A 57,671-nucleotide genomic window follows, 5' to 3' on the forward strand; every position below is an offset into this window, starting at 1 on the left:
CCGGCCCGCAGCGCGAGCTGCGGCTCCCCGCTGTCGACCGCCCGCGACAGGACGGCCAGCGAGCCGGCCTCCTCGTCCAGGTCCACCAGCACGATCCGGCCCGGATTCTCCGACTGCGCCGAACGCACCAGACCCCACACGGCAGCCGAGGCCAGGTCACGGACGTCCTCACCGTCACCGGCGGCCACCGCACCACGCGTCACCACGACCAACCGCGAATCCGCGAACGCGTCCTCGGCCAACCACGTCTGCAGCAACTCCAGCGCACGGTGCACGGCCTCGCGCACCTCCCGCGCGGAGTGCGCGGCACCGGTGCCGGCGCCGATCGGCAGGTAGAGCGTGCCGGGCGCGTGGTCGTCGCCGTCCAGGCGGGCGGCCAGGGCGGCCAGCTGCCGCTGGGTGTCGACGCCGTGGCCGGCGGCCAGCAGCCCGGCGGCCAGGCCCAGCCGGTCACTGCCGACCACGGTGTGCCGCTCGGCCGGGGTGTCGGCGCCGTCGGGAAGCGTGAGGGTGGTCCAGGCCGGGGCGAAGAGGGCGTCGGCGAGCGCGGCGGCACGGCTGTCCCCGCCGGTCAGCTGCTCGGGGGCGAGCGGCCGCAGGATCAGGCTCTCCACCGTGGAGACCAGCGTGCCGGCGCCGTCCACGGCGGCCAGCGACACCGCGTCGGGGCCCGCGGGGGCGATCCGCACCCGCAGGGCGGCGGCACCGACCGCGTGCAGCGTCACCCCGCTCCAGGAGAACGGCAGGCGGCCCTGGGCGGGCTGCTCGCTCTCGGCGGCCCCGGCGCCGTGCAGCGCGGTGGCGTGCAGGGCGGCGTCGAGCAGTGCCGGGTGCAGGCCGAAGCCGGCGGCGTCGGCGGCGCTCTCCTCGGGCAGGGCGACCTCGGCGAAGACCTCCTGGCCGCGCACCCAGGCCGCGCGCAGGCCGCGGAAGGTCGGGCCGTAGCCGAACTCGGCCTCGGTGAGGGCCTGGTAGAAGTCGGCCAGGTCGACCGGGTGGGCGTCGGCGGGCGGCCAGCTGGCCGCGTCGAAGCCGACCTCGGGTGCGGCGGCCGTACTGCCGAGCAGGCCGTCGGCGTGCCGGGTCCACGGCTCGTCGTCGGCACCGTCCTCGGGACGGGAGTAGACGGTCAGCGGGCGCAGGCCCGCCGGGTCGGCCTGGCCGACCCACAACTGCACCTGGACGCCGCCCGCTTCGGGCAGCACCAGGGGTGCCTCCAGGGTCAGCTCCTCCAGCCGGTCGCAGCCGACGTGGTCGCCGGCGCGGATCGCCAGCTCGACGAAGGCGGTGCCGGGCAGCAGCACCGAGCCGGCCACCGCGTGGTCGGCCAGCCAGGGGTGGGTGGCGAGGGAGAGACGGCCGGAGAAGAAGAAGCCGTCGCTGTCGGCCAGCGCCACCGCGGCGCCCAGCAACGGGTGGTCGGCCGAGCCGAGACCGATCGCGCGGGCGTCGGCGGGCAGCGGGGCCGACCGGTCGATCCAGTAGGCCTCGTGCTGGAAGGCGTAGGTGGGCAGGTCGACCCGGCGGGCGCCGAGCCCGGCGAAGACCGCCGGCCAGTCCAGCCTGACGCCGCGGGCGAAGAGCTGGCCGACACCGGCGGTGAAGGTCTGCGCCTCCGGGCGGCCGGGGCGCAGGACCGGGGTGAAGGCAGCCTCGCGGGTGGCGCACTCCTGGGCCAGGGCGGTGAGGGTGCCGTCGGGGCCGAGCTCCAGGAAGGTGCGCGCGCCCTCGTTCTCCAGGGCCAGCACCGCGTCGTGGAAGCGGACGGCCTCCCGCACGTGCCGCACCCAGTAGTCCGGCGAGCACAGCTCCTCGGCGGTGGCGAGCCGACCGGTGAGGGTGGAGACGATCGGGATGCGCGGCGCGGCGTAGGTCAGGCGCTCGGCGACCGCGCGGAAGGTTTCCAGCATGCCGTCCATCAGCGGCGAGTGGAACGCGTGGCTCACGGTGAGCCGCCGGGTCTTGCGGCCCTGGGCGGCCAGCTGCTCGGCCACCTCCAGGACGGCCTGCTCGGTGCCCGAGATCACCACGGAGGCGGGCCCGTTGACGGCGGCGATGCCGATCTCACCGGCCCGGCCGGCCAGCAGCGGCAGCACCTCGTCCTCACTCGCCCGCACGGCCATCATCGCGCCACCGGCGGGCAGTTGCTGCATCAGCCGGCCGCGCGCGGCGACCAGGGCGGCGGCGTGGCCGAGCGAGAGCACGCCGGAGACGTGGGCGGCGGCCAGCTCGCCGATCGAGTGACCGGCCAGCAGGTCGGGGCGCACGCCCCAGGACTCGACCAGGCGGAACAGCGCCACCTCGAGGGCGAACAGCGCGGGCTGGGTGTAGCCGGTCTGGTGGATCAGCTCGGGGTCGGCGACGGCCTGCTTGAGCGGCCGCTCCAGGTAGGGGTCCAGCCCGGCGCAGACCGCGTCGTAGGCCTGGGCGAACACCGGGAACGCGTCGTACAGTTCGGCACCCATGCCGGGGCGCTGACTGCCCTGCCCGGCCAGCAGGTAGGCCACCTTGCCGGCCGAACCGGTGGTGCCCTGCGGCACGTTGGCCTCGCCGCGCACCAACGCGGCCAGTGTCTCGCGCAGTTCGGCACGGTCGGCACCGACCAGGACGGCGCGGTGCTCGAAGGCGGCGCGGGAGGTGGCCAGCGAGTAGGCGACGTCGGCGGTGGCCAGCTCGGGCTCGGCGTCCAGGCGCGCCAGCAGCCGCTCGGCCTGGTCGCCGAGCGCCTGCGCGGTGCGGCCCGACAGGACCCAGGGCACCACCGGGGTGCGCGGCGTGTCCGCGCTCCGCTCGGGCTCCTGCGCCGGGGCCGGTGCCTGCTCCAGGATGGCGTGCGCGTTGGTGCCGCTGAAGCCGAAGGAGGACACGCCGGCGCGGCGCGGCTCCTCGCGCTCGGGCCACTCCTGCTCGGTGGAGAGCAGCCGGACCGCGCCGGCGCTCCAGTCGACCACCGGCGAGGCCGCGTCGGCGTGCAGGGTGCGCGGCAGCAGCTCGTGCCGCATCGCCATCACCATCTTGATGACCCCGGCCACGCCGGCCGCCGCCTGGGTGTGGGCGATGTTGGACTTCACCGAGCCCAGCCACAGCGGGCGGTCCTCGGGGCGGTCCTGGCCGTAGGTGGCCAGCAGCGCCTGGGCCTCGATCGGGTCGCCCAGCGAGGTGCCCGTGCCGTGCGCCTCGACGACGTCGACCTGCTGGGCGGTCAGCCGGGCGTTCTCCAGCGCCTGCCGGATCACCCGCTGCTGCGCGGGGCCGCTGGGGGCGGTCAGGCCGTTGCTGGCGCCGTCCTGGTTGACGGCGGTGCCGCGCACCACGGCGAGCACCGGGTGACCGTTGCGCTCCGCGTCGGAGAGCCGCTCCAGCAGCAGCATGCCGACGCCCTCGCCCCAGCCGGTGCCGTCGGCCTCGGCGGAGAACGCCTTGCAGCGGCCGTCGGCGGCCAGGCCGCGCTGGCGGCTGAAGTCGACGAAGGCGTCGGGGGTGGACATGACGGTCACACCGCCGGCCAGGGCCAGCGTGGACTCGCCGCGGCGCAGCGACTGCACGGCCAGGTGCAGGGCGACCAGCGAGGAGGAGCAGGCGGTGTCGATGGTGAGCGCCGGGCCCTCCAGGCCCAGCGCGTAGGCGACCCGGCCGGAGGCGATGCTGGCCGAGCTGCCGGTGCCCAGGAACGCCTCGACGCCCTCCGGCACGGCGTGCAGGCGGGCGGCGTAGTTGTGGTAGATGACACCGGCGAAGACGCCGGTCCGGCTGCCCCGCAGGGTGACCGGGTCGATGCCGGCGCGCTCGAAGGCCTCCCAGGAGGTCTCCAGCAGCAGCCGCTGCTGGGGGTCCATCGCCATCGCCTCGCGCGGCGAGATGCCGAAGAACGCCGGGTCGAACTCGGTGGCCCCGTGCAGGAAGCCGCCCACGTTGACGTACGAGGTGCCCGGGTGGTCGGGGTCCGGGTGGTAGAGGTTCTCGACGTCCCAGCCGCGGTTGACGGGGAACCCGTCGACGGCGTCCCGTCCCTCGCTGACCAGCTGCCACAGCTCCTCGGGCGAGCCGACGTCGCCAGGGAGGCGACAGGCCATGCCGACGATCGCGATCGGCTCGTGGTCGGTGCTCTCCACCTCCTGGAGGCGCTGGCGGGTCTGCGCCAGGTCGGCGGTCACCCACTTGAGGTAGTCACGAAGCGTCTCTTCATTCGCCATCTAATTGCCCACCTCTTCAACGCATCCAGTCGGCTCACGTCGCGCTTCGACGGATCTCACCGACAGGAATTCGCAGCAATGACCCCGACGGCATGCGGCGGCCACCGACCGGAGTCCTCGGCGACCTCAGGCGACGGGAGCTTCGCCCAGGTCGCCTATCGCATTTCGCTATCCGAGATGATGGGTGGCGTTCCGACTGCCCCTCAACCCCTATCCGGCCCCTAGGAGCTGGGGCGACCCGGCCGTTCCCACCCGCCGGACGAGCCCGGTGAGCAGGCCGTCGACCGCCCCCGGGGACCGCGCTGCCCGCCCCCGCGCTCGGCGGTGGCGGGCAGCGCGGCGGTGCGCTCGGCGGTGGCGGGCAGCGCGGCGGTGCGGCGCGCGGGTACGGTCAGGGCTGCCGGTCGGCGCGGGCCAGGCCGGCCACCCGGGCGAGGGTGGGCTCACGCAGGATCGAGGCCAGGTGGGACATGAACGCCTCCTCCTGGCCGGGCTCCAGCACCTCACCGCAGACACCGGCGAGCATCGCGAGCAGTGCCACCGAGTCCCCACCCAGGCGGTGGAAGTCGGCCGTCCCGTCGAGGCGGGAGCGTGGCACGCCGAGGGTGCGGGCCCAGATCCCGGCCACCGCCTCCTCGACGGGGTCCACCGCTGCCCCCTGGTCGCTCCCGGGGTCCGCGGTGGCCTCGGGTGCGTCGGCGAACGGGTCGGGCAGGGCACGCGCGTCGATCTTGCCACTCACGGTGTAGGGCAGCTCGGAGAGCACCAGGATGGCCGCGGGCAGCATGTACGAGGGCAGCCGGCCGGCCAGGTGCTCGGCCAACCCGCCCTCGGTGACGGCCGCGTTGGTCAGCACGTACCCGTAGAGGGTCTTGCCCGGGCGGCCGGGCCGTGCCCGGGCGATCACCACGGCCCGATCCACGGCCGGGTGCTCCTCCAGGGCCTGGGCCACCTCCGCGGGCTCCACCCGGTGGCCGCGCACCTTGACCTGGTCGTCGATCCGCCCGACGCACTCCAGCTCGCCCGAGGGCAGGGTGCGGACCAGGTCGCCGGTGCGGTAGACCCGGGTGCCGTCGGCGAGACGGACGAAGCGCTCCCGGTTGAGGTCGGGCCGCCCGAGGTAGCCGCGGGCGAGCTGCGCGCCGCCCAGGCACAGCTCGCCGATCTCGCCGGGGGCGACGTACCGCCGGTCCTCGTCGAGCAGGTGGGCGGTGGTGTTGTCGGCCGGCAGGCCGATCGGCACGACCGTGCCGTGGGCGTCCCGCACCGGGTCGAAGGTGTGCGCGGTGCAGCCGATGGTCGCCTCGGTCGGCCCGTACTCGTTGATGATCCGGCAGTCGGGCCCGAACATCTCCTGCGCCCGGGCGGCGACCTCCACCCGCAGCTGCTCACCGATCACGATCACCGCGCGGTAGCCGGTGGGCGCCAGGTCGAGGCGGCCGATCAGGTCGAGGTGGGAGGGGGTCAGGTTCAGGGTGTTGGCGCCGGAGTCCTCCAGCAGGTCGCGCAGCGAGAGGTGGGTGGGTTCCGCGCGCATCAGGATCACCTCGCCGCCGGCCAGCAGCGGCAGGAAGATCGAGGTGCCCGTGACGTCGAAGGAGAGCGAGGTGACCAACGGCAGCCGGGTGTCGGCGTCCACCCCGAACTCGCGGGTGCCCCAGTGCAGGTAGTTGACCAGACTGCGGTGCTCGATCTGAACACCCTTCGGCCGACCGGTCGACCCGGAGGTGTAGATGACGTAGCAGAGGTCCGACGGATCGATGATCGCGTCCTGGAACTCCTCGGGGGTGCTGCCGTCCAGGGCCAGGTCGTCCAGGATCAGCGGGCGGCAGCCGGTGGGGACGCAGTCACGCTCGTCGTAGGGGCGCGCCACCAGGCAGAGGGCGCTGCCGGCGTCGGTGAGCAGGTCGGCGATCCGCGCGTCCGGGTGGCGGGTGTCCAGCGGCAGGTAGGCGGCACCGGCCCGCAGCACACCCCAGAGCCCGGCCACCGCGGCCACCGTACGGTCCGCCAGCAGGCCGACCACCGTGCCGGGTCCGGCGCCCTGGCGGCGCAGTTCGGTGGCGACGGCGTCCGCGCGGCGGCTCAGCTCCGCGTAGGTCACCTTGCCCTCGGGGCCGCTGAGGGCGATGCGGTCGGGGGTTCGCTCGACCTGTTCGCGGAAGAGCTCGACCACCGAGCGTTCGGAGGGCAGCGGACGGTCGGTGCGGTTGCCGGCCCACTCGCGGTGGGCTAACGGGGAGAGCGCGTCCGCGACGGTCTCCAGCAGGGCTTCGGCCCGCTCGGCCATGCCGGGCTCGTCGTGCCAGGCGACGGTGATCTCGGTGCGCCCGGGACTCTCCATCAGGTCGATCTCCGGCGGGCCGCCGGGGCTGACACCACCGAGCGAGTAGACGGCGGTGGTCCGGAAGTCATCGGTGGACAGCTCGTCGTGGTCGAAACCGCCGAGCTGCGAGAGGTAGGCGCTGGCGTGGTAACGGCGCTTGCGCCAGGCGGCCCGGTCGATCCCGGTGTTGATCATCTTCATCAGCGGGACCGGCATCCTCAGCAGCCAGGAGGCGAACGGCAGGTCCAGCTCCGCCCGTTCGGCGAGCGAGCCGAGCAGCCGCTGCTGCACCTCCTGCCAGTCCTCCCCGGCGGCGACGTCCACTCGCAGCGCGTGCACCAGCATGGCGGTGGAGCGCGACTCGGGGGCGTGGCGGCGCAGGTCGACCGGGACGAAGAACCGGCCGTCGCCGGTCTCGGTGCTCGCGGCGAGCGCGGCGGCCACCTTGGCCACCGACGCCGGGTGGCGGCCGTCGACCGTGCGCCGGCGCCAGAGCAGCCGGGGCGAGTGCGGCGCGGGGCTGCCCACCAGGGAGGGCCACTCGAGCTTGGAGACCGGCGCCGTCCGCGGCTCGGCACCGGGCGGGAGCAGGCTCTGGGCCAGTTCGTGGTGGTTGAGGGTGGCGTCGTGGCCCAGCGGCGGCTCGCCGCGCAGGACCCGGAAGACGTCGGTGATCCACAGCAGCAGGCCGCGGGCGTCGGTGATGCCGTGGAAGGCGCGGAAGACCAGCGTGGTCGGCGTCCCGGGGACCATCACCACCTCGCAGGTCGCGCCGGTGCCGTCCAGCTCCCGGTGCAGCGCCGGGCTGTCGAGGCGCTCGCGGTCGAAGGTGCCGGCCTCCAGGACGTGCAGCGCCGGCGCGATGCCGCTGTCCACCCACCGCCGGCCCTCGCGGACCAGCCGCATGCCCGGGGAGGCCTCGGCGGCGATCGCCATCGCCTCGGCGAGTTCGTCGGCGGACAGCGCGCCTTCGCCCTCCACCACGTGCTGGACGAGGCACAGTGCCGGCCGCAGGCCCAGGAAGGCCCACTCCATCGCCGTCACGTCCCGGCTGTAACGCCCGGGATGGGTGACGGCTCCCGCCGCCGGCGGGACGGTCAAACGTTTGTTGTCGTGTTGAGTTATCACCGGTGATCGTAGTCTTTTCTGACGGTCGGATAGGGGATGTCGCGGAAGGGACATCCGGTGGAACGGGAGACGGCCCTGGCTCGGACGCGCGCGGCGCCCGAGCCAGGGCCAGGTCAACTACTCCTCAGACTCGACTTCTCGTCCCAGGTGGTCAGTTGCCCTCCTGGGACCGGCCGAGCTGGTCGTTGATGAAGGCGAAGAGCTCGTCGTCGGAGGCCGCCTTGAGCTGCTCGGTGGCCACTGCCCCGCCCGTCGGCGCCGCGGGGACGGAGAGCTTGCCCAGCATCGCCTGCAGCCGGGCCGCCAGGGCTCCGCGCACCTCACCGTCGGGGACCGGCGCCGCCCCGAACGCCGCCTCCAGGCGGTCGAGTTCGGCCAACAGCGGCTGGACGGAGGCGGCCGGAGCCGGGACGATCTCGGCCAGCAGCAGCTCGGTGAGGGCTGCCGGCGTCGGATAGTCGAACACCAGCGTAGCGGACAGCCGCAGGCCGGTGGCCGCGTTCATCCGGTTCCGCAGCTCGATACCGGTCAGCGAGTCGAACCCCAGCTCCTTGAAGGCCCGTTCGGCCTCGACGGACTCCGGCCCGGCGTGCCCGAGGACGGCCGCGACCTGCGTGCAGACCAGGTCCAGCAGCAGCTTGCGACGCTCCTCGGTGTCGAGGCCGGCCAGCCGCTGCTCCAGCGTCGGCCCCTCGACGGCCCCGGCCGCGGCGCGAACGGCGCGGCGCGCGGGGGCCCGCACCAGGCCGCGCAGCAGCGGCGGGACGGCGGCCGGATCGGCGTGGGCACGCAGCCCGGCGACGTCCAGACCCATCGGGGCGACGGTGGTGCGACCGAGTCCGGCCGCGGTGTCGAGCAGCTCCAGACCCTGCGCGGAGGAGAGCGGGGTGATGCCGCCGCGGGACATCCGCTGCAGGTCCGTCTCCGCCAGGTTGCCGGTCATCCCGCTGCTCTCGGCCCACAGGCCCCACGCCAGCGAGAGCGCGGGCAGGCCGAGTTGGCCGCGGTGGGTGGCCAGCGCGTCCAGGAAGGCGTTGGCGGCCGCGTAGTTGCCCTGCCCGGCGCTGGAGAAGGTGCCGGCCACCGAGGAGAAGAGCACGAACGCCGACAGGTCGAGTCCGGCGGTCAGCTCGTGCAGGTTGAGCGCGGCGTCCACCTTGGGACGCAGCACGGCGTCCAGCCGCTCGGGCGTCAGGGCGTTGACCACGCCGTCGTCGATCACACCGGCGGTGTGCACGACCGCGGTGAGCGGGCGCTCCAGCTCGGCGAACAGCTTGGCCAGCGCGTCGCGGTCGGCCACGTCGCACGCCGCGACGCGCACCGAGGCTCCAAGCCCCTCGAGCTCGGCGGTCAGCTCGGCCGCGCCCGGTGCGTCGGCGCCGCGCCGGCTGGTGAGCAGCAGGTGCCGGGCACCGTGCTCGGTCACCATGCGCCGGGCCACCAGGGTCCCGAGGGTGCCGGTGGCACCGGTGACGAGGACGGTGCCGTCCCGGTCCAGCGGGGCCGGGACGGTCAGGACGACCTTGCCGATGTGCTTGGCCTGCGAGACGAAACGGAACGCCTCCGGTGCCCGGTGGACGTCCCAGGTGGCGATCGGCAGGTGCGCCAGCGCGCCCTGGTCGAACAGGGCGAGGACCGCGGCGAGCATCTCGCCGGTGCGCTCGGGACCGGCCTCGATCAGGTCGAAGCCCTGGTACTGCACGCCCGGGTGGTCGACCGCGACCTGCTCGGGGTCGCGGACGTCGGTCTTGCCCATCTCGACGAACCGACCGCCGCGCGGCAGCAGCCGCAGCGAGGCGTCCACGAACTCCCGGGCGAGGGAGTCCAGGACCACGTCCACACCACGGCCGCCACTGGCCGCGCGGAAGCGCTCCTCGAACTCCAGGTCACGCGAGGAGGCGATGTGCGCCTCGTCCAGACCCAGCGAGCGCAGCGCGTCCCACTTGCCGGCACTGGCCGTGCCGTAGACCTCGGCGCCCAGGTGGCGGGCCAGCTGGACGGCGGCCATGCCCACACCACCGGCGGCCGCGTGGATCAGGATCGACTCGCCGGCCCGCAGCCCGGCGAGGTCGACCAGCGCGTAGTAGGCCGTGAGGTAGACCACGGGCACGGAGGCGGCCTGGGCGAAGGTCCAGGTGTCGGGCATCCTGGCGATCATCCGACGGTCGACCACGGCGACCGGGCCGAAACCGCCCGAGAGCATGCCGAACACCCGGTCCCCGACCGCCAGGTCGGTGACACCCGGGCCGACCTCGAGGACCACGCCGGCGCCTTCCAGGCCCAACAGGCCCGCGTTGCCCGGGTACATGCCCAGCGCGTTCAGCACGTCACGGAAGTTCAGGCCGCTGGCCCGCACTCCGATCCGCACGCTGCCGGGCTCCAGCGGCGCGACCGCCGCCGGGTGCTCCACCAGCGCCAGGTTGTCCAGCGTGCCCTTGACCGGGATGCCCAGCCGCCAGGCGGCCGCGCCCCGCGGCGGGACCAGCGCCTCGTCCGTGGCGACCCGGGCCAGCCGCGGCACGTGGCAGCCACCCTCACGGATCGCCAACTCCGGCTCACCACTGGCCAACCCAGCCGCCACCGAAGCCACCGAGGACCCAGCCGCGTCCAGATCCAGCAGCACGAACCGCTCCGGATTCTCAGCCTGCGCGGAGCGAACCAGACCCCACACCGCCGCACCCACCGGATCGGCCAACACCTCACCCGCCAACGGCGCTACCGCACCCCGGGTCACCACCACCAACCGCGCGTCCGCGAACCGATCCTCGGCCAACCACGCCCGCACCAACCCCAGAACCCGGTGCGTCACCTCCCGCACCGCACCCGCCGACAACTCACCCACCGACGCCGCACCCGACACGAACACCACGTCCGGCACCACCTCGGCCGCCGCCAACCCCGCCAGATCGGCGAAGCCCCCGACAACCACACCAGCCGCCGCAAAAGCATCCGACAGACCCGGACCACCACCGACGACCGACCAACCACCACCCTCGACCACACCCGCCGCAGCCGGCAACGCGGCCCACTCCACCCGGAACAACGACTCGTGATGAGTAGCGCGAGCGGCACCGCGCAACTGGTCGGCGGCGACCGGGCGCAGCACCAGTGACTCCACGGTGGCCACCGGCTCGCCGGTGGCGTCGGCGAGCGCGAGGGCGACCGCGTCCGTGCCCTGCGGAGTGATCCGCACGCGCAGCTCGCTCGCCCCGGTGGCGTGCAGGGTGACGCCGCTCCAGGCGAACGGCAGCCGGCCGCCCTCGGCGCCGCTCCCCTGGAGGAAGGTGCCGTGCAGCGCGGCGTCGAGCAGCGCGGGGTGCAGCCCGAACAGGCTCCCGTCCGGCTCGGTGCCCTCGGGCAGCCGGACCTCGACGAAGATCTCCTCACCGCGCTGCCAGGCGGCGGTCAGGCCCTGGAAGGCGGGCCCGTAGGCGAATCCGCCGACCGCCAGGCGCTCGTAGAAGCCGGTGGTCTCCAGCGGCACCGCGTCAGCCGGCGGCCAGGCGGCCAGCTCACCGGCACCGGCCGGCTCACCGGCCCGGCCGGTGCCCAGCGCGCCGTCGGCGTGCTTGGTCCACGGCTCGTCGGCCTCCGCGTCCTCGGGACGGGAGTGGAGGGAGAGCGCCCGGCGGCCCGACTCGTCGGCCGCGCCCAGCCAGAGCTGGAGCTGGAGCGCGCCGCTCTGCGGCAGCACCAGGGGCGCCAGCAGGGTCAGCTCCTCCAGCCGGTCGCAGCCCGCCTGGTCGCCCGCGCGGACCGCGAGCTCGACGAAGGCGGTGCCCGGCAGCAGGACGGTCCCGGAGACCGCGTGATCGGCCAGCCAGGGGTGGGTGTCCAGGGCGAGCCGGCCGGTGAACAGGAAGCCGTCCGACTCGGCCAGCGGGGCGGCGGCGCCGAGCAGCGGGTGCTCGGGGGTCACCAGCCCGGCCGAGGCGACGTCGGCGGCCCACAGCGCCGGTGCCTCCAGCCAGTAGCGCTCGCGCTGGAAGGCGTAGGTCGGCAGGTCGACCCGGCGGGCGCCGGTGCCGGCGAAGAGCGCCGGCCAGTCGAGCTCGATGCCGCGCACGTGCAGCTGGGCGAGCGCCGTGGTGAACGTCCGCGCCTCGGCACGGTCGCGGCGCAGCACGGGCGTGAACACCGCGTCCTCGGTCACGCACTCCTGGCCGAGCGCGGCGAGGGTGCCGTCCGGGCCCAACTCCAGGAAGGTGCGGACGCCTTCGCCCTCCAGGGCCGCGATCGCGTCCGCGAAGCGGACGGCCTCGCGGACGTGGCGCACCCAGTACTCGGGCGAGGTCGGATCGGCGGACCGGTCGAGGGTGGAGACGATCGGGAGCTGCGGGGCGTGGTAGGTCAACTCCTCCGCCACCGTGCGGAACTCGTCCAGCATCGGGTCCATCAGCGGCGAGTGGAACGCGTGGCTGACCGTCAGGCGCTTGGTCTTGCGCCCCTCGGCCGCCAGCCGCTCCGCGACCTCGACGACGGCCCGCTCGGCACCCGAAAGCACCACGGACGACGGCCCGTTGACCGCGGCGAGGCCCAACTCGTGCTCGCGGCCGGCGAGGAGCGGCAACACCTCGTCCTCGGTGGCCTGCACGGCCACCATCGCGCCACCGGCGGGCAGCGCCTGCATCAGCCGACCGCGCGCGGCGACCAGCCTGGCCGCGTCGGCGAGCGACAGCACGCCCGCGACGTGCGCGGCGGCCAGCTCGCCGATCGAGTGCCCGGCCAGGAAGTCCGGGCGGACGCCCCAGGACTCGACCAGGCGGAAGAGCGCCACCTCGAGCGCGAACAGCGCCGGCTGGGTGTACGCGGTCTGGTCGATCAGCTCGGCGGCGTCCTCGAGCGGCGTCTCCAGGTGCTGGTCCAACTCGGCGCGGACCGCGTCGTAGGCGGCGGCGAACACCGGGTGCGCGCCGTACAGTTCGCCACCCATCCCGGCCCGCTGGCTGCCCTGCCCCGCGAACAGGAACGCCGTCCGCGGCGCGCTGCCGGCGGTGCCCTCGACCAGGTTGCCGGCCGACTCACCGGCGGCCAGGGCCGCCAGGCCGCGCAGCAGCTCCTCGCGACCGCCGCCGACCACCGCGGCGCGCTGCTCCAGGCCGCCGCGCGTGACGGCCAGCGAGAAGGCGACGTCGACCGGGTGCACCGCGGGGTCGGCGGCCAACCGCTCGTGCAGCTTGTGCGCCTGGCCTCGCAACGCCTCGCGGGTCTTCGCGGAGAGCACCCAGGGCAGCGCGGCCGGGGCGACCGGCTCGGCCTGGGCGACCGGCTCGGGCACCTGCTCGATGATGGCGTGCGCGTTGGTGCCGCTGACGCCGAAGGACGAGACGCCGGCGCGGCGCGGCTCGCCCGTCTCCGGCCACGGCCGGGCCCGGGTCAGCAGCTCCACGGCGCCCGCTTCCCAGTCCACGTGCGGGGTCGGCCCGGTGACGTGCAGCGTCGGGGGCAGCACGCCGTGCCGCATCGCCATCACCATCTTGATGATTCCGGCGGCGCCGGCGGCGGCCTGGGTGTGACCCAGGTTCGACTTGATCGAGCCGAGCCAGAGCGGCCGTTCGGCGCTGTGCTCCTGGCCGTAGGTGGCGAGCAGCGCCTGGGCCTCGATCGGGTCGCCCAGCGAGGTGCCCGTGCCGTGCGCCTCGACCGCGTCCACCTGGGCCGCCGTCAGCCCGGCGTTCGCCAGCGCCTGGCGGATCACCCGCTGCTGGGACGGACCGTTCGGCGCCGTCAGACCGTTGCTCGCGCCGTCCTGGTTGACGGCCGTGCCCCGGACGATCGCCAGCACCGGGTGACCGTTGCGCCGGGCGTCCGAGAGCCGCTCGACCAGCAGCATGCCCACGCCCTCGGCCCAGCTGGTCCCGTCCGCGTCGGCGGAGAAGGACTTGCAGCGACCGCTGGAGGACAGGCCGCCCTGGCGGGCGAAGTCGACGAAGGTGTCGGGCGTGGCCATCACCGTCACGCCACCGGCCAGCGCCAGCGAGCACTCGCCACTGCGCAGCGCCTGGGCGGCCAGGTGCAGCGCGACCAGCGAGGACGAGCAGGCGGTGTCCACGGTGACCGCCGGGCCCTCCAGCCCGAACGTGTAGGAGACCCGACCCGAGGCGACGCTGCCGGCGCCACCGGTACCCAGGTAGCCGGCGACCTCCTCGGGGACGGCGGGCAGCCGGGTGACGTAGTCGTGGTACATCACGCCCGCGAAGACGCCCGTTCGGCTGCCCTTGACCGAGGTCGGGTCGATGCCCGCCCGCTCGAAGGCCTCCCAGGACGCCTCCAGCAGCAACCGCTGCTGCGGGTCCATCGCCAGGGCCTCGCGCGGGTTGATGCCGAAGAAGGTCGGGTCGAAGGCGCTGGCGTCGTGCAGGAAGCCGCCCTCCAGCGCCGCGGCGGCCTGCTCGGTGTCGGCACTGTGCAGCGCGTCCACCAGCCAGCCGCGGTCGGTGGGGAAGCCGGAGATGCCGTCGCGGCCGCTGGTGACCAGCTGCCACAGCTCCTCGGGCGTGGTCACCCCGCCCGGGTAGCGGCAGGCCATGCCGATGATCGCGATCGGCTCGTCGGAGGCGCCCGCGGTGGCGCGCGGGCCGGCCGGGGTGGCCGCGGTCCGGCTGGAGCCGTGGAGTTCGGCGCTCAGCTGGTCGGCGAGGGCGGCCGGGTTCGGGTAGTCGAAGACCAGGGTCGTCGGCAGCCGCAGTCCGGTCGCGGTGGTCAGGCGGTTGCGCAGCTCGACGGCGGTCAGCGAGTCGAAGCCGAGCTCCTTGAAGGCGAGGTTCGGCTCGATGGCGTCGGCACCGGTGTGGCCGAGCACGGCGGCCACCTGGCTGGTGACCAGGCTCAGCAGCGCCTTGCTCCGCTCGGCCGCCGGCAGCGCGGCCAGCTGCTGGCCGAAGGAGTCGGTGGCCTGTTCGACCTGGGCGGCGCGCCGGGCCGACGCCCGGACCAGGCCGCGCAGCAGGGCGGGCAGCGCCGAGGTCACGGGCTGGGCCCGCAGCCCGGCCAGGTCCAGGCGCATCGGGACGTAGGTCGCGCCGCCCAGCGCGGCGGCGGTGTCGAGCAGGGACAGGCCCTCCTCGCTGGAGAGCGCGCCGACCCCGCCACGGGCCATCCGCTGGAGGTCGGCCTCCTCCAACGTGCCGGTCATGCCGCTGCGTTCGGCCCACAGGCCCCAGGCCAACGCGGTGGCCGGCAGCCCGGACGCCTGGCGGTGGTGCGCGAGGGCGTCCAGGAACGCGTTGGCGGCGGCGTAGTTGGCCTGGCCGGGTCCACCGAGGGTGGCCGCCGCCGCCGAGAAGAGCACGAAGGCGGTCAGGTTCTGACTCTTCGTCAGTTCGTGCAGGTGCCAGGCCGCGTCGACCTTGGGGCGCAGCACGGGAGTCAGCCGCTCGGGGGTGAGCGCGGAGATGATGCCGTCGTCCAGCACGCCCGCGGTGTGCACCACGGCACTCAGCGGGTGCTCCAGCGAGCCGAGCAGCTCGGCCAGCGCGTCGCGGTCGGCGACGTCGCAGGCCGCCAGCGTCACCTCGGCGCCCGACTCGGTCAGCTCGGCGACGAGTTCGGCCGCGCCGGCGGCTTCCGCACCGCGCCGGGAGACCAGCAGCAGGCGCCGCACGCCGTGCTCGGCGACCAGATGGCGGGCGACCAGCGCGCCCAGGGTGCCGGTCGCACCGGTGACCAGCACGGTGCCGTCCGGGCCCACGTCGAGGCCCTGCGAGATGTCGGCGGCGGCGGTGACCCGGGCCAGCCGGGGCACCCGGAGGCCACCCGCGCGCAGCGCGAGCTGCGGCTCCTCGGCGGCGAGGGCGGCGGGCAGCGCCCGCAGCGAGGCCTCGTCGGTGTCGAGGTCGAGCAGGACCAGCCGGCCCGGGTTCTCGGTCTGGGCCGAGCGGACCAGGCCCCAGACGGTGGCGGCGGCCAGGTCGGTGATCGCCTCGCCGGGGGTGACGGCCAGCGCGCCGCGGGTGGCCAGCACCAGGCGGGCGTGGGCGAACTCGTCGGCGGCCAGCCACTCCTGGACCAGGGCGAGGGCGCGGCGGGCCGTCGCGTGCGCGGCCTGCGGCAGCTCGCCCGGCTCGGCCGCGACGACCGTCAGCACGGTGTCGGGGAGCGCCGCGCCGGACGCGACGGCGGTGGCCAGCGCGGGCAGGTCGGCGTAGCCGGGCAGGTCGAGGCCGAGCCGCTCCGCGCCGAGCAGCGCCCACCCCGCGGTGTCGGCGTTGCCGGGGGCGGCGGGCTGCCACTCCACGGTGAACAGCGACTCGTGGTGGGCGCTGCGGGCGGCGTGCACCTGGGCGGCCGAGACCGGCCGCAGCAGCAGCGAGTCGACCCGGGCGACCGGGGCGCCGGTGCCGTCGGCGACGGTGACCGAGACGCAGTCCGCACCGGCCGGGGAGAGCCGTACCCGCAGGGTGTCGGCGCCCGAGGCGTGCAGGGTGACGCCGCTCCAGGCGAACGGGAGCCGCCCGGACTCGCTGGGGCTCAGCAGCGTGCCCATGCCGACGCCGTGCAGGGCGGCGTCGAGCAGGGCGGGGTGCAGGCCGAACAGCCGGGCGTCGGTCCTGGCCTGCTCGGGCAGTCGGACGTCGGCGAAGATCTCGTCGCCCGACTGCCACGCGGCGCGCAGGCCCTGGAAGACCGGACCGTAGCCGAAACCGGCCTCCGCCAGGTACTCGTAGAGTCCCTCGGTCTCGACCGGGGTGGCGCCGGCCGGGGGCCAGCTGTCCAGGCCGAGGGCCTCGGCCGGGTGGTCGGTGGCGGCGGGCGCGAGGATGCCGGTGGCGTGCCGGGTCCAGGCGTGCTCGGTGGTCAGGGCCGCCCCACCGGCGGCGTCCTCGGGCTCCGGGCGGGAGTGCAGGGTGAAGCCGCGACTGCCGGTGGCGTCCGCCTCCCCCACCGCGAGCTGGATCTGGACGGCGCCGCGCTCGGGCAGGACGAGCGGGGCCTGCAGGGTTAGCTCGACGAGCTGGTGGCAGCCCACGTGGTCACCGGCGCGGATCGCGAGCTCGACGAAGGCCGTGCCGGGCAGCAGGACGGTGCCCATCACCGCGTGGTCGGCGAGCCAGGGATGGGTCTGGAGCGAGAGCAGGCCGGTGAAGAGCACGCCGTCGGCGTCGGCGAGCGCGACCGCGGCGCCGAGCAGCGGGTGGTCGGCCGCGCCGAGACCGACCGAGGCGACGTCGCCGAGCCAGCCGGCCGGCGGCTCGGGCCAGTGGCGGCGGCGCTGGAAGGCGTAGGTGGGCAGGTCCACCCGGGTGCCGCCCCAGGCCGCGGAGACGGCACGCCAGTCGGGCGCGGCGCCGTGGGCGTGGGCCAGGGCGAGCGCGGTCAGCAGGGTCCGGGTCTCGTCGCGGCCGGTGCGCATCGTGGGCACCAGGGCGGCGCCGTCGGCGTTCTCGCCGAGGCAGTGCTGGGCCATGGCGGTGAGGACACCGTCGGGGCCGAGCTCCAGGTAGGTGGTGACACCGTTGGCGTCGAGCCGACGGACGGCGTCGAGGAAGCGGACGGCCTCGCGGACGTGGCGCACCCAGTACTCGGGCGAGCACAGCTCCTCGGCGGTCAGCGAGGTGCCGGTGACGGTGGAGACGATCGGGATGCGCGGCGGCTGGTAGTCCAGGCCCTCGGCGATCCTGCGGAAGTCCGCCAGCATGCCGTCCATCAGCGGGGAATGGAAGGCGTGGCTCACGGTCAGGCGCCTGGTCTTGCGACCCAGCTCCTCGAAGTGCCGTGCGATGGCCAGGACTTCGTCCTCGGCGCCGGAGACCACGACGGCGGTCGGACCGTTGACGGCGGCGATGCCCACCACGGCCGAGCGGTCCGCCAGCAGCGGCAGCAGCTCCTCCTCGGACGCCTGCAGCGACACCATCGCACCACCGCGCGGCAGTTCCTGCATCAACCGACCGCGGGCCGCCACCAACGCGGACGCGTCGGCGAGCGAGAGCACGCCCGCCGCGTGCGCGGCGGCGATCTCACCGATCGAGTGACCCGCCAGGAAGTCCGGCGCCAGGCCCCACGACTCCACCAGCCGGAACAGCGCCACCTCGACCGCGAACAGCGCGGGCTGCGTGTAGCGCGTCTCGTCCAGCAGCCCGCCCTCGGCTCCGAAGACCACGTCCTTCAGCGGGCGCTCCAGCTGACCGTCCAGCTCCGCGCAGACCGCGTCGAAGGCCTCGGCGAACACCGGGAACGCCTCGTACAACTCCGCACCCATACCGGCCCGCTGACTGCCCTGACCGGTGAACAGGAACGCGGTGCGGCCCTCCGCGGCCGCGACGCCCCGCACCAGGTGCGGCGCGCTCTCGCCGGCGGCGAGGGCGTCCAGGCCGGTCAGCAGTTCGGCCCGGTCGGCGGCCAGGACGGCGGCGCGGTGGTCCAGGGCGGCGCGGGTGGTGGCCAGGGAGTGCGCGAGGTCGGCCTGGGCGAGGTCGGGAACGGTGTCCAGGTGGGCCCGGAGTCGGGCGGCCTGGGCGCTCAGCGCCTCGGCGGTCCGGCCGGAGACCAGGTACGGCAGCAGCGCGGGGGCGGCCGCGGTCGGGGCCTCGACGGCGGAGCCCTCGGGCTCGGGCGCCTGCTCGATGATGGTGTGCGCGTTGGTGCCGCTGACGCCGAAGGAGGACACGCCCGCCCGGCGCGGCTCGCCGGTCGCCGGCCACGGCCGGGCCTCCTCGAGCAGGGCGACGCCGCCGGAGGCCCAGTCGACGTGCGGCGAGGGCTCGTCCACGTGCAGGGTCTTGGGCAGCACGCCGTGCCGCATCGCGAGCACCATCTTGATGACGCCCGCGACACCGGCCGCCGCCTGGGTGTGCCCGAGGTTCGACTTGACCGAGCCCAGCCACAGCGGCCGGTCCTCGGGCCGCTCCAGACCGTAGGTGGCCAGCAGGGCCTGCGCCTCGATCGGGTCGCCGAGCACCGTACCCGTACCGTGCGCCTCGACCACGTCGACCTGGCCCGGCGTCAGACCGGCCGAGGCCAGCGCCTGGCGGATCACCCGCTGCTGGGACGGACCGTTCGGCGCCGTCAGACCGTTGCTCGCGCCGTCCTGGTTGACGGCCGAACCCCGGATCACCGCGAGCACCGGGTGCCCGTTGCGCCGGGCGTCACTGAGCCGCTCCAGCAGCAGCATGCCGACGCCCTCGCCCCAGCCGGTGCCGTCCGCCGCCGCGGCGAACGACTTGCAGCGGCCGTCGGCCGCCAGCCCGCGCTGGCGGCTGAACTGGATGAAGGCCCGCGGGCTGGACATCACCGTGACGCCACCGGCCAGCGCCAGCGAGCACTCCTTCTGGCGCAGCGCCTGCACCGCGAGGTGCAGGGCGACCAGCGAGGAGGAGCAGGCCGTGTCGACGGTGACCGCCGGGCCCTCCAGGCCGAAGGTGTAGGAGAGGCGACCGGAGAGCACGCTCGCCGCGTTGCCGGTGAGCGTGTAGCCCTCGACGCCCTCGGGCACCTGGTACAGCAGATCGCCGTAGTCCTGGCCGTTGGTACCGGCGAAGACGCCGGTCCGGCTGCCCTTGAGCGAGGTCGGATCGATGCCCGCCCGCTCCAGTACCTGCCAGGACGCCTCCAGCAGCAGTCGTTGCTGCGGGTCCATGCCGAGCGTCTCACGGGGGCTGATGCCGAAGAAGGCGGCGTCGAACTCCGTCGCGTCGTAGAGGAACCCACCGTGCCGGGTGTAGCTGGTGCCCTGCTGGTCGGGGTCGTCGTCGAAGAGCGACTCCACGTCCCAGCCACGGTCGGACGGGAAGTCGCCGATCGCGTCGCGGCCCTCGGCCACCAACTGCCACAGATCCTCGGGGGAGTTCACCCCGCCCGCGAACCGGCAGCTCATCGAGACCAGGGCGATCGGCTCAGAGTCGCCCGACTCCGCGTCACGCAGCCGCTGGCGGGTCTGGTGCAGATCCGCCGTCACGCGCTTCAGATAGTCGAGGAGCTTTTCCTGATCCACTGTTGGAACCTCACCCAATTCGATCACTGCTGCAGGTAGTTGCGGGCCGGTCCGGGCCCGGTCCGGTCGTCGGTGCGGCGCCGCGGGGGCCTTGCGGCCGCACTGACGACGGGCCGCTGTCGCGGGCCCGTCAGGCCATGCCCAACTCGTTGTCGATGAAGGCGAACAGCTCGTCGGCCGAGGCCGACTGCAGCTTCTCGGTCACCTGGGCCTCGGCCTCCCGCTCGCGTGGAGCGCCGCTCCACCGGGTCAGCAGGGCCTGGAGGCGGGCGGCGACGTCCGCCCGGGTGTCCTCGTCCTCGGAGACCGCCGCCAGCGCGGCTTCCAGCCGGTCGATGTCGGCGAGCGAGGCCGCGCCGTCTCCGCCGGCGGCGGGCAGCAGGTCCGCCCGCAGTCGGGCGGCCAACGCGGCCGGAGTCGGGAAGTCGAACACCAGGGTCGCCGGGAGCCGGAGCCCGGTGGCGGCGCTGAGTCGGTTGCGCAGCTCCAGGGCGGTCAGCGAGTCGAGTCCGAGTTCCTTGAAGGCCCGGCCGCCGACCACCTCGTCCACCGTCGCGTGTCCGAGCGCCGCCGCCGCGTGGGCCCGTACCAGGTCGAGGACGGCCTGCTCACGCTCCAGCTCCGCCATCTCCGCCAGGCGCCGGCGCAGGTCAGCGGTGTCGGTGGGCGCCGCCTGCGCCGTGGACTCGCCGCCGTCAGCCCTGCGCCGGGCGGCGGGCAGCTCGTCCAGCAGGGCGGACGCGCGGACGGCCGTGAAGCCGGGCGCGAAGCGCTCCCAGGCGATGTCGGCGACCGTGACCACGGTCTCGTCCAGGTCCAGGGCCCGCTGCAGGGCGGCGATCGCCGCCGCCGGCGGCATGCCGGGCAGTCCGGCACGGTCCAGGCGGTCGCCGATCAGGCCGTCGGCCGCCATGCCCGTCTCGCCCCACCGGCCCCAGGCCACCGAGGTGGCGGGCAGGCCCTCGGCCCGGCGGTGCTCGGCGAAGGCGTCCAGGAAGGCGTTGGCGGCGGCGTAGTTGCCCTGGCCGGGGTCGCCGAGCGTGCCGGCGATGCCGGAGAACAGGACGAACGCCGTCAGGTTCGACTCCCTGGTCAGCTCGTGCAGGTTGAGTACGGCGTCCACCTTCGGACGCAGGACGCCCGCGATGCGGTCGGGCGTCAGCGAGTCGAGCACCCCGTCGTCCAGGACGCCCGCGGTGTGGACGACCGCGGTGAGCGGCTGCTCCGCCGGTACGGCGTCCAGGAGTTCGGCGAGCGCGGCGCGATCGGCCGCGTCGCAGGAGGCGATCGTGACCTGCGCGCCGAGGGCGAGGAGTTCCTCGCGCAGCTCGGTGGCGCCTTCGGCGTCCGGGCCGCGACGGCTGGTGAGCAGCAGGTGCCCGGCACCGTTGTGGGCCAGCCAACGGGCGACGTGCGCGCCGAGGGCTCCCGTGCCGCCGGTGACCAGGACGGTCCCGCTCGGGCGCCAACCCTCCGCCGGGGCGAGGCCCGCGGGTGCGTGCACCAGTCGGCGGACGAACACCCCGGAGGCCCGCACGGCGAGCTGGTCCTCGACCCCCGCGCCGGCCAGCACGCTCACCAGCCGGTCCAGCGCGCGCTCGTCGGAGCGCTCGCCCAGGGTCGGGGGCAGGTCCACCAGACCGCCCCAGCGCTGCGGCTGCTCGAGCGCCGCGACCCGGCCCAGGCCCCAGACCAGCGACTGCGCGGGGCCCGCCGGTCGCTCGGCACGGTTCACCGCCACCGCACCCCTGGTGGCGCACCACAGCGGAGCCTCGAACCCGGCGTCGCCGAGTGCCTGGACCAGCCCGACGGTCCCGGCCAGGCCGAGCGGCAGCCCCGGATGGTCCCGGTGCGGCCGCTCGTCCAGCGCGAGCAGCGACAGCACGCCCGTCAGCTCCACCACATCGCCCAGCTGCTTGCGGAGCAGCTCGACCAGCACCTCCCGGTCCAGGTCACGCCCGTCGAGGCTGAACGTGCGGACCTCGGCGCCGTGTTGGGCCAGCACCCGGGCGATGTCGGCCACCCAGTCGTCCTCCGCCAGCCCTTCGGGCACGACGACCGCCCAGGTGCCGGCGAGGCTCGCCGCCGCCGGCAGGTCGCCCAGCGGCTGCCAGGTGACCCGGTAGCGCCAGCCGTCGACGGTGGACTGCTCGCGGCGCTGCCGCCGCCAGGAGGAGAGCGCGGGCAGGACGGTGCTCAGCGGGGCGTCCCCGCCCAGGTCGAGCGAACCGGCCAGCGCCTCCAGGTCCTCGTTCTCGACGACCTCCCAGAACGCCGCCTCCACCGGGTCGTTGCCGACCTGCCCGGCCGACTCCTCCGGCCTGGCCGCCTCGGGCCAGTAGCGGCGGCGCTGGAAGGCGTAGGTGGGCAGTTCGACGCGCTGCGCCCCGGTGCCGGCGAAGACAGCGGCCCGCCAGTCCACCGCGATGCCGCGCACCCACGCCTGCGCGAAGGAGGCCAGCACCCGGCGGGCATCCCCCTCGCCGCGGCGCAGCGTACCGAAGGCCACCGCGTCGCGGTTCGCCGCCTCGATGCTCTCCTGGAGCGCCATCACCAGCACCGGGTGCGGGCTGACCTCGATGAACGTCCCACAGCCGGTGCCGAGAAGCGATTCGGTCACCTCCTGCAGACGCACGGTCCGACGGAGGTTGGTGTACCAGTACTCGGCGTCCATGCCCGAGCCGTCCGTCAGTTCGGCGGTCACCGTGGACAGCAGCGGCACCTGGCCGGCCCGAGGTTCGATCCCCGCCAGAGCCCCGAGGAGCTCCTCGCGGATCGACTCGACCTGCGCCGAGTGCGAGGCGTAGTCCACCGGCACCCGACGCGCCCGCACACCGTCCGCCTCGCAGGAGGCCAACAGCTCGTCCAGCGCGGCCGGCTCACCGGAGACGACCACCGACGACGGCCCGTTCACCGCCGCCACCGAGATCCGCTCCTCACCCCACACCACGAGCCGCTCACGCACCGCCTCGACCGGCAGCGCCACCGACACCATCCCGCCGAGGCCCGCCAGACCACCGGCGATCGCCCGACTGCGCAACGCCACCACCCGCGCGCCGTCCTCCAGCGAGAGCGCACCCGCGACGACGGCCGCCGCGATCTCACCCTGCGAATGCCCGACCACCACGGAGGGCTCGACTCCCGCCCCGCGCCAGACCTCCGCGAGCGACACCATCACCGCCCACAACACCGGCTGCACCACATCGACCCGCTCCAGCCAGCCATCGCCGGCCTCGCCACGGACGACCTCCAACAGCGACCAGCCATCCGCGAACGGCGCCAACGCCGCCGCGCACTCCCCCATCCGCTCCGCGAACACCGCGGAGCACTCCAGCAACTCCACCGCCATCTCGGCCCACTGCGAACCCTGCCCCGGGAAGACGAACGCCACCTTCCCCGGGGAACCCGCCGCACCCTGCACCACGTGCGCATCCGGTCCGCCGGTGGCCAGCGCCGCCAGACCACGACCCAGCTCGGCGGCGTCCGCGCCCAGGACCACGGCCCGGTGCTCCAGCACCGTACGGCTCACCGCCAGGGAGAGGCCGACACCCAGCATGTCCGGTTCCGGCTCACCCGCCGCGAAGGCCCGCAGCCGCGCCGCCTGACCGCGCAACGCCTCCTCGCCGCGGCCCGACAGCACCCACGGCACCACCGGGGCGGCGACCGCCGGGCTCCCGTCCGGCTCCACCTCGGCCCGCGCGACCGGCTCCTCCGCGACCGGCTCCTGCTCGATGATCACGTGCGCGTTCGTGCCACTGAACCCGAACGAGGAGATGCCCGCCCGACGGGGCTGGTCCGTCCGCGGCCACTCCCGGGCCTCGGTCAGCAGTTCCACCGCGCCCACCGACCAGTCCACCTGCGGGGTGGGCTCGTCGATGTGGATGCTCTCCGGCAGCACGCCGTGCCGCATCGCCAGCACCATCTTGATGACACCGGCCAGGCCGGCCGCCGCCTGGGCGTGGCCGATGTTCGACTTGATCGAGCCGAGCCACAGCGGCCGGCCCTCGGGCCGGTCCTTGCCGTAGGTGGCGAGCAGCGCCTGGGCCTCGATCGGGTCACCGAGCGAGGTGCCCGTGCCGTGCGCCTCGACGGCGTCCACCTGGGCCGCCGTCAGCCCGGCGTTCGCCAGCGCCTGGCGGATCACCCGCTGCTGGCTGGGCCCGTTGGGAGCGGTCAGACCGTTGCTCGCGCCGTCCTGGTTGATCGCCGAACCACGGACGACGGCCAGCACCGGGTGGCCGTTGCGCCGGGCGTCCGAGAGCCGCTCGACCAGCAGCATGCCGACGCCCTCGGAGGGCGTGAAACCGTCCGCGGCGGCCGAGAACGGCTTGCAGCGGCCGTCGGAGGCCAGGCCCTGCTGACGGCTGAACTCGACGAACGTACCCGGGGTGGACATCACGGTGACACCACCGGCAAGCGCCAGCTCGCACTCGCCGTTCCGCAGCGACTGCACGGCCAGGTGCAGGGCCACCAGCGAGGCCGAGCAGGCGGTGTCCACGGTCATCGCCGGGCCTTCGAGGCCGAACAGGTACGAGACGCGGCCCGACACCACGCTGGCCGCCGTGCCGGTGGCGACATGGCCCTCCACCGACTGGGCCGCACCGGCCAGCAGGCCGAGGTAGTCCGAACCGTTGGTGCCGGCGAAGACGCCGGTCCGGCTGCCGCGCAGCGTGGCCGGGTCGATGCCGGCCCGCTCGAAGGCCTCCCAGGAGGTCTCCAGCAGCAGCCGCTGCTGCGGGTCCATCGCCAGTGCCTCACGCGGCGAGATGCCGAAGAAGGCGGCGTCGAACCGGCTCGCGTCGTGCAGGAAGCCGCCCTGGCGGATGTAGGAGGTGCCCTGGTGGTCGCGGTCCGCGTTGAAGACCGTGTCGAGGTCCCAGCCACGGTCGGCGGGGAACTCCGACAGGGCGTCCCCGGCGTTGACCAGCAGCTGCCACAAGTCCTCGGGCGAGGACACCCCGCCGGGGAAACGGCAGCTCATGCCGACGATCGCGATCGGCTCGTCGTCGGCGGCCGCCCTCACCACGACCGGGGCGACGGCACCGCCCACGGCGCCCGAGAGCTCCTCGTCGAGGTGGCGGACCAGTGCGACGGCGTTGGGGTGGTCGTAGATCAGGGTGGCCGGGAGCTTGATCCCGGCGGCCGCGCCGAGTCGGTTGCGCAGCTCCACGGCGGTCAGCGAGTCGAAGCCCAGCTCCTTGAACGCCCTGCCGGTGTCCACCGCCTCCGGGCCCGGGTAGCCCAGCGCGGCCGCGACGTGGGAGGTGACCAGGTCCAGCAGGACGCGTTCACGCTCGGCCGCCGGGAGACCGGCGAGCCGTGCGACGAGGCCGCCACCGGCGCTCTCCTGACCGTCGGCGCCGCCCGCGCTGCTCTCCAGGGCCCTCACCGCCTCGGGCACGTCGAACAGCAGCGGCCGGACCCGGCCCGAGGTGAAGGCGAGCGCGAAGCGCTGCCAGTCGATGTCGGTGACGGTCAGTACGGTCTCGCCCTGGTCCAGCGCCTGCTGGAGGGCGGTCACGGCCAGGTCGGGCGTCATCTCCAGGATGCCGTGCCGGCGCATCCGGTCGCCGATGCCGCCCTCGGCCGCCATTCCGCCCTCGCCCCACGGCCCCCAGGCCACCGAGGTGGCGGGCAGGCCGTCGGCGCGGCGCTGCTCGGCCAGCGCGTCCAGGAAGGCGTTCCCGGGCGCGTAGTTGCCCTGGCCGGGGGCGCCGAAGGTGGCGGCGAAGGAGGAGAAGAGCACGAAGGCGGACAGGTCGAGGTCACGGGTCAGCTCGTGCAGGTGCAGGGCGGAGTTGACCTTGACCCGCAGCACCCGCTCCAGCTGGTCGGCGGTGAGCGCCCGGATCACCGCGTCGTCCAGCACGGCGGCGGTGTGCATCACGGCCGTGAGCGGTCGTTCGGCCGGGACGGCCGCCAGCAGCTCGGCCAGCGCCGCGCGGTCCGACACGTCGCACGAGGTGATCGTCACCTGGGCGCCGAGAGCGGTGAGTTCCTCGCGCAGCTCGGCGGCACCTTCGGCGTCCGGTCCACGGCGGCTGGTGAGCAGCAGGTGCCGGGCACCGTTGCCGGCCAGCCAGCGGGCCACGTGCGCGCCCAGCGCGCCGGTACCACCGGTGATCAGGACGGTGCCGCTCGGCTGCCACTGCTCGGCCGGCGCCGGTCCGGCCGGCGCGTGCACCAGTCGGCGGGCGTACACGCCGGTGTTCCGGAGGGCGAGCTGGTCCTCGCCACCGGTGCCGGCCAGCACCCCGACCAGGCGCTTCAGGGCCCGCTCGTCCAGCCGCTCGGGCAGGTCCAGCAGACCGCCCCAGCGCTGCGCGTCCTCCAGCGCGGCCACCCGGCCCAGGCCCCAGACCAGAGCCTGCGCGGGCCCGGTCAGCCGCTCGGCACCGTTCACCGCCACCGCGCCGCGCGTGGCGGTCCACACCGGCGTCTCGATCTCGACGTCGGCCAGCGCCTGGAGCAGGGTCATCGATCCGGCCAGACCGAACGGCACGGCCGGGTGGTCCGGGCAGCTCTGCTCGACCAGGCCGAGCAGCGACAGCACCCCGGCGGGTGCGACGCCCTCGGGGAGTTCGGCGCGCAGCCGCCCGGCCAGCGCGTCGCGGTCCAGGTCCGCCGGCCCGACCGCCAGGTGCCGCACGTCGGCACCGTGGCCGGCCAGCGCCTGGGCGGTGTCGGCCACCCACGTGTCGCCGGCCAGCGCCTCGGGCACCACGAGCACCCAGGTGCCGGAGAGCACCGGCGCCGGCAGCTCCGCCAGCGGCTGCCAGACGATCCGGTAGCGCCAGCCGTCCACCACCGACCGCTCCCGCATCTGCCGCCGCCAGGACGACAGTGCCGGCAGCACCGCGCTGAGCGGGGCGTCGTCGGCGAGGTCCAGCGAGCCGGCCACGGCGGCCAGGTCCTCGTCCTCCACGGCGGCCCAGAACTCCGCCTCGGCCGGGTCGAGGACCGTCTCCCGGGACTGGGCGGCCAGGGCGGCGGGTGCGTCCAGCCAGTAGCGGGCGCGCTGGAAGGCGTAGGTGGGCAGCTCGACGCGCTGCGCCCCGGTGCCCGCGAAGACGGCGGCCTGCCAGTCCACCGCGATGCCGCGCACCCACGCCTCGGCGAGGGAGGCCGCCATCCGGCGGGCGCCGCCCTCGCCGCGCCGCAGCGTGCCCACGGTCATCGCCGGCGCGCCGGCCTCCTCCAGGCACTCCTGCAGTCCGGTCAGCAGCACCGGGTGCGCGCTGACCTCGACGAAGCCGTCGATGCCGTGCGCGGCCACGGCCGCCTGGACGGCGTCGCCGAACCGCACGGTCGAGCGGAGGTTGGTGTACCAGTACTCGGCGTCCATCGCGGTGCCGTCGAGCAGCTCGCCGGTCACGGTGGAGAGCAGCGGGATCCGGCCGGCGCGCGGGATGATCCCGGCCAGGGCCGTGCGCAGCTCGTCGCGCAGGGACTCGACCTGGGCGGAGTGCGAGGCGTAGCTGACCTGCACTCGGCGGGCCCGGACCCCGTCCGCCTCACAGACGGCGAGCAGTTCGTCCAGCGCCGCCGGCTCACCCGAGACGACCACCGAGGTCGGGCCGTTGACGGCCGCCACCGAGATCCGCTGCTCGCCCCAGGAGGCCAGCCGCTCCCGCGCGGCGTCCACCGGCAGCGCGAGCGAGACCATGCCGCCGTGGCCCTCGAGGCCGGCGGCGATCGCCTGGCTGCGCAGCGCGACGACCTTGGCGCCGTCGGCCAGCGACAGCACGCCGGCCAGCACCGCGGCGGCGATCTCGCCCTGCGAGTGGCCCACCACCAGCGCGGGCTCGACGCCGGAGGCCCGCCAGACCTCGGCGAGCGAGACCATCACGGCCCACAGCACCGGCTGCACGACCTCGACCCGGTCCAGCCACCGGGTACCGGCGCGGCCGAGCAGCACGTCCTCCAACGACCAGTCGGTGAACGGCGCGAGGGCCGCGGCGCAGTCCTGGATCGCGGTGCGGAACACCGGCGACTGGTCCCACAGCTGAGCGCCCATCTCGGCCCACTGCGAGCCCTGCCCGGGGAAGACGAACGCCACCTTGCCGACGGGCCGGGCCACTCCTTCGACCACGTCGGCCGCGACGCCGCCGTTGGCGAGCGTCTCCAGCCCGCGACCCAGCTCGGCGAGGTCGGTGCCGAGCACCACGGCCCGGTGCTCCAGTTCGGCCCGGCCGACCGCCAGCGAGAGACCGACGGCCAGCGCGTCCGGCGTCGGCTCGCCGGCCGCGAAGGCGGACAGCCGGGCCGCCTGCCCGCGCAGCCCCGCTTCGCCCCGGGCCGACACCGGCCACGGCAGCACGGCGGTGGCGATCGCCGCGACCGGCGCCTCGGTCAGCGGTCGCTCCTGTGCCGGCGGCTCCTCCACGGCCTCCGGCGCCTGCTCGACGATCACGTGCGCGTTGGTGCCGCTGAAGCCGAAGGAGGAGACGGCGGCCCGGCGCGGCTGCCCGGTCTGCGGCCACTCCCGTGCCTGGCTCAGCAGCTCCACCGCGCCGGCCGACCAGTCCACGTGCGTGGACGGCTCGGTGACGTGCAGGGTCTGCGGCAGCACGCCGTGCCGCATCGCCATCACCATCTTGATGATGCCGCCGACACCCGCAGCCGCCTGGGTGTGGCCGATGTTGGACTTCAACGAACCGAGCCAGAGGGGCCGTCCGTCCGCCCGCTCCTGGCCGTAGGTGGCCAGCAGGGCCTGCGCCTCGATCGGGTCGCCGAGCGTGGTGCCGGTGCCGTGCGCCTCGACCGCGTCGACCTGGGCCGGCGTCAGACCGGCGGAGGCCAGTGCCTGGCGGATCACCCGCTGCTGGGAGGGGCCGTTGGGCGCGGTGAGGCCGTTGCTGGCGCCGTCCTGGTTGATCGCCGAGCCGCGGACGATCGCCAGCACCGGGTGCCCGTTGCGCCGGGCGTCGGAGAGCCGCTCGACGAGCAGCATGCCGACACCCTCGCCCCAGCCGGTGCCGTCCGCGTCGTCCGAGAACGCCTTGCACCGGCCGTCGGTGGCCAGACCGCGCTGCCGGCTGAACTCCACGAAGGTGCCGGGCGTGGCCATCACGGTCACACCACCGGCCAGCGCGAGCGTGCACTCCCCAGTGCGCAGCGCCTGCACGGCCAGGTGCAGGGCGACCAGCGAGGAGGAGCAAGCCGTGTCGACGGTCACCGCCGGGCCCTCCAGGCCCAGCGTGTAGGAGACCCGCCCCGAGGCGACGCTGCCGAAGCTGCCGGTACCCAGGTGGCCCTCGACGCCCTCCGGCACCGAGCTGAGCCGGCTGGCGTACTCGTGGTACATGAGGCCGGCGAAGATGCCGGTCCGGCTGCCCTTGAGCCCGGTCGGGTCGATGCCGGCCCGCTCGAACGCCTCCCAGGACGCCTCCAGCAGCAGCCGCTGCTGCGGGTCCATCGCCAGCGCCTCACGCGGCGAGATCCCGAAGAACGCCGGGTCGAACTCGCAGGCGTCGTGCAGGAAGCCGCCCTGGCTGACGTAGCTGGTGCCCTGCTGGTCCGGGTCGTCGTCGATCAGCGACTCGACCTCCCAGCCACGGTCGGTCGGGAAGCCCCCGATGGCGTCGCCGCCGTCCGCCACCAGCTGCCACAGCTCCTCCGGGGAGGACACACCGCCGGGGTAGCGGCAGCTCATGCCGACGATCGCGATCGGCTCCTGGTCGCGCTCCTCCAGCTCCCGCAGCCGCCGGCGAGCGTTCCGCAGATCAGCGGTGGCGCGCTTGAGGTAGTCGCGCAGCTTGTCCTCGTTCACCATCTCGTCCGTTCCTCGCGGAAAAAGGGTCGCGCCTGCGTAGTGGGGCCGGGAGCCCGGGTCAGGAGGTTTCGAGCTCGTCGTCGAGCAGGTCGAACAGCTCGTCGTCGGTGGCCGATTCGATGTCGCTGTCGTCCTCGGCCGGGCGCTGGTCGGCACCGACGTGGTCCCGCCACTGTGCGAGCAGGGCCTGGAGGCGCAGGGTGACCCGCGTCCCGGTCTCCTCGTCGGTGGGGGTGGCCGCCAGGGCCTCGGCCAGCCGATCCAGCTCGGCGAAGACGCCCGCCCCGGCCGCCTGCCCGTCCAGCGGCAGCGCGGTGCGCAGCTGTCCGACCAGCTCGGCCGGGCTCGGGTAGTCGAAGACCACGGTGGCCGGCAGCCGCAGGCCGGTCACCGCGTTCAGGCGGTTGCGCAGCTCGACGGCGGTCAGCGAGTCGAAGCCCAACTCGCGGAAGCCCGCGGTCGGCTGGACGGCGGCGGCACCGGTGTAGCCGAGCACCGCCGCGACCTGCCCGCGCACCAGCTCCAGGAGGATGCGCTCCTGCTCGTCCGCGGCCAGAGCGGTCAGCTGCCGCACCAGCGCGGCGCCCGGGTCGGTCTCCGCGGTCCCGACCGCGCGCCGGGCCGGCTGGCGGATCAGGCCCCGCAGCAGCGCGGGCACCTCGCCCGACTCCGCTGCGCGGGAGCGCAGTTGGGCCAGGTCCAGGCGGGCCGGCAGCAGCACCGGGTCCGGCAGGCCGAGGGCCGTGTCGAGCAGCGCCAGGCCCTCCTCCACCGACAGCGCCGCCACACCGCGCGTCATCCTGCGGGAGTCGGCCCCGGCCAGCTCGCCCGCCATGCCCCCGCCGTCCTCGGCCCACAGGCCCCAGGCGAGGGAGGTCGCGGGCAGACCGGCGGCGTGCCGATGCTGCGCGAGCGCGTCCAGGAAGGCGTTGGCGGCGGCGTAGTTGGCCTGGCCGGCGTTGCCGAAGACACCGGCGGCGGAGGAGAACAGCACGAAGGCCGCGAGTTTCTGATGCTTCGTCAGATCATGCAGGAGCCAGGCCGCGTCCACCTTCGGTCGCAGCACCGTGTCGATCCGGTCCGGGGTGAGCGAGGACACCACACCGTCGTCCAGCACACCGGCGGTGTGCACCACGGCGGTCAGCGGGTGCTCCAGCTCGGTCCCCAGCAGCTCGGCCAGTGCGGCACGGTCGGACACGTCACAGGCCGCGAACCGGGCCGTCGCGCCCAGCTCCGCCAGCTCGGCGGCCAGCTCCGCCGCCCCCGGTGCCGCTTCACCACGTCGCGAGACCAGCAGCAGGTGCCGCACGTGGTGCCGGGCCACCAGGTGCCGGGCCACCGCCCGACCGAGCGAGCCGGTCGCACCGGTCACCAGGACCGTGCCGGTGGTGTCGTACTCCGGGGCCACCTCGGGTTCGTCGGTGGCCACCGCCGCCAGGCGCGGGGCGAGCGCCGCACCGGCGCGCAGCGCGAGCTGCGGCTCGCCCGCGTCGACGGCGGCGGCGAGCAGGGCCGGTGAGGCCGCGTCCTCATGGGGGTACCCGCCCCCGGCCCGACGGCCGGGAGGTGTCCCCGGGCCGGCGACCGGGGGAAGGTCGACCAGCACGATCCGGCCCGGGTTCTCCGCCTGCGCGGACCGCACCAGACCCCAGACGGCGGCCGCGGCCAGGTCGCGAACGTCCTCTCCGTCACCGGCGGCCACCGCGCCACGCGTCACCACGACCAACCGCGAGTCCGCGAACGCGTCCTCGGCGAGCCACGTCTGCAGCAGCTCCAGCGCACGGTGGACAGCCTGGTGGGTGGCCGCGGCCAGGTCCGGGGCGGTGGCCGGCGCCACCGGCACCACGACCGTGTCCGGCAGGACCTCGCTCAGCGTCGCCAGGTCGTCGAACCGCTCGGCGCCCGTCAAGCCGAGGTCGTCCTCGCCGAGCACCGCCACCACTCCGAGCGAACCGGCGTCGGGCAGCGCCACGCTCGTCCACTCGCAACGGAACAGCGCCTCGTGCCGCCCACCGGAACCCGCCAACTGCTCGGCGGAGAACGGCCGCAGGACCAGCGAGTCGACCGACGCCACCGGCGCACCGGTCCCGTCGGCCACCGCCAGCGACACCGCGTCCGCACCGACGGCCGACAGCCGCACCCGCAGCTCGGCCGCACCGGCCGCATGCAGCGACACACCCGACCACGCGAACGGCAGCCGACCCTGACCCGTCTCCTCCACCAGGCCGCCCAGACCGATCGCGTGCAACGCGGCATCCAACAACGCCGGGTGCAGACCGAACAGACCCGCCTCCGACCGGCTCCCCTCCGGCAACGCCACCTCGGCGAACAACTCACCGTCCCGACGCCAAGCCGCCCGCAGGCCCTGGAAGGCCGGACCATAGCCGAAGCCAGCCGCCGCGAAATCGGCGTACACCGACTCGACGGAGACCGGCTCCGCGCCGGCCGGCGGCCACTGCGCCAGCTCGAAGCCCGGCGCCTGGGCACCGCCGACCGCCAGCAGACCGTCCGCGTGCCGGGTCCACGGCTGGTCGGGCTCGGCGTCCTCGGCCCGCGAGTACAGGCTGATGGCACGCCGGCCCGCCTCGTCGGGCGCCCCGACCGCCACCTGCACCTGCACCGCGCCCCTGGCCGGCAGCACCAGCGGCGCCTCCAGCGTCAACTCCTCGACCAGGTCGCAGCCGACCTGGTCGCCGGCCCGGATCGCCAGCTCCACGAAGGCCGTCCCCGGCAGCAGCACCGTGCCGGCCACCGCGTGATCGGCCAGCCACGGGTGGCCGTCCAGCGCGAGCCGGCCGGTGAGGACATGGCCGTCCGCATCCGCGAGCGCCAGCGAGGCGCCCAGCAGCGGGTGATCCGCCGACCCCAGACCGGCCGAGGCGACGTCACCGACCCAGCCGGTCTGCGGCCGGGGCCAGTAGCGCTCGCGCTGGAACGCGTAGGTGGGCAGCTCGACGAACCGCGCCCCGGTCCCCGCGTACAGCGCGGCCCAGTCGACCCGGACCCCGCGCACGTGCAGGCGTCCCAGGGCCGTGGCGACCGTCTCGGTCGCCCCGCGGTCGCGCCGCAGCAGCGGCGTCAGCAGCGTCGCGGTCTCCTCGACCAGGCAGTCCTGCGCCATCGCGCAGAGCGTGCCGTCCGGGCCCAACTCCACGAAGACGCGGACGCCTTCGCTCTCCAGGACCCGCACCGCGTCGCGGAACCGGACGGCCCCGCGCACGTGCCGCACCCAGTACTCGGGCGAGCACAGCTCCTCGGCGGTGGCAACCCTGCCGGTCAGCGTGGAGATGATAGGGATCCGGGGCTCCGCGAAGGTCAGGCCCTCGGCGACCGTGCGGAACTCCTCCAGCATCGGGTCCATCAGCGGCGAGTGGAAAGCATGGCTGACGGTCAGCCGCTTCGTCCTGTGCCCGTCCGCCGCCAGCTTCTCGGCCACCTCCAGGACGGCCCGCTCGGTGCCCGAAAGCACCACGGAGGTCGGCCCGTTGACGGCGGCGAGGCCGATCTCGTGCTCCCGGCCCGCGAGCAGCGGCAGCACGTCCTCCTCGCCGGCCTGGACGGAGACCATCGCACCGCCCGCCGGCAGCGCCTGCATCAGGCGACCGCGCGCGGCCACCAGCTCGGCGGCGTCGGCGAGCGAGAGGACGCCCGCGACGTGCGCGGCGGCCAGCTCGCCGACCGAGTGCCCGGCCAGGAAGTCCGGCCGCACGCCCCAGGACTCGACCAGGCGGAACAGCGCCACCTCGAGGGCGAAGAGGGCGGGCTGCGTGTAGGCGGTCTCGTCGATCAGCGCGTCCGCGTCCTTCAGCGGCCGCACCAGGTGCCGGTCCAGCTCCGCGCACACGGCGTCGTACGCCGCCGCGAACACCGGGAACGCGGCGTACAACTCCTCGGCCATGCCGGCCCGCTGGCTCCCCTGACCGGTGAAGAGGAAGGCCGACCTGCCGCCGACCGTCCCGACACCGACGGCCGCCTCGGCCGGCAGCTCTCCGCTCGCCAGCAGCTCCAGCCCGCGCGACAGCTCCGCGCGGTCGCGCACCACCAGCGCGGCACGGTGGTCGAATCCCGCCCGTGCGGTCGCCAGCGAGTAGCCGAGGTCCACCGTCGCCAGCTCCGGACGGGAAGCGAGATGGTCCCGCAGCCTGGCCGCCTGGCCACGCAGGGCCTCCGGCGTCCGGCCCGACAGCACGAGCGGGAGCACCGGCGTACGACCGGCCACCGCGGGCCGCTCCGGCGCCTCCTCGACACCCGGGGGCTGCTCGATGACGGTGTGCGCGTTGGTGCCGCTGATCCCGAAGGAGGAGACGGCGGCCCGGCGCGGCCGGCCGGTCTCCGGCCACTCCCGCGCCTCGGTGAGCAGTTCCACCGCACCCGCGGTCCAGTCCACGTGCGTGGACGGCTCGGCGACGTGCAGGGTCCGCGGCAGCACCCCGTGGCGCATCGCCATGACCATCTTGATCACACCCGCCACGCCGGCGGCGGCCTGGGTGTGGCCCAGGTTCGACTTGATCGAGCCGAGCCAGAGCGGCTGGTCCTCGGTGTGTTCCCGGCCGTAGGTGGCCAGCAGGGCCTGCGCCTCGATCGGGTCGCCCAGCGAGGTACCCGTCCCGTGCGCCTCGACCGCGTCGACCTGGGCCGCCGTCAGCCCGGCGTTCGCCAGCGCCTGGCGGATCACCCGCTGCTGGGACGGACCGTTCGGCGCCGTCAGGCCGTTGCTCGCGCCGTCCTGGTTGACCGCGCTGCCCCGCACGATCGCCAGCACCGGGTGCCCGTTGCGCCGCGCGTCACTGAGCCGCTCGACCAGCAGCATGCCGACGCCCTCGCCCCAGCCCGTGCCGTCCGCGTCGTCCGAGAACGCCCGGCAGCGGCCGTCGGGCGACAGGCCGCGCTGGCGGCTGAAGCCCACGAACGTCGCCGGGGTGGCCATCACGGTGACGCCACCGGCCAGCGCCATCGTGCACTCCCCGCTGCGCAGCGCCTGGATCGCCCAGTGCAGCGCGACCAGCGAGGACGAGCACGCGGTGTCGACGGTCACCGCCGGGCCCTCGAGCCCGAACGTGTAGGAGAGTCGTCCCGAGGCGACGCTGCCCGTGTCGCCGCCGCCCAGGTAGCCCTCGCCGGCGGCCGGGTCGTCCTGCAGACGGGTGGCGTAGTCGTGGTACATCACGCCGACGAAGACACCGGTCCGGCTGCCGCGCAGGGCGGCCGGGTCGATACCGGCCCGCTCGAAGGCCTCCCAGGAGGTCTCCAGCAGCAGCCGCTGCTGCGGGTCGGTGGCCAGCGCCTCGCGCGGGCTGATGCCGAAGAACGTCGGGTCGAACTCGGCGGCGTCGTGCAGGAACCCGCCCTCACGGGTGTACGAGGTGCCGGGGTGCTCCGGGTCCGGGTGGTAGAGGCGCTCGATGTCCCAGCCGCGGTCCTCGGGGAAGCCGGAGACCGCGTCCCGCCCGTCGGCGACCAGTTGCCACAGTTCCTCGGGCGAGGAGACCCCGCCGGGGAACCGGCAGCTCATGGCGACGATGGCGATCGGGTCGTCGTCGGCCGACGCGACCACGGCGGCGGAACCGTCCCGCTGGTCGGGCCCGGCGCCGCCGACGAGTTCGGCCCGCAGCTGCCGGGCGAGGGCGTGCGGGTTGGGGTGGTCGAAGACCAGGGTGGCCGGCAGCCGCAGGACGGTCACCGCGTTGAGGCTGTTGCGCAGCTCGAGGGCGCTGAGCGAGTCGAAGCCCAACTCGCGGAAGGCCCGGGTCGGGTCGACCGCCTCCGGACCGCCGTGCCCCAGCACGGCCGCGGCGTGGGTCCGGACCAGGTCGAGGAGCAGGGCTTCCTGTTCCTGCGGGGGCAGGCCGGCGAGCCGCGCGCCGAGCGCGGAGGTCTCGGTGGAGGCGGCGGAGGCGGCACGGCGCATCGGCGACCGGACCAGGCCGCGCAGCAGGGACGGCAGCGTGCCCGCCTCGGCCTGGGCCCGCAGACCGGCCTGGTCCAGCCGGACCGGTACCAGCACCGGCTCGTCCGACAGCATCGAGGCGTCGAACAGGGCCAGGCCCTCCGCCGACGAGAGCGGCAGCACCCCGCCACGGGCCATCCGCTCGACGTCGGCCGCCATGCCGCCGTCCTCGGCCCACAGGCCCCAGGCCAGCGACGTCGCCGGCAGGCCGGCGGAGCGGCGGTGCTCGGCGAGCGCGTCCAGGAAGCTGTTGGCCGCCGCGTAGTTGCCCTGGCCGGCCGCGCCGAACACCCCGGCAGCCGAGGAGAACAGCACGAAGGCGGCAAGTTTCCGACTTGTCGTCAGTTCGTGCAGGTGCCAGGCCGCGTCCACCTTCGGCCGCAGCACGGCGTCGACCCGCTCGGGGCTGAGGGAGGAGAACACACCGTCGTCCAGCACGCCGGCGGTGTGCACCACGGCGGTGAGCGGGTGCTCCAGCGAGTCCACCAACTCGGCCAGCGCGGCACGGTCGGACACGTCACAGGCCGCGAACCGCGCCTCGGCACCCAGCGCCGCCAGGTCGGCGGCCAACTCCGCCGCGCCCTCGGCCGCTTCGCCCCGACGCGAGACCAGCAGCAGCCGCCGAGCCCCGTACTCGGTCACCAGGTGCCGGGCGAACAGCCCGCCCAGCGAACCCGTCGCGCCCGTGAGCAGCACCGTGCCCTCAGGGTCCAGGGCCACGGGCGTCACCTCGACGCTCGCCGGCACCCGCGCCAGACGCGGCGCGAACGCCTCGCCCGCCCGCAGCGCCAGCTGTGGCTCGCCGGCGTCGATCGCCCGCGACAGGGCGGCCAGCGAGCCGGCCTCCTCGTCCAGGTCGACCAGCACGATCCGGCCCGGGTTCTCCGACTGCGCCGAGCGCACCAGACCCCACACGGCAGCCGACGGGAGATCACCGCCGGTCGCCCCGCGAGTCACCACCACCAAGCGGGACTCGCGGAACGTCTCCTCCGCCAACCAGCGCTGGACGAGCGCGAGCACCCGGTGCACGGAGGCGTGCGTGGCGGTCGCCACATCACCCGACTCCGGCCGCACCGGCACCACGATCGTGTCCGGCACGGCCTCCGCCAGCTCGCCCAGCTCCTCGAACGGCACCGCGTCCGCGAACCCGAGGTCGTCCTCGCCCAGCACCGCCACCACACCGAGTGACCCGGCCGACGGCAGCGCCACGCCCGTCCACTCCGAACGGAACAGCGCCTCATGCCGCCCACCGGAACCGGAACCCGCCAACTGCTCGGCGGAGAACGGCCGCAGGACCAGCGAGTCGACCGACGCCACCGGCGCACCGGTCCCGTCGGCCACCGCCAGCGACACCGCGTCCGCACCGACGGCCGACAGCCGCACCCGCAGCTCGGCCGCACCGGCGGCGAACAGCGACACACCCGACCACGCGAACGGCAGCCGACCCTGACCCGTCTCCTCCACCAGGCCGCCCAGACCGATGGCGTGCAGCGAGGCATCCAACAGCGCCGGGTGCAGACCGAACAGACCCGCCTCCGACCGGCTCCCCTCCGGCAACGCCACCTCGGCGAACAACTCACCGTCCCGACGCCAGGCCGCCCGCAGGCCCTGGAACACCGGACCGTAACCGAACCCGGCCAGGGCGAAATCGGCGTACACCGACTCGACGGAGACCGGCTCCGCGCCGGCCGGCGGCCACTGCGCCAGCTCGAAGCCCGGCGCCTGGGCACCGCCGACCGCCAGCAGGCCGTCCGCGTGCCGGGTCCACGGCTCGTCCTGCTCAGCGTCCTCGGCCCGCGAGTACACGCTCAGCGGCCGACGCCCCGAGCCGTCCGGCTCACCCACCGCCAGGCACAGCCGGAGCGCGCCCACCGCCGGGACGACGAGCGGCGCCTCCAGCGCCAGCTCCTCCAGCAGGCCGCAACCCACCTGGTCGCCGGCCGCCACCGCCAGCTCCACGAACGCCGTCCCCGGCAGCAGCACGCTGCCCGCCAGCGCGTGGTCGGCCAGCCAGGGCTGCGCGTCGAGCGACAACCGCCCGAAGAGCAGGAGACCGTCCGCGTCGGGCAGCGCGACCACGGCGCCCAGCAGAGGGTGATCGACCGACCCGAGACCGGACGCGGTGACATCGCCACCGGGGGCGACACCGGCGTCCAGCCAGTAGCGCTCCCGCTGGAAGGCATAGGTCGGCAGATCGACCCGCCTGGCGTCGGTGCCCGCGAAGACGGCGGACCAGTCGAGCCGGACCCCGCGCACGTACAGCTGGGCCAGGCCGGCGGTGAACGTCTCCACCTCCGCACGATCCCGCCGCAGCACCGGCGCGAACACCGCCTCCTCGGTCACGCACTCCTGCCCGAGGGCGGAGAGCGTCCCGTCCGGCCCCAGCTCCAGGAAGCTCCGAACGCCCTCGCCCTCCAGGGCCCGCACGGCATCGGCGAAGCGCACCGCCTCGCGGACGTGGCGCACCCAGTACTCGGGCGAGGTCAGGTCCGCGGCCTGGTCGAGCGTCGAGACGATCGGGATCTTCGGCTCGTGGAACTCCAACCCCTCGGCCACCGCACGGAACTCGGCCAACATCGGGTCCATCAACGGCGAGTGGAACGCGTGGCTCACCGTCAGCCGCTTCGTCTTACGACCCTGCTCCGCCAGCTTGCCGGCAACCGCCAGCACCGCCGCCTCGGCACCCGAAAGCACCACCGAGGACGGCCCGTTGACCGCCGCGATCCCCAATTCACCGGACAGCAGCGGCAGCACCTCGTCCTCGGACGCCTGCACCGCCACCATCGCACCACCGGCCGGCAGCGCCTGCATCAACCGACCACGCGCCGCCACCAGCTTCGCCGCGTCCGCCAGCGACAACACACCCGCCACATGCGCGGCCGCCAACTCACCGATCGAGTGACCCGCCAGGAAGTCCGGCTTCACACCCCACGACTCGACCAGCCGGAACAGCGCCACCTCGACGGCGAAGAGCGCGGGCTGGGTGCAGCCGGTCTCGTCGATCCGCTCACCCGCGAAGACGACATCCTTCAGCGACCGGTCCAGGTGCCCGTCCAGCTCCGCGCACACGGCATCGAACGCCGCCGCGAACACCGGGAACGAGCCGTACAACTCGGCACCCATCCCGGCCCGCTGACTCCCCTGGCCCGCGAAGAGGAACGCCAGCCGACCCGCCGACCCCGCGCTCCCCAGCACCGCGCGCGCCGCCGACCCGCCGCTCTCCAGCGCCTCGATCGCCGCCAGCGCCTCGTCGCGGTCACGAACGAGCAGCGCGGCCCGCTGCTTGAGGGCCGCCCGGGAGGTGGCCAGCGAGAAGCCCAGGTCCGCCACGTCGAGGTCGGCGTCACCGGCCAGGTGCTCCCGCAGCCGCCCCGCCTGGGCGCGCAGGGACGTCTCGTCCCGCCCGGAGACCACCAGCGGCAGGGGCCGCCCGACCGGGCCCGCCACCCGCGCGGCGCGATCCAGCACCGGCCCCTGCTCGACGATCACGTGCGCGTTGGTCCCGCTGACGCCGAACGACGACACCGCCGCCCGGCGCGGCCGACCGGTCTCCGGCCAGTCCCGCGCCTCGGTGAGCAGTTCCACCGCACCCGCCGACCAGTCCACGTGCGGGGTCGGCTCGTCCACGTGCAGGGTCTTGGGCAGCACGCCGTGCCGCATCGCCAGCACCATCTTGATGATGCCACCGACGCCCGCCGCCGCCTGGGTGTGACCGATGTTCGACTTCAACGAGCCCAGCCACAGGGGTCGTTGACGGTCCTGTCCATACGTCGCCAGCAGCGCCTGCGCCTCGATCGGGTCACCCAGCCGGGTTCCCGTACCGTGCGCCTCGACGGCGTCGACCTGCTGGCCGGTCAGCCGCGCGGAGGCCAGCGCCTGGCGGATCACCCGCTGCTGCGCCGGTCCGTTGGGGGCGGTCAGCCCACTGCTGGCGCCGTCCTGGTTGACGGCCGAGCCGCGCACGATCGCCAGCACCGGATGACCGTTGCGCTGGGCGTCGGCGAGCTTCTCGACGAGCAGCATGCCGACGCCCTCGCCCCAGCCGGTGCCGTCCGCCGCCGCCGCGAAGGACTTGCAGCGGCCGTCGGCCGCGAGCCCGCGCTGGCGGCTGAAGTCGACGAAGGCGTTGGGGGTGGACATCACCGCGACGCCGCCGGCCAGCGCCAGCGAGCACTCGCCGGCCCGCAGCGCCTGGACCGCCCAGTGCAGCGCGACCAGCGAGGAGGAGCAGGCGGTGTCGACGGTGACCGCCGGGCCCTCCAGGCCCAGCACGTAGGCCACCCGACCCGAGGCGACGCTGCCCGAGTTGCCGTTGCCCAGGTAGCCCGCGACGCCCTCGGGGACGTCCAGCAGCCGGGAGGCGTAGTCGTGGTACATCACGCCCGTGAAGACGCCGGTGGCGCTGCCACGCACCGAGTCGGGGTCGATGCCGGCACGCTCGAAGGCCTCCCAGGAGGTCTCCAGCAGCAGCCGCTGCTGCGGGTCCATCGCCAGCGCCTCGCGCGGCGAGATGTTGAAGAAGTCGGGGTCGAACTGGGCGGCGTCGTGCAGGAACCCGCCCTCGCGGGTGTACGAGCTGCCGGGCTGCTCGGGGTCGTCGGCGGCCAGGGCGGCCAGGTCCCAGCCACGGTCGTCGGGGAAGCCGGAGACGCCGTCGGCGCCGGTCGCGACGAGCCGCCAGAGGTCCTCGGGAGAGCGCACGCCACCCGGGTAGCGGCAGGCCATACCGACGATGGCGATCGGCTCGGGCTCCTGCTCCTCGAGCTCGCGAAGCCGCCGGCGGGCCTCACGCAGGTCGGCGGTCGCCCGCTTGAGGTAGTCGAGGAGCTTCTCTTCGTTCTCCACGTTGTCCGTCACACCCCTGAACCGGCCGTGAGGGTCGTGCCGGTCGCTGCGCGACGTCTGAACACGTCGCCGAGCGGATCGGGCATGACCACCAATTGATCGACCACCAATTGATTCGTGATGAATAGCGCGCGCCCGCAGCTCCCCGCCCGCCCGGGAAAGACTCCCTGACTATTCCGACATCGGCGTCCCGCACAGTTCCGGTATCGGTGTTCGCGCTCGTCCGCCGGTTCGTCGTGCCGTTGCCGGCCGATATTCCCGGTGGACCAGTGGAACATAATTGCTGCTCCGCCACGCTAGCAGCGGCCCACAGCCGGGGGCATCCCCTACCCTCCCCCTAGCCCCCCTGTTTCAGGGGGGCCGCGGATCGCGGCAGGCCTACCCAAGTGGCCATCATGCTATACATGGTGGACGCAGTTCCGTGTCCCCATTTCATCCGGCGCATGACGTCGTATCAGGATGCGCGTGAACTCCTCGCCGCGCAGCTCTCATGCCGCCGTTATCGCGTCCCGCCCGATTCGCAGGCATCAATGAATACAGCACGCGCACCACAGGACGTGGATTCCGCCGCCGTCGTCGTCGACCGGCTGGTCAAGAGATACCGCAATCGCGAACAACCCGCGGTGGACGACCTCAGCTTCAGTGTCAGCCCCGGCGAGGTGTTCGGCCTGCTCGGCCCGAACGGCGCCGGCAAGTCGACCACGGTGGGCGTCATGACGACCCGGGTGGCCCCGACCTCGGGACGGGTCACCATCCTCGGGGTCGACGTGGCGGCCGACCCGGCCACCGCCCACCGGACGTTCGCGGTCGTCCCGCAGCGGAACAACCTCGACCGCTCCCTGACCATCCGCCAGAACCTGCTCTTCCACGCCGGCTACCACGGCATGGGCCGGGCCGAGCGCAACCGGCTGGCCGACGGGAGCCTGGAGTGGGTGGGCCTCACCGACCACGGCAAGGCCCGGGTGGACGAGCTCTCCGGCGGCCAGGCCCAGCGGGTGATGATCGCCCGCGCGCTGATGCACCGACCGCGGGTGCTCTTCCTGGACGAGCCGGCCACCGGCCTCGACCCGCAGTCCCGGCTCTTCATCCACGAGCGGGTGGCCGAGCTGAGCGCGGGCGGGGTCACCGTCGTGATCACCACCCACGACATGGAGGAGGCCGCCAAGCTCTGCGACCGGGTCGGCATCGTCGATCACGGCAAGCTGCTGGCGCTCGACTCGCCGCAGGCGCTCACCGAGTCGCTCCGCGGCACCGGCAGCCTGACCGTCTCGCTGCGCACCCCCACCCCGGAGGACCAGAACGACGTGGTCCGGGCGCTGGAGAAGACCAGCGGGGTCGAACGGGTCGAGACCGTCGGGCCCGCCGAGCCGGCCGCCGACGGGACCGCCACCGACACCCCCGCCCCGAACGCCACGCGACTGCGGATCTACACCACCGGCCAGCCCACGGCGGCGCTGCCCGCCGTCGTCGGTGTCCTCGCCGAACTGCACTGCGACCTCGACGACGTGTCTCTCGCCAAGCTGACCCTGGAGGACGTCTTCATCGAACTGACCGGGAGGGAACTCCGTTGAGCAGCACCACGTCCACCATGCCACTCAGCGGCGGCGACACCCACGGCGGTACCCGCGCCGGCAGTGCCGCGGCCCGGGCGTTCTTCTTCATCCTCTGGCGGGACATCTTCGTCACGGGCCGCGAACTGGTGCCGTTCCTGGCCCAGGTCGTGGTGGAGCCGTTCTTCATCCTGTTCGTCTTCGGCAAGGTCCTGACCGGTCTCGGCTACGCCGGCCACGGCTTCCAGCAGGTGCTGCTGCCCGGCGTGGTGGCGCTGAGCGCCTTCCTGGTGGCCCTGCAGAACACGGCCTTCCCGCTCATCGTGGACTTCTCGTTCACCAAGGAGATCGAGGACCGGCTGCTCTCCCCGATCCCGCTCGCCCTGGTCGCGGTGGAGAAGCTGGTCTTCGGGGCGGTCCGCGGCATGATCGCCGCCGCCGTGATGATCCCGATCGGCTTCCTGCTGCTGGACGGCGTGTCCTGGCCGTTGTCGAGCCTGCTGCCGATCACCGGCGTGCTCGCGCTCGGCTCACTGGCCGGCGCCACGCTGGGGATGACCATCGGAACGGCGGTCGAGTCGCGGCACATCAGCATCATCATCACCGTGGTGCTGACCCCGCTGATGTTCACCGGTGCCACCCAGTTCCCGTGGTTCGGCCTCGCCAGCGTGCGGCCGTTCCAGGTGCTCTGCGCGCTCAACCCGCTGACCTACGTCAGCGAGGGGATGCGGGCCGCCCTGATCCCACGCGCCGACCTGCACTCGATCCCGCTCTGGATCGACGCCGCCGCGCTCGCGGCGGCCTGCCTGCTGTACGGGCTGCTCGGCATCCGCGGCTTCCGCAAGCGAGCGCTGGACTGACCACCGTGGAGGAGTGGAGGAACCTTGAGCCAAGCAACTGACCCCGCCGCGGTCCCGGCCCCGGCGCCCGCGACGGAGACATCGAATTCCGAACAGCCGCCGGCCGGCTGCGAACCGCTCGCCCTGCGGCCAGTGGCGATCATCGCCGGCATCCTCACCCTGGCGCTGCTGGCGACCAGCGCCAGATACGGCTACTACGGCGACGAGCTGTACTTCCTCGCCGCCGGCAAGCGCCTCGCCTGGGGTTACGCCGACCAGCCGCCGCTGGTGCCACTGCTCTCGCACGTCCTGGACACGCTGGCCCCGGGCAACCTGGTGGTGCTGCGACTGCCCGCCACCCTGCTGAGCGGGGTGGGCGTGGTGCTCTGCGCCCTGATCGCCCGGGAGCTGGGCGGACAGCGGCGAGCCCAACTGCTCAGTGCGGGCGCGTTCGCCGTGTCGCCGATCGTCGTGGTCTTCGGCCACCTGATGATCACCCCGACCCTGGACGTCTTCTTCTGGACACTGATCAGCTGGCTGCTGGTGCGCTGGATCCGACTGCGCGACGACAAGCTGCTGCTCTGGCTCGGCCTGGCAGCGGCGCTGGGTCTGCAGAACAAGTACCTGGTCGGCGTCTTCCTGCTGACCCTGCTCGTCGCGGTGGCCGCGGTGGGCCCGCGCGAGTTGCTCACCCGGCCCGCGCTGTGGGCCGCCGGTGCCTTCACGGTGCTGGTAACGGCGCCGAGCCTGCTCTGGCAGGCCCAGCACGGCTGGCCGCAGTCGCAGATGACCAGCGTGATCGCGGCCGAGGACGACCGCCTCTTCGGCGGTCAGGTCCTCTTCCTGCCACTGGCGTTGGCCTTCGCCGGCTTCCCCCTGATGCTCCTGATGTGCGCCGGCCTGTGGCGGCTGCTGCGGATGGAGGAGCTGCGGACCTACCGCTTCCTCGGCTGGGCCGCAGTGGGTACGACCGCGTTCTTCCTGGTCACCGACGGCCGGGAGTACTACGTCGCCGGGCTGTTCCCGGTGCTCTGGGCGGCGGGCGCGGTCTCGCTACAGCACAGACCGGCCGCTCGCGGCTGGCGCTGGGCGTTCAGCCGGATCGCCTTCGTGATCTCCGCGGTGGTCGCGGTGGCCGAACTGCCGCTCTATCCGCTCGGCTCGGCCACCGGCCCCCTGCAGGCCGTCAACTTCGCGGCCGCCGACACCATCGGCTGGCCGCAGCTCTCCCACACGGTCGCCGCCGCCTACCACGCGCTGCCCGCCGACGAGCAGCGACAGGCGGTGGTCGTGACCGACACCTTCTGGGCCGAGGGCGCACTGGAACGTTACGGTCCGGCCCTCGGCCTGCCGAAGGTCTACAGCCCGCAGCGCGGTGCCTGGTACTTCGGCCCGCCGCCGGACACCGCCGGCGTCGTGCTGTACGTCGGCGGCGACGAGGCCAAGCTGCGCGCCGAGTTCACCACCGTGCGCCAGGTGGGCACCGTCGACAACGGCTACGGGGTGAAGAACTCCGAGCAGGGCAAACAGCTCTGGCTCTGCCAGGACCCGCACACACCGTGGTCCCAACTCTGGCCCTCGCTACGCGAGTTCGCCTGATCAGCAGCCCCCACTTCGGCCCGCCGGCCCGCCCGGCGGGCCGAAGTGCTGCCGTCACGACACCGCGGGCACCGCGACGGGAGTCGACGAGCCGGGCGCCCCTGACAGCCGTGGCCCGCCCTGCGGGAATTCGTGTCGGCACGGAGAGCCGCCGTCGACGACGACGTGCCGTCGACCGCCTCGGCCGACGGTCCGCATCACCCCACTCGACCAGCCGGCTTCGGTGCTGGTAGTTCCGCCGGGCGAACCGCACGGTGCCCCACACGATCCGCTGGCCCGCACCGAAACAACGTGGCCAGGGCGTCGAGCCCCGGCAACGGGTGCGGCCCGCTTCGAACTCCCGTGGCGCGTCGCGCCCACCGCCAGGAGGGACGTCGGCGCGGACGAAGCCGCGCGGCATCCGGCACACCACACGACTGCCCCGCTGGACCGGGACGGTGCTCCGGTCCAGCGGGGCAGTCGGGCTTGCGGGCTACCCGGGGCGCACGCCCCGGGCCTGGTCAGGACAGCCCCAACTCCTCGTCCAGCAGGCTGAAGAGCTCGTCGGCGGTAGCCGACTGGAGTTCGGCGTCGGCGGCCGGGTCGGCCGCCGCAGCGGACTGCGGGCCCTGGCTCTCGGTCCACATCGACAGCAGGGTGCGCAGGCGGGTGGTGACGGTCCGGCGCTCCTCGTCGCCGGCGTCGAGGGTGGAGAGGATCGACTCCAGGCGATCCAGTTCCGCGCCGATCGGGAGGGCCGGTGCGGTGGTCGCCTCGTCCTGGCGGGTCTCCTCGCGCAGGTAGCCGGCCAGCGCCATCGGTGTCGGGTAGTCGAAGATCAGCGTGACCGGCAGCCGCAGCCCGGCCAACGCGCCCAGGCGGTTGCGCAGGTCGACGGCGGTCAGCGAGTCGAAGCCCAGCTCGACGAAGCCGCGCTCCGGCTCGATCGCCCCGGCACTGCCGTAGCCCAGCACCGCGGCCACCTGACCACGCACCAGGTCCAGCAGCAGGCGGTCCCGTTCGGCGTCCGGCAGGCCGCGCAAGCGCTCGGCCAGCGACCGCTCCTCGGCCGCCGCCGGGCCGCGCGTGCCGGCCGGGCCGGCGACCGGGCGGCGAGCCGGGATCCGGACCAGGCCGCGCAGCAGGTGCGGCACCCGCTCGGGATCGCCGTGACCGCGCAGCACCGCCACGTCCATCCGCATCGCCACCAGCGCCGGGTCGTCCTGGCCGTCCGCGAGGTCGAACAGCTCCAGGCCCTCCTTGGGCTGCAGCGGGGCGAACCCGGACCGGGTCATCCGGTCCACGTCCGCCTCGGCCAGACCGCCGGCCATACCATCCGCCGTCGCCCACAGGCCCCAGGCCAGCGAGAGCGCCGTCAGGCCCTGGGCCCGGCGCTGGGTGACCAGCGCGTCCAGGAAGGCGTTGGCCGCCGCGTAGTTCGCCTGCCCCGGGCCGCCGAAGACGCCGGCGACCGAGGAGAAGAGCACGAACGCCGAGAGCTTCTGATCCCGCGTCAGCTCGTGCAGGTTCCAGGCGGCGTCCACCTTCGGGCGCAGCACGGCCTCCACCCGCTCCGGGGTCAGCGCGGCGAGCACCCCGTCGTCCAGCACGCCCGCGGTGTGCACGACCGCGGTCAGCGGCCGGTCCGCCGGCACGGCGGCCAGCAGTACGGCCAGCGCCTCGCGGTCCGCCGCGTCACAGCCGGCGATCTCCACCTCGGCCCCCAACTCGGCCAGCTCAGCGCTGAGTTCAGCCGCGCCCGGGGCGTCGGCACCGCGCCGGCTGGTGAGCAGCAGACGCCGCGCGCCGTGCTCGGTCACCAGGTGCCGGGCCACCAGCGCACCCAGCGCCCCGGTGCCGCCGGTGACCAGGACCGTCCCGGACGGATCCAGCGACAGCGTCCGCTCGACCGGCTCGGCCGCCACCCGGCCGAGCCGGAAGGCGTGCACATCCCCGCCGCGGACGGCGAGTTGGGGCTCACCACTGGCCAGAGCGGTCGCGAGGGCAGTCTGCGGGTCGGCCTCATCGTCCAGGTCGACCAGCACGATCCGACCGGGGTTCTCGGTCTGTGCGGAGCGCAGCAGCCCCCAGGCGGCGGCGTGGGCCAGGTCGGTGACACCCGCGTCCGCACCGGTCGCCACCGCACCCCGGGTGAGCACCACCAACGGCGTGTCGGCGAGCCGGTCCTCGGCCAGCCAGGCCTGCGCCAGCGCCAGCACCCGGTTCACGGTCGCCCGCACCACCCCGGGCACGTCCGCCACGGAGTCGTCCGAAGCGAAGCACGGGACGACCACCGCCTCGGGCAGCTCCCCACCCGCCAGCAGCGCGTCGAGGTCGCCGAACACCGGGAGACCCAGGGCCGGGGCGTCATCGCCCAGCGCCGCCCAGCGCCCGGTCACCAGATCGCCCGCGGCCGGCAACGCCACCCACTCCGGACGGAACAGCGACTCGTGGAACGCCGCCCGCGCGGCCCGCAACTGCTCCGCCGACACCGCCCGCAGCACCAGCGCGTCCACCGACGCCACCGGCCGCCCGGACTCGTCCGCCAGCTCCAACGACACCCCGTCCGACCCGACCGGCGCCAACCGCACCCGCAGCGCCGAAGCACCGGTGGCGTGCAGTCGCACCCCGCTCCAGGAGAACGGCAGCCGGGCCCGGCCGGCGTCCTGGTCGGCCTGCGCGACGACTCCGCCCAGGCCGACGCCGTGCAGGGCAGCGTCCAGCAGCGCCGGGTGCAGGCCGAACGGCGTGCCGTCCAGTTGCTGCGTGCCCAGGCCCGGCTCGGCCGGCGCCGGCTGGATCTCGGCGAACACCTCCCCGTCACGGCGCCAGGCCCGGCGCAGGCCCTGGAAGACCGGGCCGTACTCCAGACCGGCCGCCGCCGCACCTTCGTAGAGACCGGTGGTGTCGACCGGCTCGGCGCCGGCCGGCGGCCACTCGCCGAGGTCGAAGCCGGCCGGCCGCGCACCGGAGGCGAGCAGACCGGTCGCGTGCCGGGTCCACGGCTCCTCGGCCGGGACGTCCTCGTGGCGCGAGTGCAGGGTCAGCGGACGGCAGCCGGACTCGTCCAGCTGGCCGACCGTGATCCGCAGCAGCACCCCGCCGCGCTCGGGCAGGACCAGCGGCGCGGCCAGCGTGAGTTCCTCCAGCAGGTCGCAGCCGACCTGCTCGCCCGCACGCACGGCCAGCTCGACGAAGGCCGTGCCCGGCAGCAGCACCGAGCCCATCACGGCGTGGTCGGCCAGCCACGGCTGGGTGGAGAGCGCGATCCGACCGGTGAACACGAAGCCACCGGAGTCCGGCAGTTCGACCGCCGCACCGAGCAGCGGGTGACCGGTCGGCTCGACACCGACCGTGGCCAGGTCGCCGACGGAGATGCCCATGTCCAGCCAGTAGCGGTCCTTCTGGAAGGCGTAGGTGGGCAGGTCGACCCGCCTGGCGTCGGTGCCCGCGAAGACGGCCGGCCAGTCGAGCCGGACCCCGCGCACGTACAGCTGGGCCAGACCCGCGGTGAACGTCTCCACCTCCGCACGGTCGCGGCGCAGCACCGGCGTGAACACCGCGTCCTCGGTCACGCACTCCTGCCCGAGCGCGGAGAGCGTCCCGTCCGGCCCCAACTCCAGGAACGTCCGAACGCCCTCGCCCTCCAGGGCCCGCAGGGCATCGGCGAAGCGCACCGCCTCGCGGACGTGGCGCACCCAGTACTCGGGCGAGGTCAGGTCCGCGACCTGGTCGAGCGTCGAGACGATCGGGATCTTCGGCTCGTGGAACTCCAACCCCTCGGCCACCGCACGGAACTCGGCCAGCATCGGGTCCATCAGCGGCGAGTGGAACGCGTGGCTCACCGTCAGGCGCTTGGTCTTGCGACCCTCGGCGGCCAGCTTCTCGGCCACCTCCAGGACGGCCGCCTCGGCACCCGAAATCACCACCGAGGACGGCCCGTTGACGGCGGCGAGGCCCAACTCGGCCTCCCGACCGGCCAGCAGCGGCAGCACCTCGTCCTCGGCCGCCTGCACCGCCACCATCGCACCACCGGCAGGCAGTTGCTGCATCAGCCGACCACGCGCCGCCACCAGCTTCGCCGCGTCCGCCAGCGACAACACACCCGCCACGTGCGCGGCCGCGATCTCACCGATCGAGTGACCCGCCAGGAAGTCCGGCTTCACACCCCACGACTCGACCAGCCGGAACAGCGCCACCTCGAGCGCGAACAACGCCGGCTGCGTGCGGGCCGTCTCGTCGATCCGCTCGCCCCCGAAGACCACCTCGCGCAGCGGCAGTTCCAGCTCCGCGCACACTGCGTCGAAGGCCGCCGCGAACACCGGGAACGAGCCGTACAACTCGGCGCCCATCCCGGCCCGCTGACTCCCCTGGCCGGTGAAGAGGACGGCGGTCCGCCCACCAGTGACCGACCCCTGCACCAGGCCCGCGGTGGCCGCCGCCTCGCCCGCCGCCAGCGCGTCCAGTCGCCGCGACAGCGCCTCGCGGTCACCGGCGACCAGCACCGCGCGCTGCTCCAGGGCGGTACGCGTGGTCGCCAGCGAGTAGCCGACGTCGACCGGCCGCAACTCGGGCCGTTCCGTCAACAGCGCGCGCAACCGTGCGGCCTGCGCCCGGAGCGCCGGCTCACCCTTGGCCGACAGCACCCAGGGCACCACCCCCGCCGGGGCTCCCGACTCCGCCGGCTCTCCCCCAGCCACGGGGGTCCCGGCCGAAGGCTGGGGGAGGCTGGGAGATGCCCCCACGACGGCCTCCGGCGCCTGCTCCAGCACGGTGTGCGCGTTGGTGCCGCTGATGCCGAAGGACGAGACCGCGACCCGGCGCGGCCGGCCGGTCTGCGGCCACTCCCGCGCCTCGGTGAGCAGCTCCACCGCACCCGCCGCCCAGTCGACCTGCGGCGACGGCTCGTCCACGTGCAGGGTCCGCGGCAGCACGCCGTGCCGCATGGCCATCACCATCTTGATCACACCGGCGACGCCGGAGGCCGCCTGGGTGTGGCCCAGGTTGGACTTCACCGAGCCCAGCCAGAGCGGCCGGTCGGCGGAGTGCTCGCGCCCGTACGTGGCCAGTAGCGCCTGCGCCTCGATCGGGTCGCCCAGCGAGGTCCCCGTCCCGTGCGCCTCCACCGCGTCGACCTCGTCGGCCGTGACGCCCGCGTTGGCCAGCGCCGCGCGGATCACCCGCTGCTGCGACGGACCGTTCGGCGCGGTCAGACCGTTGCTCGCGCCGTCCTGGTTGACCGCCGAGCCACGCACCACCGCCAGCACCGGGTGCCCGTTGCGCCGCGCGTCCGACAGCCGCTCGACCAGCAGCATGCCCGCGCCCTCGCCCCAGCCCGTGCCGTCCGCCGCGGCCGCGAAGGACTTGCAGCGCCCGTCGGCCGAGAGCCCGCGCTGCCGGCTGAACTCCACGAACGTGCCGGGGGTGAACATGACGGTGACACCGCCGGCCAGCGCCATGGTGCACTCGCCGCTGCGCAGCGCCTGCACCGCCAGGTGCAGGGCCACCAGCGAGGACGAGCAGGCGGTGTCCACGGTCACCGCCGGCCCCTCCAGCCCGAAGGTGTAGGCGACGCGTCCGGAGACGACGCTGCTGGAGCTGCCGGTACCGAGGTAACCCTCGACCTCGTCGGGAGCGGCCCGCAGCCGGGTGCCGTAGTCGTGGTACATCACGCCCGCGAAGACGCCGACGGACGTGCCGCGCATGGTCACCGGGTCGATGCCGGCCCGCTCGAAGGCCTCCCAGGTGGTCTCCAGCAGCAGGCGCTGCTGCGGGTCCATGGCCAGCGCCTCGCGCGGCGAGATCCCGAAGAACGCCGGGTCGAAGTAGCTGGAGTCGTGCAGGAACCCGCCCTCGCGGGTGTACGAGGTGCCGGGGGTGTCCGGGTTCGGGTCGTACAGGGCGTCGAGGTCCCAGCCGCGGTCGGTGGGGAAGGTCGAGATCCCGTCGCGTTCCTCGGCGATCAGCCGCCACAACTCCTCGGGCGAGCTCACCCCGCCCGGGTAGCGGCAGGCCATCGCGACGATGGCGATCGGGTCGTCGACGTCGCTCGCCGCCCGTGCGGTCACCGACTCAGGGCTGAACTCCTCCAGCCCACCCAGCAGTTCGTCGCGCAGATGGCCGGCGAGTGCGGTCGGGTTGGGGTAGTCGAAGATCAGCGTCGCGGGCAGCCGCAGGCCGGTGGCCGTGGCCAGCTGGTTGCGCAGCTCGACCGCGGTGAGCGAGTCGAAGCCCAGCTCCTTGAACGCCCGTTCGGCGTCGACGGCTTCGGCACCGGCGTAGCCGAGGACCGCGGCGATCTGCCGGCGGACCAGGTCGAGCAGCGCCTGCCGCTGCTCGGCGACGGCCAGCGGGGCGAGCCGGCCGACCAGCTCGGACTCGCCGGAGGCCGCACCCACGCCCGCGGACTCCACGGCCCGGCGCAGCGGGACGCGAACCAGCCCACGCAGCAGCGGGGGCAGCGGCCCGGCCGCGGCCTGTGCCCGCAGGGTGGCGGTCCGGATGTGCATCGGCACCAGGACGGCGTCCTCGCTCCGGACCCGCAGCGCGGCGTCGAAGAGCGCCACGCCCTCGGCCGAGCTGAGCGCCCCGAGGCCCGAACGCTCCATCCGGGCACGGTCGTTGTCGTCAAGGTGGCCGCTGACTCCACTGCTCTGCGCCCACAGCCCCCAGTCCAGCGAGGTCGCCGGCAGCCCCGCCGAACGGCGGTGCCCGGCGAGCGCGTCCAGGAAGGCGTTGGCCGCCGCGTAGTTGCCCTGACCGGGACCGCCGAAGAGGCCGGCGGCCGAGGAGAAGAGCACGAACGCCGACAGGTCGAGTCCGGCAGTCAACTCGTGGAGGTGCCAGGCCCCTTCGACCTTGGGTCGCAGCACGCGCTCGACCCGCTCCGGGGTGAGCGCGGAGAGCACGCCATCGTCGGTGATGCCCGCGGTGTGGACCACCGCCGTCAGCGGACGCCGCAAGGAGCCCAACAACTCGGCCAGCGCCGCCCGGTCGGCCACGTCACAGGCCGCGATCTCCACCTCGGCACCCAACTCAGCCAGCTCGGCGCGGAGTTCGGCCGTACCAGGTGCTTCTGCGCCGCGTCGGCTGGTGAGCAGCAGACGCCGGACACCGTGCTCGGTCACCAGGTGCCGGGCGAGCAGCGCGCCGAGCGCGCCGGTGCCGCCGGTGACCAGGACGGTCCCCTCAGACCCGAACACGGGAGCCTCGGCCGCCGAAACCTCCACCCGGGCCAGCCGCAGCGCGTGCGGCACGCCCCGGCGGATCGCCAGCTGCGGCTCCTCCGCCGTCAAGGCGGCGGTCAGCGCCGACCGCGACGCGGCGTCCTCGTCCGAGTCCACCAGGACGATCCGACCGGGGTTCTCGGTCTGTGCGGAGCGCAGCAGCCCCCAGGCGGCGGCGTGGGCCAGGTCGGTGACACCCGCGTCCGCACCGGTCGCCACCGCACCCCGGGTGAGCACCACCAACGGCGTGTCGGCAAGCCGGTCCTCGGCCAGCCAGGCCTGCGCCAGCGCCAGCACCCGATTCACGGTCGCCCGCACCACCCCGGGCACGTCCGCCACGGAGTCGTCCGAAGCGAAGCACGGGACGACCACCGCCTCGGGCAGCTCCCCGCCCGCCAGCAGCGCGTCGAGGTCGCCGAACACCGGGAGACCCAGGGCCAGGGCGTCATCGCCCAGCGCCGCCCAGCGCCCGGTCACCAGGTCGCCCGCGGCCGGCAACGCCACCCACTCCGGACGGAACAGCGACTCGTGGAACGCCGCCCGCGCGGCCCGCAACTGCTCCGCCGACACCGCCCGCAGCACCAGCGCGTCCACCGACGCCACCGGCCGCCCGGACTCGTCCGCCAGCTCCAACGACACCCCGTCCGACCCGACCGGCGCCAACCGCACCCGCAGCGCCGAAGCACCGACCGCGTACAGCGACACGCCGGTCCAGGAGAACGGCAGCCTGCCCTGCCAGTCGGTGTCGGCAGCGGCAGCCAGGCCGAGGGCGTGCAGGGCGGAGTCGAGCAGCGCCGGGTGCAGCCCGAACAGGCCGGCGTCGGCCTCCGCCTGCTGCGGCAGGCGCACCTCGGCGAAGACCTCGCCGTCGCGGCGCCAGGCCCGGCGCAGGCCCTGGAAGACCGGGCCGTAGTCGAAGCCCAGCTCGATCAGGTCCTGGTAGCGGCCGTCCAGCTCGATCTCGGTCGCGCCGGCCGGCGGCCACTCCTCCAGACCGAGGTCGGAGCCGGCCGGCCGCGCACCGGAGGCGAGCAGACCGGTCGCGTGCCGGGTCCACGGCTCCTCGGCCGGGACGTCCTCGCGACGCGAGTGCAGGCTGAGCGCACGGCGGCCGGTCGGGTCCGCCGCCGCCACGGTGAGGCGCAGCTGCACCCCGCCCTGCTCGGGCAGGACCAGCGGCGCGGCCAGCGTGAGTTCCTCCAGCAGGTCGCAGCCGACCTGCTCGCCCGCACGCACGGCCAGCTCGACGAAGGCCGTGCCCGGCAGCAGCACCGAGCCCATCACGGCGTGGTCGGCCAGCCACGGGTGGGTGGAGAGCGCCAGCCGGCCGGTGAACACGAAGCCACCGGAGTCCGGCAGTTCGGCCGCCGCGCCGAGCAGCGGGTGGTCGGTCGCGCCGAGACCGGCCATGGTGACGTCTCCGGCGCCCAGCGCCGGGACGTCGGGCCAGTAGTGCTCGCGCTGGAAGGCGTAGGTGGGCAGGTCCACCCGGCGGGCGCCCTGGCCGGCGAAGACCGCCTCCCAGTCCACGGGCACGCCCTGGACGTACGCCTGGGCGAGGGCGCCGGTCAGCGTGCGCACCTCCGGACGGCCCGCGCGCAGCGCCGCCGCGAACACCGCCGGCTCGGCCACGCACTCCGGCCCGAGAGCGGACAGCACCCCGTCCGGGCCCAGCTCGACGAAGGTGGTGACGCCCTGGGTCTCCATCGTGCGCACCGCGTCGCGGAACCGGACGGCCTCGCGGACGTGGCGCACCCAGTACTCGGGCGTGGTCAGGTCCGCGGCCTGGTCGAGGGTCGAGACGATCGGGATCTTCGGCTCGTGGAACTCCAACCCCTCGGCCACCGCACGGAACTCGGCCAGCATCGGGTCCATCAGCGGCGAGTGGAACGCGTGGCTCACCGTCAGCCGCTTCGTCTTGCGACCCTGCTCCGCCAGCTTGCCGGCAACCGCCAGCACCGCCGCCTCGGCACCCGAAATCACCACCGAGGACGGCCCGTTGACCGCCGCGATCCCCAACTCGCCGGACAGCAGCGGCAGCACCTCGTCCTCGGACGCCTGCACCGCCACCATCGCACCACCGGAAGGCAGTTGCTGCATCAGCCGACCACGCGCCGCCACCAACTTCGCCGCGTCCGCCAGCGACAACACACCCGCCACATGCGCGGCCGCGATCTCACCGATCGAGTGACCCGCCAGCACGTCCGGCCGCACACCCCACGACTCCAACAGCCGGAACAGCGCCACCTCGAGCGCGAACAGCGCCGGCTGCGCGTAGCCGGTCCGGTGGATCAGGTCACCCTCGGTCGCGAACAGGAGGTCCCGCAGCGGGTGGTCCAGGTGCTGGTCCAGGTGCGCGAAGACCTCGTCCAGCGCATCCGCGAAGACCGGCTGGGTGTCGTACAACTCCGCGCCCATGCCAAGGCGTTGGCTGCCCTGGCCGGTGAAGAGGAAGGCCGTCCGGCCCAGCCCGGCGGTACCCTCGACCAGCCCCGGCGCTTCCTCCCCCGCGGCCAGCGCGGTCAGCGCCCGCAGGTGGCCCGTCAGGTCCGCCGCCACCACCACGGCCCGGCGCTCCAGCGCGGCCCGGGTGGTCGCCAGCGAGTAGCCGACGTCGACCGGGCGCGCCTCGGGCTGCTCCGTCAGCTGGGCGCGCAACCGCTCCGCCTGCGCCCGGAGTGCTCCCGCGTCGCGCGCGGACAGCGGCCACGGCACCACCGGCGCCGTCACGGTCGCCTCGACGACCGACTCTCCCCCGGCCATGGGTGCCCCCACGGCGGCTTCCGGCCCCTGCTCGACGATCACATGCGCGTTGGTGCCGCTGACGCCGAAGGACGACACCGCCGCCCGGCGCGGCCGGCCGGTCTCCGGCCACTCCCGCGCCTCGGTCAGCAGCTCCACCGCACCCGCCGACCAGTCCACCTGCGGCGACGGCTCGTCCACGTGCAGGGTCCGCGGCAGCACACCGTGCCGCATCGCCAGCACCATCTTGATGATCCCCGCCACGCCGGCCGCGGCCTGGGTGTGCCCGATGTTGGACTTCACCGACCCCAGCCACAGGGGGTGTTCACGGTCCTGGCCGTAGGTGGCGAGCAGCGCCTGCGCCTCGATCGGGTCACCCAGCGAGGTACCCGTGCCGTGCGCCTCGACCGCGTCCACCTCACCGGCGGTCAGCCCGGCCGAGGCCAGCGCCTGCCGGATCACCCGCTGCTGGGACGGACCGTTCGGCGCCGTCAGGCCGTTGCTCGCGCCGTCCTGGTTGACCGCGCTGCCCCGCACGATCGCCAGCACCGGGTGCCCGTTGCGCTCGGCGTCGGAGAGCCGCTCGACCAGCAGCATGCCGACGCCCTCGCCCCAGCCGGTACCGTCCGCCGCCGCCGCGAAGGCCTTGCACCGGCCGTCGGCGGCCAGACCACGCTGCCGGCTGAAGTCGATGAACGCGCCGGGGGTGGACATCACGGTGACACCACCGGCCAGCGCCAGCGAGCACTCGCCGGCCCGCAGCGCCTGGATCGCCCAGTGCAGTGCCACCAACGAGGACGAACAGGCGGTGTCCACGGTCACCGCCGGGCCCTCCAGGCCGAGCACGTAGGAGACGCGCCCGGACATCACGCTGGCCGCGTTGCCGGTGCCGAGGAAACCCTCGGAGCCGTCCGGCGCGCTCAGGATGAGCGGCAGGTAGTCCTGGCCGTTGGTGCCGGTGAAAACGCCCGTCCGGCTGCCGCGCAGGCCGGACGGGTCAATGCCGGCCCGCTCGAACGCCTCCCAGGAGGTCTCCAGCAGCAGCCGCTGCTGCGGGTCCATCGCCAGCGCCTCACGCGGCGAGATCCCGAAGAAGCCGGGGTCGAAGGCGCCGGCATCGGCCAGGAAGCCGCCCTCGCGGACGTAGGAGGTGCCGGGGTGCTCGGGGTCGGGGTCGTACAGGGCGTCCAGGTCCCAGCCACGGTCGTCCGGGAACCCGGCGAGCGCGTCCGTGCCGGCGGCCAGCAGCCGCCAGAGCGCCTCGGGCGTGCTCACGCCGCCGGGGAAGCGACAGGCCATGCCGACGATGGCGATCGGATCGTCGTCGTCCGGCCGGCCCGGGACCGCCGCGTCCGAGGCGGTCTCCGGTGCGGAGCCCAGGAGTTCGGCGCAGAGCAGGTCGGCGAGCGCGGTGGCGTTGGGGTAGTCGAAGACCAGGGTCGCGGGCAGTCGCAGGCCGGTGAGCGCGGCGAGCAGGTTGCGCAGCTCGACCGCGGTCAGCGAGTCGAAGCCCAACTCGCGGAAGGCACGGGCCGGTTCGACGGCGTCCAGGTCCGAGTAGCCGAGCACGGCGGCGACCTGGGCGCGGACGAAGTCCAGTGCGAGGCGGCCGCGTTCGCCCTCGGTGGCGGCGGACAGCCGCTGCCGCAGCGAGGAACTGTCGGCCTGCTCGCCGTACTCCGCCTCCGCGTCCGCCAACGCCTGCACCGCCTCGGGCAGTTCGGCGAAGAGGGTGCTGGGCCGGATCGCGGTGTACTGGGGTGCGAAGCGGTCCCAGAGCACGTCCACCACGAGCGAGAAGGTCTCGTCGTGGTCCAGCGCGTGCTGCATCGCGGCGATCGCGAGCTCGGGCGCCAGGGCCGGCACGCCGCCACGGCGCAGGCGCTCGGTGACCACGTCGTCCACCGCCATGCCGCCCTCGGCCCAGGCACCCCAGGCCATCGTGGTGGCGGGCAGGCCGGCGGCCCGGCGCTGCTCGGCGAGCGCGTCCAGGAACGCGTTGGCGGCGGCGTAGTTGGCCTGGCCGGGGCCACCGAAGGTGCCGGCGAAGGAGGAGAACAGCACGAACGCCGACAGGTCCAGCCCGCGGGTCAGCTCGTCCAGGTTGACGGCCGCGTCCACCTTGGGCCGCAGCACGCCGGCCAGCCGCTCCGGGGTCAGCGCGTCCAGCACACCGTCGTCCAGCACACCGGCCGCGTGCACCACGGTGGTCAGCGGGTACTCGGCGGGCAGCGCCGCCAGCAGCTCGGCGAGCGCGGCGCGGTCGGCGACGTCGCAGGCGGCGACGGTCACCCGGGCGCCCAGCGCGGTCAGCTCGGCCTCCAGCTCGGCCACGCCGGCGGCGCCGCGGCCGCGCCGGCTGGTCAGCACCAGGTGCTCGGCTCCGGCCCGGGCCAGCCAGCGGGCGACGTGGGCGCCGAGCGCGCCGGTGCCACCGGTCACCAGCGCCGTGCCGCGCGGGGTCCAGCCCTGCGCCGGGGCCTCGCCGCGCGGCGCGCGCAGCAGCCGGCGGGCCAGGATGCCGGAGGGACGGATCGCCAGGTGGTCCTCGTCGCCGAGGCCACCGAGCACGGCGGCCAGCCGGCCGAGCGCGCGCTCGTCGGCCGTCTCGGGCAGGTCGACCAGGCCGCCCCAGCGCTCGGGGTACTCCTGCGCCACGACCCGGCCCAGGCCCCAGATCTGCGCCTGGCCCGGGTGCTCCAGCCGGTCGGAGCGGCCGGTCGAGACGGCGCCGCGGGTGGCGCACCACAGCGGTGCCTCGATGCCGGCGTCCCCGAGCGCCTGGACCAGGGCCAGGGTGCCGGTGAGGGCGGCGGGCACCGAGGGGAGGCCGGGGTGCGCGCTGTCGTCCAGCGCGACCAGGGAGAGCACTCCGTCGACCGGCTGCCCCTCCTCGGGCAGCGCGGCGCGCAGCCGCTCGGCCAGCGCCGCCCGGTCCGCGGTCGCCGCGTCGAACTCGACCCACCGGACGGTCGCACCGCGCTGGGACAGCGCCCGGCCGGCGGCGGCCGGCCACTCGTGCTCCCGCTGCCCGGCCGGAACCACCAGCACCCAGTGGCCCGCGACCGCCGCGCGCGGCGCCTCGGTGGTCGGCCGCCAGCCGATCCGGTAACGCCAGCCGTCCACGGTGGAGCGGTCGCGGCTCTGCCGGCGCCAGGCGGTCAGCGCGGGCAGCACCGAGCTCAGCGGCTGGTCGCCGTCCAGGTCCAGGGTGGTGGTGAGAGCCTGCAGGTCGCCGCGCTCGACGGCCTCCCAGAACCGGGCGTCCACCGCGTCGGTGCCGGCCGGGCCGGCCGTCGCGGTCTCGGCCCAGGCGGCGGCGGTCGGCCAGTAGCGGCGGTGCTGGAAGGCGTAGCTGGGCAGGTCCACCCGGCGGGCGCCGAGGCCGGCGTAGTACGCCCGCCAGTCGACGGTCGCGCCGCGCACCTGGACCTGGGCGAGGGCGGTGGTCAGTGTCCGGGTCTCGGGACGGTCACCGCGCAGCACCGGCGCGAACACCGCGTCCCCGCTCACGCACTCCTGGCCGAGCGCGGAGAGCGTCCCGTCCGGCCCCAACTCCAGGAACGTGCGGACGCCTTCGGCCTCCAACGCCG

At 74.6% G+C, this 57,671-nt stretch carries 8 protein-coding genes and 1 pseudogene (2 of these 9 cut by a window edge); 3 read left to right on the forward strand and 6 right to left on the reverse strand.

From position 1 onward, the window contains the following. From ACIGXM_RS22620 to ACIGXM_RS22640, 5 genes and pseudogenes are all read right to left on the reverse strand, one after another. A protein-coding gene (locus tag ACIGXM_RS22620) for an SDR family NAD(P)-dependent oxidoreductase (RefSeq protein ID WP_396563603.1) crosses the window boundary here: on the reverse strand, window positions 1–4,193 show its 5' end (the start). It extends 11,866 nt beyond the left edge of the window; only the first 4,193 of its 16,059 coding nucleotides appear in the window; its start codon is at window positions 4,191–4,193; its stop codon lies beyond the left edge, outside the window. A 391-nt stretch (window positions 4,194–4,584) separates the two neighbouring features. Continuing rightward, the gene (locus ACIGXM_RS22625; protein ID WP_396563749.1) at window positions 4,585–7,554 is read right to left on the reverse strand and encodes a non-ribosomal peptide synthetase; all 2,970 of its coding nucleotides are present in this window, start codon (window positions 7,552–7,554) and stop codon (window positions 4,585–4,587) included. Between the two features lie 244 nt (window positions 7,555–7,798). After that, the gene (locus ACIGXM_RS22630) at window positions 7,799–19,576 is read right to left on the reverse strand and encodes an SDR family NAD(P)-dependent oxidoreductase (RefSeq protein WP_396563605.1); all 11,778 of its coding nucleotides are present in this window, start codon (window positions 19,574–19,576) and stop codon (window positions 7,799–7,801) included. A gap of 130 nt (window positions 19,577–19,706) precedes the next feature. Further along, window positions 19,707–29,351, reverse strand: a complete 9,645-nt coding sequence (locus tag ACIGXM_RS22635) for a type I polyketide synthase (protein WP_396563607.1) — start codon at window positions 29,349–29,351, stop codon at window positions 19,707–19,709. 58 nt (window positions 29,352–29,409) lie between these two features. Next, window positions 29,410–40,098: pseudogene (locus ACIGXM_RS22640) on the reverse strand (type I polyketide synthase); the annotation flags it as partial. Between the two features lie 575 nt (window positions 40,099–40,673). Between ACIGXM_RS22640 and ACIGXM_RS22645 the strand changes: the two are divergent. The 3 genes from ACIGXM_RS22645 to ACIGXM_RS22655 are packed head-to-tail and all read left to right on the forward strand — an operon-like array spanning window position 40,674 to window position 44,131. Next, the gene (locus tag ACIGXM_RS22645; protein ID WP_396563609.1) at window positions 40,674–41,714 is read left to right on the forward strand and encodes an ABC transporter ATP-binding protein; all 1,041 of its coding nucleotides are present in this window, start codon (window positions 40,674–40,676) and stop codon (window positions 41,712–41,714) included. Next, on the forward strand, window positions 41,711–42,553 hold the full coding sequence (locus tag ACIGXM_RS22650) for an ABC transporter permease (protein ID WP_396563611.1): 843 nt from the start codon (window positions 41,711–41,713) through the stop codon (window positions 42,551–42,553). Before ACIGXM_RS22645 ends, ACIGXM_RS22650 begins: the two co-directional genes overlap by 4 nt. A gap of 24 nt (window positions 42,554–42,577) precedes the next feature. Beyond that, complete coding sequence (locus ACIGXM_RS22655; protein ID WP_396563613.1) at window positions 42,578–44,131, forward strand: ArnT family glycosyltransferase; 1,554 nt, start codon at window positions 42,578–42,580, stop codon at window positions 44,129–44,131. Window positions 44,132–44,631: 500 nt separating this feature from the next. On the opposite strand, the gene ACIGXM_RS22660 is transcribed toward ACIGXM_RS22655, so the two are convergent. Continuing rightward, on the reverse strand, window positions 44,632–57,671 hold the 3' portion of the coding sequence (locus ACIGXM_RS22660; RefSeq protein ID WP_396563615.1) for a type I polyketide synthase. It continues 2,428 nt past the right edge of the window; the window shows 13,040 of its 15,468 coding nt (coding positions 2,429–15,468); its start codon lies beyond the right edge, outside the window; the stop codon is at window positions 44,632–44,634.

The organism is Kitasatospora sp. NPDC052896 (assembly GCF_044547075.1).
Lineage (GTDB): Bacteria > Actinomycetota > Actinomycetes > Streptomycetales > Streptomycetaceae > Kitasatospora.

Bases quoted from the DNA above. Each gene is read 5' to 3' on its own strand.
- ACIGXM_RS22635 (WP_396563607.1), bottom strand. From the start codon at position 29,351: ATGGTGAACGAGGACAAGCTGCGCGACTACCTCAAGCGCGCCACCGCT.
- ACIGXM_RS22645 (WP_396563609.1), top strand. From the start codon at position 40,674: ATGAATACAGCACGCGCACCACAGGACGTGGATTCCGCCGCCGTCGTC.
- ACIGXM_RS22625 (WP_396563749.1), bottom strand. From the start codon at position 7,554: ATGGAGTGGGCCTTCCTGGGCCTGCGGCCGGCACTGTGCCTCGTCCAG.